We start from the raw sequence: 56,668 nt of genomic DNA on the forward strand, positions 1-56,668 counted from the left end.
GTATTCCTTTCGGCATAGTAAAGCACCCCATTTGTTATTCAGTATATCATACTGTCTAACAAATGGGGTGCAGTTCACAGCCTGCCGCCTGGTTTATTCGCTTATTTAAATTTCACTCACAGCTGAACCGGAGTATCCACCAGAGGCAGCTGCTCCATGGTTTCGATGGCCTCAATGGCATCCCAGGCGAAGTTCTCCTCGCCCAGCGCTGCCGCAAAGCCGGTGCGCTCCATCTCGTGCTTCACGTTGGGCTGCACGCCGCTGAACATCACCCGGATGCTGCGTCCGCGCAGGTCCGCCAGCAGGGTCTCCAGCTCGCTGATGGCGCTCTCGTCAATGTAGGGCACGCCGCGCACCGAGAAGATCACGCCGTGGGTCTCCTCGCCCAGCTGGGCCATGGCCTGGGTCAGCTGGTCCTGGGTGCCGAAGAAGAGCGGGCCGGTCAGGTAGACCACCTTCACATCGGTGCGCACCTGATCGGTGCCGTCGGCGTTTTTGCGCTTCACATCGCTCACAGCGATCTTCAGATCGCAGCTCTTCAGCACGAACAGCAGCATGGCCGCCACGATGCCCACCAGAATGGCGATGACCAGGTCGAACAGCACGGTGGCCACCATGGTCACCAGGAACTGAGCCGCGGCGGACTTGAGCCGCTTGCGGAACAGCTCCCGAATGGCTGCCCAGTCATTCATGCGCCAGGCGGTGACCATGAGCACGCCCGCCAGGCTGGCCAGCGGGATGCGGCCCATCACGCCGCCCAGCAGGAACATGGACAGGATCAGGGTGATTGAGTGGATCACGCTGACCATACGGGTGCGGCCGCCGCTCTTGATGGCAACCGAGGTACGGGCGATGGCCGCGGTGGCGGGCACGCCGCCCAGAATGGGAATAATGATGTTGCCGATGCCCTGGGCCACCAGCTCACGGGTGGAGTTCAGGGGCTCGCCCTTCATTCGGCCGGCGGCCGCGCCGCACAGCAGGCTCTCGATCATACCCAGAGCCGCGATGGAAATGGCCGGAGCGATCAGGTTGGGCAGGGTGGAGATATCGATGCCGTTGAGCAGCAGGCTGTCCGGCGTCATGAGCTTCTGGGGGATGGCACCCACCTCCGCCACGGCGGAGCTTTCAGCCGCAGGGTTCAGCACGAAGTTCAGCACCACGGCCACGATGATGGCCACCAGCGAGCCGGGCAGATACTTGGCCAGCTTTTTGGGCCACAGAATCATCACCGCCATGGCCAGCACCGCAAACAGCACTGCCTGGCCGTTGGGAGAAAAGCCCAGCTCCCTGTAGGAAAGCAGCTTCTGAATGGCGTTCTCGCCCTCGCTCACGGTGCCGAAGAAGTTGTCCACCTGGCCCAGAGCGATCACGATGGCGATGCCGGAGGTGAAACCGGTGATGACCGGCACCGGGATGATGGACACCAGCTTGCCCACCCGCAGCAGTGCAGCCGCCAGCAGGATCACGCCGGTGAGCAGGCCGGCGGTGAGCACGCCCTGCACCCCGTACTTGGCCGAGATGCCGATGAGAATGGCCGCCATGGCACCGGTGGGGCCGCTGATCTGGTAGGACGCACCGCCCAGAATGCCGATCACGATACCGGCCATAATGGCGGTGATCATGCCGCTGGCTGCGTCCGCGCCGCTGCTCACGCCGAAGGCCAGAGCCAGGGGCAGAGCCACTGCCGCAACGGTAAGACCCGCCATCAGGTCCGCCAGGAACGCAGCACCGTTGTAGCCGGAAAATTCGCGCCGGAGATCCCCAAGATAGGTTTTCATTTTGATTCTTTCCTTCCTCTGTTTTTACCGCCCGGATACAAATAATATTAAATGAAGTCCGCAAGTTCAGCCGGGCAGCCGTTTTCAACCATACACCCGCCGGGGCGCTTTGTCAACCGAAACCGTCTGTTTTCTCTCATATTCCGCTGAGGCCGTTGGTTTCCAGCAGATCCATAGCTACAGCAAAGTCCTTTTTGTCCACATACAGCTCATATCGAGTGTTATCCACCGAACGGGAGTAAAAATACCGGTCATGATAGTCCCGGTTCAGCCACTCTTCGGTATAGAAGATGAAATTCTCCGCAAGAATCTGCCGGGCCTGGCTCATGGTGTCCAACCGATAGCTTTCAAACACCAGGCATTTGCGCCAGGTCCAGGTAAGCCGCTGCAGCAGCGTTCGGGTATCCTTCATATCCTTTCCTCCTTTTCTGTGCTTGGGGTTACCTTCAGTATCGCACGTGCCCGCGGTGCTGTAAAGCCATCTGCACAAAAAAAGCCCGCTTTTTTCGGAAAAAAGCGGGCTTTTTGCAAGCTTAATGTTCAGCGTAGATGGAGATGATGTTCAGGATGACCTGCACGCTCTGGTCCATCTTCTCGGCGGTGATGTACTCACAGGGACCGTGGAAGTTGAAGCCGCCGGTGCCCAGGTTGGGGCAGGGCAGCCCCATGAAGGACAGGCGCGCGCCGTCGGTGCCGCCGCGGATAGGCACGATGCGGGCCTCCAGACCAGCCTGGCGGATGGCCTTTTCGGCGTTCTCGACCAGGTGGAAGTGGGGCTTTACCTTCTCTTCCATGTTGTAGTAGCTGTCCTTCAGCTCCAGCACCACGGTGCCCGCGCCGTGCTCGGCGTTCAAGCGGGCGGTGATTTCCTCCATCAGGGCCTTGCGGGCGGCGAACTTTTCACCGTCGTGGTCCCGGATGATGTAGTGCAGTTTGGCGGTGGTCACATCGCCGCTCATCTGGTACAGATGGAAGAAGCCTTCAAAGCCCTCAGTGTGCTCGGGTACCTCCTCAGCGGGCAGGGCGGCGGCGAATTCCATGGCAATGGTCTGAGCGTTCTTCATCAGGTCCTTGGCGCTGCCGGGATGCACCGAGAAGCCATGCACGGTGACCACCGCGTCGGCGGCGTTGAAGTTCTGATATTCCAGCTCGCCCACGTCGCCGCCGTCCACCGTGTAGGCGAACTGAGCGCCGAAGCGATCCACATCAAAGAAGTCGGCACCCTGGCCTACCTCTTCGTCCGGGGTGAAGCCGATGCACAGCTTGCCGTGGGGAATATTCTCCTTCTGGATGCGCTCCACCGCGGTCATGATCTCCGCAATGCCGGCCTTGTCATCCGCGCCCAGCAGGGTGGTACCGTCGGCGGTGATCAGGGTCTGGCCCTTCCAGTTTGCCAGCTCGGGGAATTTTTCCACGGTCATATATTCGCCGGTACCGGCAAACAGCACATCGCCGCCGTCGTAGTTCTCAAACACCTGGGGCTTCACGTTCTCGCCGGGGGCGGCGGGGGCGGTGTCCATATGGGACACAAAGCCCAGAGCGGGCTTTTCCTCGTAGCCGGGGGTGGCGGGCAGCGTGCCGTACACATAGCACTTTTCATCCACCGCGGCATCGGCCACGCCCAGCTCCTTCAGCTGCTCCACCAGCAGGTGGGCCAGGTCGAACTGGCGGGCGGTGCTGGGATGGCTGGCGCTCTCCTCGTCGGAGGTGGTGTAGATGGTCACATACTTCAAAAAGCGTTCATACGCGCGCATGATTACACGTCCTTTCTTTTGCGGTCCTGTGGCCCCGCTGCGGGGCCGCCGGCCGCCTTGTAAGCTGCCTTTTATTCTAGCACAAAGCGGACAAAATAAAAAGTGCCCGCTGCACCCGCCCCCGGTCAAACCGGGTCGAAACACTTGGAAAACAGGCATATTTATGGTATTCTTATAACGTATATGAGCATTTTGCCCCGCGTGGCTTGCAATAGGAACAGAACGGAGGCCTTTTTATGGCAAACAGTTATTTCACCAACAAAACCCTTTTGATCACCGGCGGCACCGGCAGCTTCGGCAACACGGTGCTCAAGCACTTCCTGGCCAGCGACATCGGCGAGATCCGCATCTTCTCCCGCGATGAGAAGAAGCAGGACGACATGCGCCACGAGATCCAGCAGAAGCACCCCGAGCTGGCGGGCAAGCTGCGCTTTTACATCGGCGACGTGCGCGAGATCGACAGCGTGCGCAGCGCGGTGCGGGGCGTGGACTACATCTTCCATGCCGCGGCCCTGAAGCAGGTGCCCAGCTGCGAGTTCTTCCCCATGGAGGCCGTGCGCACCAACGTGATCGGTACCGACAACGTGCTCACCGCCGCCATCGACGCGGGCGTGAAAAAGGTGGTCTGCCTGTCCACCGACAAGGCCGCCTACCCCATCAACGCCATGGGCATCTCCAAGGCCATGATGGAAAAGGTGATCGGCGCCAAGGCGCGCACCGTGAAGGCGGAGGACACCACCATCTGCTGCACCCGTTACGGCAACGTGATGTGCAGCCGGGGCAGCGTGATTCCCCTGTTCATCGACCAGATCAAGGCCGGCAAGCCCATCACCATCACCGATCCGGACATGACCCGTTTCCTGATGAACCTGGACGAGGCGGTGGACCTGGTGCAGTTTGCCTTCGAGCATGCAAACCCGGGCGACCTGTTCGTGCAGAAGAGCGACGCCTCCACCATCGGCGATCTGGCCAAGGCGGTACAGAAGCTGTTCGGCGACACCGGCACCCAGATCATCGGCACCCGCCACGGCGAGAAGCTGTACGAGACCCTGATGACCAAGGAGGAGCGCATCCGCAGCGAGGACATGGGCGGCTACTACCGCGTGTCCGCCGACGGCCGCGACCTGAACTACGACAAGTTCGTGGTGAAGGGCCAGGTGCACACCGAGGCCGACGAGGCTTACACCAGCCACAACACCCGCCTGCTGAACGTGGACGAGACCGTGGAGAAGATCCTCACCACCGACTACGTGCGCGAGGCCCTGGAGAACTGGAAGAAATAAACGGAAAAGGAAGCCATTGCAATGGATCTGAATACCCCTATCCTCATCACCGGCGCGGGCGGCTTCATCGGCAAAAATCTGGTGGCCACCCTGAAAACCGCCGGTTATACCGACCTGATGCTCTTTGAGCGGGACGATACCCCCGAGACCCTGGCGGAGTATGCCGCCAGGGCGGCCTTTGTGTATCATCTGGCGGGCATCAACCGCCCCAAGGACCCCAGCGAGTTCTACGCGGGCAACGCGGGCCTGACCGAGACCCTGCTCAGCCTGCTGGACAAGGCGGGCAACAAGGCCCCGGTGCTGGTGACCTCCAGCATCCAGGCCGCGCTGGACAACGACTACGGCAAGAGCAAGGCCCAGGCCGAGCAGGCCATCTTTGCCCACGGCCAGGCCACCGGCGCGCCGGTGTATGTGTTCCGGCTGCCGGGCGTATTCGGCAAGTGGTGCCGCCCCAACTACAACAGTGTTGTGGCCACCTTCTGCCACAACTCCGCCAATGGCCTGCCCCTCTCGGTGCGGGACCCGGAATACCGGCTGCCGCTGGTTTACATCGACGACGTGGTGGCCAGCTTTGTGGCCGCACTGGACGGCAATTGCACCCGCGAGGTCGACTACTGCGTGGTTCCGGTGGTGCACGAGACCACTCTGGGCCATCTGGCCGAGACCATCGAGGGCTTTGCCAAAAACCGCGAGACCCTGGATGTGCCGGACCAGACCCCTGGCAGCCTGGAGCAGAAGCTCTACTCCACCTGGCTGTCCTACCTGCCTGCCGACCGGTTCTCCTACCCGCTGAACATGCACTGCGACAACCGGGGCAGCTTCACGGAATTTCTGCACACTCCGGCCCACGGTCAGGTGAGCATCAATATTTCCAAGCCCGGCATCGTGAAGGGCAACCACTGGCACCACTCCAAGAACGAGAAGTTCCTGGTGGTGAAGGGCACCGGCGTGATCCGCTTCCGTGCGCTGGACAGCACCGAGGTCATTGAATACCACGTTTCCGGCGACAAGCTGGAGGTGGTGGACATTCCCACCGGCTACACCCACAACATCGAGAATGTGGGCCAGGACGATATGGTCACCGTAATGTGGGCCAACGAGGTCTTCGACCCGGACCACCCGGACACCTTCTTCCTGCCCGTCTGATTCTTCATAAAGGAGCGCGCTTTTTATGAGCAAACTGAAACTGATGACCATCGTGGGCACCCGGCCGGAGATCATCCGCCTTGCCGCCGTGATCAAAAAATGCGACAAATACTTTGACCAGATTCTGGTGCACACCGGCCAGAACTACGACTACACCCTGAACGGCATCTTCTTTGAGGACCTGGGCCTGCGGGCGCCGGATCACTACCTGAACGCGGTGGGCGAGGACCTGGGCGAGACCATCGGCAACATCATCGCCAAGAGCTACAAGCTGATGGTGGAATTAAAGCCCGATGCTCTGCTGATTCTGGGCGACACCAACAGCTGTCTGTCCGCCATTTCCGCCAAGCGGCTGCACATTCCCATCTTCCACATGGAGGCGGGCAACCGGTGCTTTGACGAGTGCCTGCCCGAGGAGACCAACCGCCGCATCGTGGACCACATCGCGGATGTGAACCTGTGCTACTCCGAGCACGCCCGCCGCTACCTGAATGCCGAGGGCACCGCCAAGGAGCGTACCTATGTGACCGGCAGCCCCATGGCCGAGGTCCTGCGGGCAAACCTTGCCCAGATCGAGGCCTCCGATGTGCTGGAACGTCTGGGTCTGGAGCCCAAAAAGTACATGCTGCTCAGCGCCCACCGGGAGGAGAACATCGACACCGAGAAAAACTTTGTGGCCCTGTTCTCGTCCATCAACGCGCTGGCGGAAAAATACAACATGCCCATTCTCTACTCCTGCCATCCCCGCAGCCGCAAGCGGCTGGAGGTCATGAACTTCCAGCTGGACGAGCGGGTGCGCCTGCACGAGCCTCTGGGCTTCCACGACTACAACCACCTGCAGATGAACGCCTATTGCGTGGTAAGCGACTCCGGCACCCTGCCCGAGGAGTCCAGCTTCTTCACCAGCATCGGCAAGCCCTTCCCGGCGGTGTGCATCCGCACCTCCACCGAGCGCCCCGAGGCGCTGGACAAGGGCTGCTTCATTCTGGCGGGCATCACCGCCGGCGGCGTGGAGCAGGCGGTGGAGACCGCCGTGGCCATGAACGACAACGGCGACATCGGCATTCCCGTGCCCAACTATGTGGAGGATGTGTCCACCAAGGTGGTCAAGATCATCCAGAGCTACGTGGGCGTGGTCAACAAGATGGTGTGGCGCAAATACTAAGCCGCCCCACACAACAGGAGCGTTTACACAGTGAAACGAATTTTAGTGGTGAGCCAGCACTTCTGGCCGGAGCCCTTCCGCATCAACGATATTGTGGAGGGGTTTGTTGAGGACGGCCTGGAGGTGGATGTGCTGTGCGGCCTGCCCAACTATCCCAAAGGCGAGTGGTTTTCCGGTTACAAATACACCGGTCCCCGCCGGGAGGAATACAAGGGCGCGCAGGTGTTCCGGGCCGGGGAAATCCCCCGCAAGGGCAATTCCGGGGCCATGATCTTTTTGAATTATGTGAGCTGGCCCTTTTTCGCCCTGTTCAGCCTGTGGCGGCTGAAGGGCCCCTATGACGCGGTGCTCTGCTACAATACCAGCCCGGTGCTGATGAACTTCCCGGCCATTGTGTATGCAAAGCTCCATCGTATCCCCTTCACCAGCTACGTGCTGGACATCTGGCCGGAAAACCTGTACAGTGTGCTGCCGGTGCAGAATGGCCTTCTGCGCCGCATCGCCAGCGCGGTGAGCGACTGGCATTACAAACGGGCCGAGCAGCTCATCGCCATGAGCCCCTCTTTGAAGGAGCGGCTGATGGAGCGCACCGGCAAGGGCGCCGGCCGGGTGGCGGTGATCCCCCAGCACTGCGAGGATTTTTATGCCATTCCCCAGCCGGATGAGGCGCTGGCGGAGCGATATGCGGGCCGGTTCAATCTGGTGTTCACCGGCAACTTCAGCCCGGCCCAGAGCCTGGACACGGTGATCAGAGCCGCGGTGAAGGCCCGGAGCATGGGCGCGGAGAACCTGCGTCTTCTGATGGTGGGCGACGGCATGAGCCGACAGGCGCTGGAGGCGCTGACCGACGAACTGAACGCCCGGGACACGGTGGTGTTCACCGGCAGTGTGCCCCCATCAAAGGTACCCCGCTACACCACGCTGGCGGATGGACTTGTGGCTTCTCTGAGCGCCAGCCCGGACCTGGGCATGACGGTGCCCGCCAAGATCGCCAGCTATATGGCGGCGGCAAAGCCGCTGCTGGCCAGCATGGACGGCGAGGGCGCCCGGGCGGTGGAGGCTGCCGGGTGCGGCTTTGCCAGCCCCGCCCAGGATTCCGACGCGCTGGCCAACAATATGCTGGCGCTGTATCGGGCCGGTAAGGCCGAGCGCTGTGCACTGGGTCAGAAGGCCTTTGCCTGGTATCAGGCGAACTACCGCCGCCGGGCGGTGCTGGACCAGCTGGAAGCGTTTTTGATTCCAGGCGAAAAAACAAACGTTTGAGGTGAATCCCTTGAAGATACTCGTGATCATTCCCTGCTATAACGAGGCGGAGAACATCTGCCGGGTGGTGAAGCGGCTGAAGGCCACCTGCCCGGATGTGGACTATCTGGTGGTGAACGACTGCTCCACCGACGACAGCGTCCGCATCCTGCGGGAAAACGGCTACAACTATCTGGACCTGCCGCTGAATCTGGGCATCGGCGGCGGTGTGCAGAGCGGTTATCTGTATGCCACAGCCAACGGCTACGACATCACCGTTCAGATGGATGGCGACGGTCAGCATGACCCCCAATATCTGTACGATGTGATCCGCCCCGTGGCCGAGGGCAGGCTGGACATGTGCATCGGCAGCCGCTTCATCAAAAAGGAGGGCTTCCAGACCAGCTTCATGCGGCGGGTAGGCATCCGTTTTCTGAGCTTCATGATCCGGCTGCTCACCGGCCAGCGTGTGCTGGATGTAACCAGCGGCTACCGGGCCTGCGGCAAGCAGATGACCGCCCTCTTCGCGAAGCACTACGCCCAGGATTACCCGGAGCCGGAGGCCATCGTTACGGCCATCTGCAACGGCTACAAGGTGGGCGAGGTGCCGGTGGTCATGGAGGAGCGCCAGGGCGGCGTATCGTCCATCCGGGCCTTTAAGAGCGTGTACTACATGATCAAGGTCAGCCTGGCGCTCGTCATTCACCGGCTGAGCGCCATTCAAAAAGGAGGAAAAGGATGAGCCCGGTATTCCAAGGCCTGCTTTTGGTGGGCGATCTTGTTTTTCTGTTTCTCATCTTTGTGATGGTCAAGAACGGCCGGCTCAGCGTCCGGTTCAGCCTGCCCTGGCTGGGGCTGGGCGCGGGCATGCTGGTGCTGGCCATCTGGCCGGAGGTCGCCAAGATCCTGCGCAGCCTGGTGCAGGTGGAGGTGGTCTCCAACATGGTGTTCATCATGCTGTTTTGCTTTGTGCTGCTGGTGCTGCTCATTCTGTGCGCAGTGGTCAGCGAGTACAATGAACGGCTCAAACGCCTGACCCAGACAAACGCCATGCTGGAGCATCGGGTGCGCCAGCTGGAGGAGCAAATGCAACGTACCGGCCGGTAACAACCATCGGGCCTGTCCGTCTATTTTGGTATACAAACAACATGCGCAGCTGCCGGGCCTCGGTTTCGATCGGGGCCCGGCAGCCCCGCCAAAGGATTGATGCATTTCATGATGGCCTTGCTGCTCCATCTTTTTTTATTTTCCGCTTTTTTTCTGGGCTGGTGTCTCTGGCTGTTCCACCGGCTGCGGCTTCCGGCGGAGCAAACGCCGGTGGTCGCCATGTGCGCCCTTTCGGTGGTCACCTATCTGTTCGGGCTGGTGAACCTGTTCGGACTGATCCAGCCGATCTTGTACGCCGGAGGAATCCTGCTGGGGCTGTGGACGCTTTTCCGGCAGGGTCCGAAGCTGCTGCGGCGCTTTGTCACCCTGCCCATGATCGGCTTCGGCCTGGTGTGCGGCTGGTTCATGCTGCTTTTGCGCGGCGCCGCCGTGGAAGGGCATGACAATTTTGCCCACTGGGCCATCGTGGCCAAAAGCATCCTGACCCACAACGCCTTCCCCACCGCCGCAAACACCGCGGTGGAATACGTGAGCTACCCGCCGGGAACCGCCGTCTGGATCAAGCTGGTGTGTGATCTGCTGGGCACCTCGGACGGCACCATGCTGTTTGCCCACATCATCCTGAACATGGCCTGCATTCTGGCGCTGATCCCGCTGTGCCGCCGGTCGCTGCCGGTGGGGGCCGCTCTGGTAGCCTACGGCATCTTCTCTTTCCTGCAGTTCAACGGCTGCGGCAGCCTGATGGTGGACTACCTGTTCACCCTGCTGGTGCTGGCCACCGCCGCGGTGATTCTCGCCTGTCAGAAGGAGCATCCCGCCGGCGGTCTGACCGGTGCGCTGGTCCTGCTCTGCTTCACCACTCTGGTGAAAAACAGCGGACTGATCTTTGCGGTCATCGGTCTTGTTCTGGCCCTCTGGGCGGTCTGGCACAGCGGCTTCTCCCGCAAGATCCGCTGGATCTGGAGCGGTCTGCTGACCCTTGCCCCTGTCGGTGTATGGGCACTCTGGCTGCTGCGGGTTCAGCTGGTATACGGCGAAACCTCTTCCAAGCACGCGGTCTCGGTGGAGAACTACGCCCAGCAGATCAGCGAAAAAAGCGCGGCGGATATCGCCGCCTTTCAGCAAAGCTTTTTCACCTACTGGCTGCACCCGGGCTACAGCGGCGTGGTCTTCTTCTGGATCACCGTCGCTTTGTGCATCGCGGTCCCGCTGCTGCTTTCGGCAATGGGCCGCATTGACAAAAAGCGCGCCCTGCTCTATGTCTGCGGCAGTCTGGGGACGCTGGCGTTTTATCTTTTCACCCTGTATCTGACCTATCTGTTATCCATGAGCCGGGAGGAGATGCTGGTTCTTGCCAGCCTTCCCCGCTACATCGTGTGCTTCTGCGCCGCCATCACCGGGCTTATGCTGATGGCGCTGCTGTGGCATCTGCAGGGGCACAAGGCACGCCCCTGGGCGGGCGGAGTTATTCTTGCCTGCTGCCTGTACGCTCTGTTCGTCTGCCAGCCCGGTTCCCTGCGCTGCCTTTACAGCAGGCAGGATTACCAGAATAACGCCGAACAGGCCCCCTGGATCGAGCTGCGGGAGGAATACGGCCTGCCGGAAGGGGCCAGCTATCTGTTCTACACCAACGGCTCCCCGGTGGACGGCTGGACCGGCCTGATGGTGGCCCGCTATGTGTTCAACACCGACCACGCGGCGCTCTGGCAGCTGCGGGACGACGGTCCCTATCTGGCCGCTGCTTTTGAGGAATACGAGTATGTGGTGTTCAAATCCCCGGATGCGCAGAGCGATGCGGAGCTGGAGCGCTGGGGCTTTGACCCGGCTTCCACTCCCTATCTGGACCGGGGAACCTTCATTCAGCGGCAGCAGGAGCTGGGCTCCTGAAAGCCCCGGCAGTCTCTTGGATTCAACGATTTCGGTGTGAGGTGCATGCATGGATTTTAACACATTGGTCTTTTTGGGCTTTTTTGCGGGAGTTGCGGTGCTCACCTACTGTGTCCCCCGCCCGGCAAAGCCCTACCTCTGGCTGCTGGCCAGCTATGCCTTCTATCTGTATAAACCGGAAAACGCCCGACTGGTGTTTATCCTCATCAGCGTAACCGTGGTGACCTGGGTGTGCGCCCTGGCCATGGACAGTGTTCCCCAACAGGCCACGCGGCGGCTGTTTCTGGTGGTCTCGCTGGGTGTTTGCTGCGGGTTTCTGTTCTTTTTCAAGTACTTCAACTTCTTCGGTGAGCTGCTGGGCGGCATCACCGGCCTGTTCGGCGGCGCGGCACCTCATCTGGATCTGATCGCCCCGCTGGGTCTTTCCTACTTTACCTTCCAGAGCCTGGGGTATGTGATCGATGTGTATCTGCACCAGACCAAGGCCGAGCGCAACCCGCTGAAATACGCGCTGTTCGTGAGCTTTTTCCCCTGCATCTTCACCGGCCCCATCGAGCGCAAGGAGCACCTGATGGCTCAGTTCGAGCATCCCCGCCGGTTTGACTATGACCGGGTGGCGGGCGGTTTGTTCCGGGTGCTGTGGGGTTATGTGAAAAAGATGGTCATTGCGGACAACATCGGCGTATTTGTGCGGGCGGTCTATTCCGCACCGGACCAGCACACCGGCCCTTATCTGCTGGCGGCCAGCCTGCTGTTCAGCTACCAGATCTACATGGACTTCTCCGGCTGCTGCGATATCGCCATCGGCGCGGGCCGGATGCTGGGCTTTGATCTTCTGGAAAACTTCAACCGTCCCTTTGCCGCCAAGACCTACACCGAGCTGTGGAACCGGTGGCACATGAGCCTGACCAACTGGTTCAAGGACTACATCTTCACGCCCCTCTCCTTCTATAACCGGGGCGCGGAGGGCTTTCTGGGCAAGCTGCAGGGCTGGTTCAACATCTTTATCATCTTCCCCATCAGCGGCCTGTGGCACGGCGCCAGTCTGGGCTATGTGATCTGGGGCGTTCTGAACGGCCTGTTCATGGTGGTGGGCAAGGCCACTGCCAAAAAGCGCCGCAAGCTGGCCAAGAAAAACCCGCTGTATCAGGTTCCTCATCTGCAGGGATTCATCCAGCGGTGCTGCGTGTACCTGCTGTTCACCGCCTGCATCGTCTTCTTTGCGGCCGATCTTTATGGCGGTCAGGCGGGCATCGTGTTCGCCGGTCTGTTCACCGGCTGGGGGCAGGCAGGCCTTGCCCAGCTGGCCAGCGGCTTTGCGGCGCTGGGTCTGGGCGGCAGTACCGTTCTCATGCTGGTGGCCAGCAGCCTGGTTGTGGAACTGATCGAAGCCCGCGGCCCGGTGGCTCAGTGGATTCGCACCCAGCGGGCCTGGGTGCGCTGGCCGCTGTATTACGGGCTCTGCCTGCTGCTGCTGTTCTTCGGCGTATTCGGCCAGTCGGCCTATATCTACCAGCAATTCTAAGGAGGTGCGGCGATCTTGACCAATCAACCCAAGCGCAAAAAAAAGCGCAGCCTTGTGCGCACGCTCCTGTATCGCTTCTTCACCGGGCTGGAGATTCTGATCAAATTCTGCTTTTTCATTCCCATTCTGCTGTTCATGGTCTGGTTCAGCCATAAGGTGGACATCAGCGGCCTGTTCCAGGGCGAGTTGGCTCCCCGCGAGGTGGCCAACATGCTGCTGGCAGGTGACACCGTTTCCAATTACGACAAGATGGACGAGCGGGCGGTGCTGGAGCTGTATGTACAGAATCTGCCGGAGGAGCAGGTGCCGGAAACCATTGCTCTTGGCTCCAGCCGGGTGCTGCAGCTGCAGCAGGAGCTGGTGAGCGGCAGCTTTTTCAACATGGGCCTGAGCGGCGCCTCCGCCATGGATGTGATGAACTGCTTCTATCTGCTGGACAAGGAGGGCAAGCTGCCCAAAAACCTGATCATCGAGGTTGACCCCTGGCTGTTCAACGGCGAGAATCCCACTCTGAACCAGCAGGCCGACACGGAACTCTTTCCGGAATTTTTGCAGAACGCTCTTGGCATTGAAAGCGATTATCAGGAGCCGGACAAGCTGGAGCTGTGGAAGGCACTGATCGACCCGGCCTACTTCCAGGGCAACGTGAAATATGCTCTGAAGCAGCGAGCCACCGGCGAGACCACCACCGAGGACGGCGAAAGCATTCCCTTCCAGCCGGTGAGCGGTGATCTGGACCAGCTGGAATACAACGCCAAAGCCCCGGACGGCACTGTGGTCTATCAGGCGGATTTTCGCAACTGGAATTACGACCAGATAATGGCCGAGGTACTGGATCAGGCGGGCACCCTGGACGGACTGCACGGCTTTTCCCAGATGGACCCCTACTGGACCGATCTGTTCGAGCGTTTTGTAAGCTATGTGCAAAGCAAGAATGTGAACGTGGTCTTGCTGCTCACGCCCTATCACCCCTTCATCATCAAATATGTCCACGACAATCCCCAGGGCTTTGAGGGCTTCTTTGATGTGGAACCCTGGCTGCGCAGCTTTGCCCAGGAGCACAACATTCCCCTGTACGGCAGCTACCATGCCAGCCGCATCGGCGTGCCGGAAAGCCTGTTCTACGACGGCCTGCACTGCAAGCCGGAGGCCCTCAAGCTGTACTTCCCCGGCATCGAGGCCGCGCTGCAGGGCCTGCAGACCTCCTATGAGGCTCAGTATCTGGAAACCTACGGGGCGGACAATGCCGATCTGGTGACCAACGCCCTGGTGGGCACCACCGCCGACTGCCTGGTGGTGGACGAGGAATGGTTTGCCAAGGCCAGCACCTCCTGATCTCCGTTCCTCCTGTACAACAACAAAAGCCCCGCTTCACGCGCTGTTGCAGCGCTGTGAAGCGGGGCTTTTCTCTGTTTAAGCTTAAGCGTTCAAGCCAAGACCGGTTTCCAGGTCAGACAGCATCCGGTCCAGAGCAGTAATGCCGCCTTCCGCCGTGTACCATACCGCCGGGTTGGCCAGATGGACCACGTGGCCCTCCTGCGCCGCCTGGGTCTTGTTCACCAGCTCATTGTCCATGATCTCCTGGGCCAGCTTGGCGCCATCGGTGCCGATGGCCGCGTCACGGTCCATCACAAAGATGTACTGGGGGTCCTTTTCCACAATGAACTCGAAGGAAGCCTCATTGCCGTGGGTGGAGGTGTCGATGTTGGCATCCACGCCGATGTTCTCAAAGCCGATCTCCCGGCCGATCAGCGAGCAGCGGCCGTCGTTGCCCAGCACGTTATAGCTGCCGCTGGTGCACATGCCCACAATGGCGGTCTTGCCGGCAGCGAACTCCTGCAGAGCGGCAATGCGGCCGTCAAAGCCCGCCATCAGCTCCTTCGCCTTGCTTTCCAGCCCGAACAGAGAGGCAACGGTGGCGGCGTTCTGGCGCACGCTCTCCACCACGCCCAGTTCGGTATCGGTGGAAAGATAGATCACCGGCGCGATCTCGTTCAGAGCATCGTAGGAGGAGGCCAGGCGGACGCCGATGAAGATCACGTCCGGATCGCTGGCCATCACCGCCTCCAGATCGGCCTCCTTGATGGTGCCCAGGTTGGCCACCGCTTTATCCTCCATATAGCTCTGCAGGTAATCCAGACTGGTGGAGGCGCTGCCCACCACCCGGCCGCCCAGGCCCAGTGCATCCAGAATGTCCAGGCTGGCCATATCCAGCACTGCGATCCGCTGAGGATCGTAGGGAACCGTCAGGTCCACGGTTTCCTTGCTGCCGTTCAGGCTCCGGATGGTTATTTCCTGCTGTGCGGCAGAGGAGGAACCGGATGCAGCCGCCTCACTTTCGCTTTTGGGGGACGCCATTGCGGCCAGGTCTGCCGCGATGCCGCCGCAGGCGGTCATGGAAAGGGCCAGCAAGCCGGCCAGCGCCAGGGAAAGATATTTTTTCATGGGAAATTTCTCCTTTGATGGAAGATTTGTTTGAAATGTGCGTCAGTAATAGATGGACAGCGGCCTGCCCTTCACGGTCTGGACCTCAAACTCCACTCCGTAGATGTCGGACAGATTCTCCTTGGTGATCACCTCGTGCACCGGGCCGAACTTGGCGATGCCGCCGTCCTTGAAGGCGCAGATGTAATCGGAGTAGAAGGCCGCATAGTTGATCTCGTGCAGCACCAGAATCACGGTTTTGCCCAGCTCGTCGCAAAGGCGACGCACCGTCTTCATCAGATTGGTAGCGTGGTAGATGTCCAGATTGTTGGTGGGCTCGTCCAACAGGATGTACTCGGTGTCCTGGGCGATGACCATGGCGATCAGCGCCCGCTGCCGCTGCCCGCCGGAGAGCTCATCCAGAAACCGGTCCTGGAATTCCTCCAGCTCCATATAGGCAATGGCCCGGTCGATGATCTCTGTGTCCTCGGCGGTGAGCCGGCTGCCGGAATAAGGGAAGCGGCCGAAGGCCACCAGCTCCCGCACCGTGAGCTTCATCTGAATGTTGTTGGACTGGGTGAGAATGGCCAGCCGTCGGGCCAGCTCCCGGCTCTTCCAATGGCCGATGTGAGTGCCGTCCAGCTCCACCAGGCCCTCGTCCTGGGCAATGAGCCGGGAGATCATGCTCATCACGGTGGACTTGCCCGCCCCGTTGGGGCCGATCAGTGAGGTCACCTTGCCCTTCGGAATGGAAAAGCTCACCCCGTTCACCACAGTCCTGCCCTGATAACGCTTGGTCAATCCTTGAATCTTCATGGTCACACCTTCTTTCTTGCCAAAAGCAGATAGAGGAAATAAAGTCCGCCGCCCACCGTGATGAACACGCTCACCGGCACGGTGTAGGAATACACATGCTCCACAATGAGCTGACCGCCCACCAGCACCGCCATGCCGAACAGGGCGGAACCGGCGATCAGCTGGGTGTGCCGGTAGGTGCTCAGCAGCTGGCGGGAGAGGTTGGCGATGATCAGCCCCAGAAAGGAGATGGGGCCCACCATGGCGGTGGCCACCGCGATGCAGAGAGCTACTCCCAGCAGCAGGCGGCGGATGCAGCGGTCGTAGTCCACGCCCAGGTTGATGGCCTGGTCCTTGCCCAGAGTCAGCACATCCAGCAGGGCAAGCTCCCGCCGCAGGGCAAAGGCCACCCCTGCCAGCAGCAGCACCGAGAACAGCAGAATCTCGGAGTTGATGTTGCTGAAGCTGGCCACCAGGGTGCTCAGCAGGCTGTCGTACTCGTTGGGGTCCATCACCCGGGTGAGGGTGGTCTGGATGCTGCCGAAAAAGGAGGTGAGCACCGTGCCCACCAACAGCACATACAGCACGTTGTGGCGGGTCATGCGGAAGATCCAGCTATACAGCACCGTGGCCGCAATGCCCATCAGCACCACATCCACCCCGAAGGCCAGATTGGCGTTGGTGGCCACCACACTGGCCGATCCCAGAAAGAACACCACCGCGGTGTGGATGAGGGTGTACAGCGCGTTCATGCCCAGCAGACAGGGGGTAACGATGGTGTTGTTGATCACCGACTGGAACACAATGGACGCCCCACCGATGGACACCGCCGTGACGGCCATAGCCGCCAGCTTGGGGGCGCGGATCTTCATGGAATAAGCAAACAGGCGGGCGTTGGCCGGGTCGGTATTGACCAGCAGATAACCCGCGGCACAGATCAGCGCCAGCACCGCCAGAATCAGCAGCTTGCGCCGGTTGGACCGGATGGCAGCAGTATTCATGCTTCGCAGCCTCCTTCCTTTGCCGGCACGGGGCAGCAGCTCTGCGCCGGAGCCGTGAGCCGGATGGACTTGCGGCCGTTGCGCAGCCGGTAAAACAGCAGGCCGATAAACAGCACACTGCCCAGAATGCCCACGATCAGCTCGATGGGCAGCTCATAGGGCGCGATCACCACCCGGCCGATCATGTCGCACACCAGCACAAAGATGGCACCGAACAGGGCGGTATCCGCCAGAGTGCCGCGGATCTTATCGCCCTTGAACAGGGCCACCAGATTGGGCACGATCAAACCGATATAGGAGATGGAGCCCACGACCACCACCACGCTGGCGGTGATCATGGCCGAGATGCTCAAGCCCATGAACAGCACCAGATTGTATGGCACGCCCAGGTTTTTGGAAAAATCCCGGCCCAGGCCCACAATGTTGAAGTGGTTGGCGAACACAAAGGCCAGCACGATCAGCGGAGCGGTGAGCCATACGATCTCGTACCGGCCCTTGATGACCAGGGAAAAATGTCCCACCAGCCAGGAGGACAGCGCCTGGGTCATCTCGTACTGATAAGCCAGATAGCTGGTCACACCGCCGATCACATTGCCGAACATGATGCCCACCAGCGGCACCATGACCGCATCCTTGAACCGGATGCGCTGGATGAACCACACAAATACCCAGGTGCCCGCAATGGCGGCGGCAAAAGCGAACAGCGCCCGCCCCCACAGGGTGGAATTCGGCAGGAACAACAGGGCAAACAGAATGCCCAGCTGGGCGGAAGAGATGGTCGCCCCGGTGGTGGGGGATACAAATTTATTGCTGCACAGCTGCTGCATAATCAGTCCTGCCACACTCATGCCCGCGCCGGTGCACAGAATGGCCAGCAGCCGGGGCAGGCGGGACAGAAGAAAGATCTCCCAGGTGTGGGCATCGCCCTGTATAAGCGCTCGCAGCTCCAGATCGATCACGCCCACAAACAGGGACACGGCGGCCAATATTGCCAGAATCGCCGCAAGCACTGCAGTGATCCGGTTGGATTTCATGGATGGTACCCTCCTTATCGCGTAAGGTTAATTTAAGCTAACCACTTTTCATAAAGTAAGCGCGGCCCGGGGCAGCTGGTCTTGTCTGCCGGGCACCGCGCATTGCATGAGTGAGTATAGCATGAAAAAAAGCAGCCGCGCAATCAAATTCTTGCGCGGCTGCTTTTGCAATCTTGCTGTTTAAACAAGTTCAGGCCTGATAATCATACTGCAGCATGGGCCCGGTCCAGTGCTCCAGCACCTTGCACATATCCGCCGCCGTGGCCTTGGCACCGGGCAGGTCGTGCTCCAGGTAGTTGCCGCACTCCTTGCGCTCGCTGCCGGGGATCTTGCCCTCAAAGTCGGCGATGAAGGCAAAACACTCCCGCACCAGAGCAATGGCCTGCTCCCCGCTCATGGCATCCCGGGTGAGGAAGTAAAAGCCGGTGCGGCAGCCCATGGGGCCCACGTAGATGATCTGGTCGCTGTAGGCGGAGTTGCGCACATAGGTGGCGAACAGATGCTCGAAGGTGTGCATGGCGGGACTGGGCAGATACACGCCCCCGTTGGGCTTGACCATGCGGATGTCGTAGGTGATCACGTCGCCGTCCACCCGGGAAACATACATGCCCTTTTCCAGCTTGTCGTGGTCGACGGTAAAACTTGCGATGGTTTTCATGGGAATCCTCCTGCTCAGTAGGCGATGCTGCCCAGCACCTGACCGTCAATGGTCTTGGTGGTGAACAGGCCGTTTTCATAGATCATATAACTGTGGGAGCCGTCCTTGGGAATGGATACGCTGCCCGGGTTCAGAATCAGGGTATCGCCCTGCCATTCGGCGTGCTTCACATGCACATGGCCGAACACAAAGGCACTGTGGGCAGGCATGGGAGGCAGGTTCTCCGGGTTGAACTTGTGGCCGTGGGTGGCAAACAGGCACTTGCCCTCCTCCAGCCAGAGGGTGGTATAATCGGCCATCACCGGGAATTCCAGCACCATCTGGTCCACCTCGGCCTCGCAGTTGCCCCGCACCGCGATGATCTTCTCCTTCAGGCCGTTCAGCATGGGGATCACCTTTTTGGGTGCATAGCCCTCGGGCAGGTCGTTGCGAGGGCCGTGATACAGCAGATCCCCCAGCAGCAGAATGCGGTCCGGCTGCTCGGCCTGAATGCGCTCCATCAGTTTTTCACAATAATAGGCCGAACCGTGCAGGTCGGACGCGATCAGAAGCTTCATACGTTTACGACTCCTTTGAAATGGATTTTCGTTTTTTCCTCTGTCTTTTCAAAACCGGGCTGACGCTGCGGCCAGAAAAGCACCCCGCACAGCAGCCAGACGGTCACATTCATGCAGGCCCACAGCACATGGGTCTCCATGGTGGCGTGGCAGAGCATCACCAGACAGCACACCGCCTCGGTGGCCAGGCCTTCCTTGAGCAGCCGCCACATCAACAGGGCAAAGCCCAGCCAGATCAGGGCGCTGGCCACCGGACCGGCCACGATCCAGTAATACAGGTAGGCATTGTCCACCAGCATATCCGCCCCGGGCATCTGGCCCGCAATGGCAAACGGCATGGTGGTAAGGCCCTGCCAGCCCAGTGAGATGCGGGTGCTGAAAAGACTGTCCAGTCGGGCCAGCAGCGGGTTCTCCGGATTCCAGCCAAGGGCAAGGCCCATACTGGCGGCAAAGGCCAGCAGCGGCGCAGCCGTGAGCAGCAGCCGTACCGGCAGCGGACGCAGCACGCCGGGCCAAATGTGCACCACCAGCAAAGCGGCGATGAGCAGCACCAGGCAGATGGTGGCAGCCCGGCTGTCCGGCCCGAAGTTGCAGAATACCGTCAGCGCTGCCAGCAGGGCAAAGTCGAACCATTTCAGTCGCTTTCCCCCCCGCAGGCACACATACATCAGCGCAAGAGCCAGCAGGCAGGCCCCGAAGAAATTGTACCAGCCATAGCCGAAGCTGTTCCGGTAGCGGCCGGTGCCCAGCTCCTGCACGGTATCGATCACACCTGCCACCGAGCTGAGCGCCACAACACCCACGCTGAGCGCTCCCACCGGCAGCACCAGCTTCAGCGCCCGGCGCAGCGGCACATCCTTGGCTGCCAGCGCAAACAGCAGCGCCATCATCATCCACTTATTATGGTTGTTCATAAACACCCAGCGGATCACAAACAGCACACAGAAGGCAGCCGCCAGCTGGCGGCCGTCGTACCGGGTGCAAAGCAAAATCTTGACCAGCAGGCAAAGCACCACCAGATGGTCCAGCGCCATGGTACCGTATTCAAACAGCCAGGGCAGACGGTCCCGATACAGGCTGTTCACAAAAAAGATCTCGAACTGGTAGACCGCCGCGGCCACGATAAACAGCCAGGGCGCCAGCGCCTGCCGGACATCGCCCAGCCAGCCGCCGAACAGCTGCCGCTGCACCGTCAGCTGTCTGCCCAAATCAAACCAGGGGGCTTCCATGGGGCGGCGCAGCGTCTGCCAGGCATACCACATGCAGCCCAGCGCAAGCCCCAGCACGGCAAGATTCGCATAGCCGTAAAGGCAGTCGATGATAAAAGAATGCAAGGGTCCTTCTCCTTTAAAAAACAGGGTGGCAGAGCCCGCGCCGCAGGCTCTGCCCTCTGCCGCGTCCTGCGCGGCTCAGCTGTATTTCTTCACAATGTCCTGCATGGCCTCAAACTGCTGCTCCATATCCTGCACCAGCTTGAACTGGGTGCGGGCGCGGATCAGGTTATGGGTGGGATACTGGGTCTTGAAATAGGTATCCCCCTGCAGGTAGTCGGTCAAAAAGCGCATACCGCACTCCAGCGTCAGCAGCTTTGCACCCCAGGCCAGATTCGCCTTCTCATTTTCGGTGAGCACATCGCCTGCGGTTTCCAGATAGCCCTTGGTGTAGGCCTCGAACAGATCGATGTCGAAGTTCACCTTGGCAAGATCCGGCTCGTCCTCAGCGGCATGGGTGGCACCGAAGCGGATGGAGTCACCGAAGTCATTGAGAGCAAGGCCGGGCATGATGGTATCCAGATCAATGATGCAGATGCCCTCGCCGGTCTTCTCGTCGAACAGGATGTTGTTCAGCTTGGTGTCGTTGTGGGTGACCCGCAGAGGCAGGGTACCCGCCCGCAGCTGGCTCATGAGCACGCTGCAGTCCGCCGCATGGTCCAGCACAAACTGGATCTCATCCTTGCAGGTACGGGCACGGTTTTTCACATCCCGGCGCAGCGCCTGTTTAAAATTCTTCAGCCGGTCCTCGGTGTCGTGGAACTTGGGAATGGTCTCGTACAGGGTATCCGCCGGGTAGCCGTCCAGCTGCTTGAGGAAGCGGCCAAAGCTGCGGGCGGACTGATAGAACTGCTCCGGGCACTCCACACTCTGGTAGCAGACCGAATCCGGAATAAAGTTATAGCACCGCCAGGGCAGGCCATCGGTATCCTCGAAATAGTTTTCCCCGGCTTTGGTCTTGATATAGCTCAGGGTCTCCCGGTCCGGGTCACCGCCGGCGGCTCGGATGCTCTGGCGCAGGTACTCGGTCACGCCGAAGATGTTCTCCATCACCTCGCGAGGCTTTTTGAACACATTGATGTTGATGCGCTGCAGCACGTAGCTCAGCTCTTCCTCACCGTTCTCGCCGGGCATGAACACCGCGTAGGTCTCGTTGATGTGGCCCGCGCCGAAGGGCTGCACATAGCTGCACTGGTTGCCGAAGCCGAAGGCGTACAGCGCATCCTCCAGCATGCGGCTGTCCACACCGTCGATCTTGCGGCGCTTGGCAAAGATCACCTCGCCCGCCTCCACCTTGCGGTGGGCCTCCACATGGCAGTTGGCCTTGACCACGCTGCCCAGACCGATGTGGGCGCCCTCGTCCACCACCGTATCGTGGTCAATGATGGCGCCGCTGTTCACCAGGCAGCCCAGACCCAGCTTGCTGTGGGTGTTGATCACGGCCCGCTGCATCACAAAGCTGCCCGCGCCGATCTCGGCACTGGGGCTGACCACCGCGCTGGGATGGATGATGGTGGGCACCACAAAATCTGCCTCCAGCAGCTTTTTTACCCAGTGCAGCCGCATCTTGTTGTTGCCGAAGGCGGCCACCGCACAGGGGTATTCCTTGCGGAAGTCCTTGTAGTCCACCAGCTTGCCGATGACGCAGGCCTCCTTGCAGGCATCGTCCAGCATGGCAATTTTATCAAACTGGCGGGTCGCCATGGCGGATTCGTAGACCATATGGCCAAAACCGCCTGCGCCCAGAATCAATAAGTTCGGCATTGGGTTTTCCCCTTTCTGTTTGCCCGGCTGCCGCGCACAGCGGCAGATCCGGTGAAAATCTGTCAGAAATCAATGTAACTCTATTATAGTAAAAGAAACACCCCAATACAAGGTATCGGGGTGTTTTTCCTATTGACCTGCCAATTCTCAAACTGGTTCACCAGCTGCCGCCGCCCTGCATGAACACAGCCGCCAGCAGCTGCAGCACCATCAGTGCCGCCGCCCCCGACAGCATGACCGCACCGCTTTTGTTTATTTTCCATTCCCGGCCCTCCGCCGCCATCCGCTTGGCCCGGCCGGTCTGGCACAGCAAAAAGACGATGCCCAGGCAGACGCCCGGCAGCATGGTAGCCATCTGCGCTATGGCCCCCGGGCTGTTGTTGGGGATGCGGAACACCCCCGCACAGAAAAGACAGAGGAAGAATTGTGCTCCAAACAACCCGCTCCACCAGAGCACCGGCTTTGCCTGCTGGGTCTGGATATCCTTTGCCAGCTCGCGCCCCGGCTTCGCTTTGGCCGCAAGACCGGGATACCCGGTCACCAGATTCCGGCCGTATTTGTACTGGGCGCAGCCGATGGCTCCCAGCAGCACGACCGCCTGAATCACGATCAGAACGCCAAAGCTCCATCCACCGGGAACAAAGGCCAGCGGCACCGCGATCAGACTGATGCCCGCCGTGGTCAGCTGGACCCACAGGTCCATGGCCCGCACCAGGGCCTCCAGCTTTTTTTCGTCGTAGGCCGCGTCCGGGTCATAGCCCGCCAGCATGGTATAGTCGCCGCTGGAGGTCATCATGGCCAGAATCGGGTGCAGGCTGCCGCCGCACAAAAACAGCAGCACCGGCAAAAGTACCCAGTCCAGCTGCTCCCGCGCTGCCCCCAGCACAAACAGCCCAAGCTGTATAGCCAGTGCCAGCCAGAAGGCAAATCGGGTGGCCTTTTGCCAGGCGGCACAGCGTCGGCGGAACGAGGCATCCGGGTCCAGCCCGCCCACCAGCTCATCCAGGCCGCAGCCCAGCGCCGCGGTCAGCTGCTGCAGAGTGGCCAGATCCGGCTGGGTGCGGTTTTGCTCCCAGCGGCTCACCGCCTGCCGGGTCACAAACAGCTGCTCGGCCAGCTGCTGCTGGCTCAGCCCCGCCGCCCGGCGCAGAGCCGCCAGCCTTCCGCCAAAGTCCTGACTCTGCTCTGTTTTTGTTTGCTGCTGTTCGCTCATGGTATTGCCCCGCTTTCCAACCGGTGTTGTTCCGTTTTTCTGCCCCCAGTATAGCACCGGCCCACGGCGCGCCGCAAGCAACAGCCTGTTGCCTGCCTTCTTCGGGCACAGAAAAAGGCGGGAGCCGGTGGCTCCCGCCTGGGTCATGCGATTTAAATCAATCCCGGCTGCGGCCGAAGATGCGCAGCAGATACAAAAACAGGTTGATGAAGTCCAGATACAGCTGCAGCGCCGCGAAGATGGAGGCCTTTTTCGCCATGGCCTCGTTGCCTGCATAGGCAAAGTACAGCGCCTTGATCTTCTGGGTGTCGTAAGCGGTGTAGCAGGAGAAGATCACGATGCCCAGAACGCTGAACAGAATGCTGGAACCGCTCATAAAGAACATGCCGATCACGCTCACGATCATCAGCACGATCAGGCCCACCATCAGCGGGGTGCGCCAGCTGGTCAGGTCCCGCTTGGTCAGGTAGCCGTAGGCGGCCATCACGCCGAAGTACAAAGCAGCCGCACCAAAGGCCATGAGCACATCGCCCATGTTATACAGCCACAGGTAGGAGCTGAACACCAGACCGTTCACCGCCGCATAGACGAAGAACAGCGCCCGGGCCGAGCCCACGCTCATGCTGTGCAGCCGGGAGACCAGCGCCATGACCAGCACGATCTCCAGAATCGCCAGACCAAAGAAGGTGAAGCTGGAGCGCAGCAGATAGAAGCCGATATTGCTCATGTAGGCGACCAGCGACACACCGAAGGTGACCAGCAGACCCGCGAACATCCACAAAAATGTTTTTGCGGTGTAGTTGCTCAGGGTCTCGTACTGGAATTTTTCATTCATATAAACGGTGTTCGGGCTGGAATTGTTCCATTGATTGTAATCGTTCATATCATCAGATCCTTTCTTTGAGACTGATTATACCGTATATTATATCTGGATTTGTAAATAAAATCAAAATCTTTTATAATGACTTTGTGACAAGATCCCCAAAAGGAGCGTTTTCCATGGCCTTCGGTCTTTATCTTCATATCCCCTATTGCCTGGCAAAATGCCGCTACTGCGATTTTTATTCCAGGGGCGGCAGCCGGGGCGTTCCGCCGGAATACGTGGACGCACTGGTGCGCCGGATGGACAGCTTTCGCCGTCAGGGCCTTTTGCCGGAGCATCCGGACACGGTGTACTTCGGCGGCGGTACCCCCAGCCTGTTAACACCGGAGCAGGCCGCCCGGCTGATCTCTGCCGCCTGCCCTGCCCCCGGCGCGGAGGTGACGCTGGAGGCAAACCCGGAAACCGTGACCGAGGCCAACCTCACCGGCTTTTTGCAGGCGGGAGTGAACCGGCTGAGCCTGGGGGTGCAGACCGCCTTTGACGAGAGTCTGGCCCGGCTGGGCCGCCCCCACACCGCCGCTCAGAGCCGACAGGCCTTTGCGGCAGCAAAGAGGGCAGGCTTTGCCAACATCAGCGGCGATATTATGATGGCCCTGCCCCGGTATACACGGGAGGAGTTCGACGCTACCCTGGAGCTGATCGCCTCCGGGGGCGCTACCCACATCTCGGCCTATCTGTTAAAGATCGAGCCGGGCACCGCCTTCGGCAAAAATCCCCCCGCCGGACTGCCGGATGAGGACGCCGCCGCGGATTTCTACCTCTACGGGGTGGAGCAGTTGGAAAAAGCAGGCTTTGCCCAGTACGAGATCAGCAACTTTGCCCGCCCCGGCTTTGAGGGGCAGCACAACCTGCTGTACTGGAACTGTCAGGACTATCTGGGTCTTGGTCCCGCGGCTCACAGCTGCGTAAACAACAAACGCTTTTACTGGCCCGGCGATACTCGCGCCTTTCTGGACCCGGACTGCCAGCCGGTGCAGGATGGCGGCTGCGGCGCGGAGGATTACATTCTGCTGCAGCTGCGGCTGGCCAGCGGCCTGGATCTGAACGACTTGAAAGAACAATACAATGTGGAATTTTCACGAAAACAATTGCATTTTGTAAAACAATGTGTAGCCGCCGGATATGCCCGATTCCAGAATAACGTGCTCACTCTTACCCCTGCCGGGCTGATTATCCAGAACAGCATCCTGTGCGAGCTGCTGGGCTGAAACCTGCATTTGCTGCTTTTCAGCCAATCCCCACCGGGAATATTATATGCACAAAAAGCCGCCCGCCTTCGGTTTGTTCCGAGGATGAGCGGCTTTTTCAGGTATTTTTATTTACAAAACGTATATTTTCTATCGTTTTCTACGGAAATTCGGGTCAATCCTCCCACTTTTCGCACAGGGCTTCCACCTGACTTGCCATGCGGGCCAGCTCCTTGTTGGCGTGGCCTTCCTTGGCCTTGATGATGTTCAGCAGGCGATGGCCGGCATCCAGCAGGCGGCGGAACACCGGGTTCTGGCTGCGCAGGCCGGCCTTCTTCTCCTCGATGCGCTTGCGGTTGCCCAGCGCCAGGCAGTGGCCGCTCACCAGATCGTAGACCGCGCCGTTGTAGGGAGCGCTGGCGGAATAGCCCAGCTCGGCCATCAGCCGGTTGGCGAAGATATCGCAGACGGTGTCCTCGCCGTGGGTCACGAACACATGCTGGGGCTTGTAGTCCTTGAAGGCAGCGGCCCAGCGCATCAGGCCCTCGTTGTCCGCGTGGCCGGATACGCCCGCCAGCACCTTGATCTGGGCCCGCACCTCGATGGTCTCACCGAACAGCCGGACCTCCTTTGCCCCCTCCACCAGGGCGCGGCCCAGAGTGCCGGGGCTCTGGTAGCCCACGAAGAGCACGGTGCTCTGGGGCTGCCACAGGTTGTGCTTCAGGTGGTGGCGGATACGCCCCGCCTCGCACATGCCGCTGGCGGAAAGAATCACCTTTCGGCTCTGGTCAAAGTTGATGGCCTTGGAATCGTCGCTGCTCACGGCCAGCTTCAGGCCCTTGAAGCTGATGGGGTTCACCCCCTGCAGCACCAGCGCCCGGGCCTCCTCGTCGTAGCATTCCGCCCACTGATCCCGGAAGATGTGGGTGGCCTCCACGGCCAGCGGACTGTCCACATAGACGGTGAAGTCGCCGTACCCCTTCACCAGATTCTGCTCCTTGATCTGGCGCAGGAAATACAGCATCTCCTGGGTGCGGCCCACCGCGAAGCTGGGAATTACCAGATTTCCGCCCCGGTCGAAGGTGTCCTGAATGACTCCTGCCAGCTCGGCCACATAGTCCGGACGGGGGCCGTGGCTTCGGTCGCCGTAGGTGGATTCCATCACCACATAGTCCGCCTCGCTCAGGTACTGGGGGTCCTTGAGCAGAGGCTGGTGGTCGTTGCCGATGTCGCCGGAGAAGACCAGCTTTTTGGTGACTTCGCCCTCGGTGACCCACAGCTCGATGCTGGCCGAGCCCAGCAGGTGGCCCACATCCGCAAAGCGGCCCTTCACGCCGGGAGCTACATCGAAGGTCTCGCCGTAATCAATGGGTTCAAACAGCTTCAGCGCGTCCTCCGCATCCTGCATGGTATAGATGGGCTCGTATTCCGCCGCGCCCGAGCGCTTGGCCTTGCGGTTGCGCCATTCCGCCTCAAATTCCTGGATGTGGGCGGAGTCGCGCAGCATGATGTTGCACAGCTCGGCGGTGGCGGTAGTGGCGAACACCGCCCCCCGGTACCCGTTTTTCACCAGCAGCGGAATGCGGCCGGAATGGTCGATGTGGGCGTGGGTGAGCAGCAGGCTGTCGACCTGGCCGGGTGCCAGCGGCAGAGGCTGATTTTCATAAATGTCCTTGCCCTGCTCCATGCCGCAGTCGATCATGATGTTCTGGTCGTTTGCCTGAAGCAGATAACAGCTTCCGGTGACCTCATGGGCTGCGCCCAAAAATGTAAGCTTCATATCCTGCGGGGCCTCCTTTTTTGCCGCCCGCATTTGCACTCAAACGAGGCGGCGCGGGCCGGTCCTGTCGTTACCTTTATTATAGCCTTCGCCCCCGGCGCTTACAAGCAAATCACCAAAACGAAAAGCAAACAGATTGTAAATTTTAGGCAATACCGCACAATTTCATGCAAAAATGTGCGTAAAATCGCCTGATGCAATCTGTTTGCTTTTCGTTGATTTTTCTGCTTCCTATGGAATTTCCACGCTGGCGCCGCCGAATGCCTCGGCCTCCTGCTCGTCGTGGGTGATGAGCAGCAGCCAGCGATCCTCCAGCATCCGGCGCACCCAGTCCATGGCCCGCTGGCGCGTTTCCTCGTCCAGCCCCTTGAAGGGCTCGTCCAGAATCACGCCCTCTGCCGGGGCCAGCACCGCCCGGGCCAGCGCCACCCGCCGGGCCTGCCCGCCGGACAGCTGCCGCGCGGGCTTGGACCAGTCCTCTTCGCAAAGGCCCAGCGCCGCCAGCGCCGCTTCGATCTCGTTCCGGTGCAGCTGGGGGCAGCACAGGGCCACATTGCCCACCGCCGTGAGCTGGCCGCAGAGCCGGTCCTCCTGGAACTGGGCCACGATCCGGCCATCGGTTTCCACCCGGCCCGCATCCGGCGTTTCCAGCCCCAGCAGCAGCCGGGCCAGAGTGGTTTTGCCCCGGCCGGAAGGCGCCATCAGCACATTGGTACCCTCCAGGGTCAGATTCAGGTCCCGCAGCACCCACTGGTCCCCGTAGCGTTTGCTCACGCCGTTCAGAACCGCCTTCATGCGACGCCTCCTTCCAGCCGCCTGCCCGCCGCTCGCAGCAGCCGCAGGAACAGGGTCTCAAACGCGCCGCTCACCAGCACGATCACCGCCGTCCAGGCAAACAGCTCACCGGTCTCCAGATAAAGCTTTGCCTGGTACAGCGCCTCGCCGATGCTGCCGCTCGGCAGGCCGATGACCTCGGCGGCGATGCCGCTCTTCCAGGCAAGGCCCATGCCCACAGTGCAGCTCTGCACAAAATAGGGCCAGACCTGGGGCAGCCAGATGGCTCCCAGCGCTCGGGAAAAGGGAATGCGGAACACCTTCGCCATCTCCAGCAGCTGCCGGTCGGTCTGCTGGATGCCCTCCAGCACCGCGGTGTACACCACCGGCAGCACCATCAGAAAGCTGATGAGCACCGCCAGGTTGGCGCTGCGTACCCAAAGTAAGGCCAAAATGATGAAGCTGGCCACCGGCACCGCCTTGATCAGCTGCATCAGCGGCCGGATCAGCACCCGCACCGGCTCCAGCCAGGCGCTGGCCGCTGCCAGCACCACGCCCGCCGCCAGCGCGCCGAAAAAGCCCGCCAGAATGCGCAGGGCGCTGAAGCCCACCCGCTGCCAGAACGCAGCGGTGGGCAGAAGGCCCGCCAGCGTTTCCAGGGTTTCCAGCGGGGAAGCCAGCAGAAACTTCTGGGGAATCATCATGGCCCCAAACTGCCAGACCGCCACCCAGAACAGGATGGCGGCCGCTTGTTTTGCTCGTTTATTCCACTCCATAGTAGAAGTCGTCGCCCGGCAGCGCACCGCCTACCGAGGCGGCATCCTGCTGGTACAGCACATCCAGATAGCCGCTCAGGGCCTGCTTCATGTCCTCACCGGCCATGTAGGTGATGTTGCAGGCGGGCAGCGCCTTCTCGGCCAGGGGAGCCTTGGCCACGATGCCATACTCCGCCACCAGCTGGGCTGCGTCGGCCGTGTTCTCGGTCACCCACTCAATGCTGCTGCGGTAGTCCGCCAGGAAGACCTCCAGCTCCAACTGATGCTGCTGGGCGTAATCGCTGCGCACGGCCAGTACGCCGGTGATCAGCTGGGAATCCGGGTCGATCTTGTTCCATTCCTCGGTCAGGTCCAGTGCCACGGTCAGGCCCTCCACCTGGGCCTGGGCGGCGGTCACATAGGGCTGAGGCAGAACTGCCACGGCGCCCTCGCCCGCGCTCTGCAGCATGGCCAGCACCTCGGTGGCCTCGCTCTTGTACTCGATGGTCACATCCTTGGCCGGGTCGATGCCGTTTTCGCTGAGGATGTAGTTGAGCACATACTCAGGGGTAGTGCCCTTGCCGGTGGAGTAGATGGTCTTGCCGGCCAGGTCGGCCACGCTGGCCACCTCGTCGCCGGTGGTTACCACATACAGAACACCCAGGGTGTTCACCGCGGCCAACTGAATTTTCCCCTCAGTCTTCTGGTAGAGGGTTGCGGCCAGGTTGGCGGGGATGGCCGCCGCGTCCAGCTCGCCCTTGGTGAGCAGCGGCACGATCTCATCGGCCGCGCCGTACATGGTCACCTCGTACAGGGGGCTCTCCATGCTCTCCTGGTCCTTCATCAGCTTGACCATGCCCATGGTGGTGGGGCCCTGCAGGCCCGCAATGCGCATGGCATCACCGGAATACGGCGTGCTCGCCGCGGAGGCAGCAGAAGCGCTCTCCGCCTGGCTGGAGGCAGGCACGCTGGACGCAGCCTGCGAGGAAGCGGTGCTGCCGGAAGCAGCGGTGCCGCCGCAGGCTGCCAGGCTCAGGGCCATTGCGGCCGCCATTACCATGCTCAACAAACGTTTCATGAAAAGTTCTCTCCTTCTGGGCAATCCTTCCGGTAGGTTCCGGTTTGCCTTTTTATTTGTATTCTACTATAATAAAAGAAATTATGCCGTTGCGGCGGCAACCAACCACCCGCACAAAGGAGCCAATGCCATGCGCAATTCCATTCTACTGGAGGATCACCTTCCCATCCTGCTGCAAACCACCCTGTTCCGTGGGCTGACCCTGGCGGAGCTGCGCATGACCATGGAGTGCTTCCAGCCTGCCGCCCGCGCCTTTTCCAAGGGCGAGATCGTACTGCTTTCCGGCTATGAGATACAGGATGTGGGCATCGTGCTGGCCGGTCAGGTGGAGGCGGTGAAAAACACGCCGGACGGCGGCAGCGTGGCCATCACCCTGATGGAGCCGGGCAGCCTGTTCGGCGACGTGCTCAGCGGCAGCAGCACCAAAAGCCCGGTCACGGTGATCGCCAAGACCGACTGTCAGGTACTGTTCGTGCCCTACCAGAAGATCCTGCATCCCTGCGCCCGGATGCACGGCAGTCATTTTCAGCTGATGCAGAATCTGGTGTGCACCATCTCGGACAAATACTTTGCCCTGAACCGCCGGGTGGACCTGCTGATTTTAAAGAGCCTGCGCAGCAAGCTGTGTGCCTATCTGCTGGAGGAGGCCGCCCGGGCCGGGGCCGACACCTTCACCATCCCCTTCTCCCGTGCCGGTCTGGCAGATTACCTGAACTGCGAGCGCAGCGCGCTCAGCCGGGAGATCTCCCGCATGCGGGACGAGGGCCTGATCGAGACCTATAAAAACAGCTTCAAGCTGTTGAATAAGGCGGAGCTGACCCGCCAATATCACTGTTAAAAGGAGAGATTTCTGCCATGAAAACCCCTGTTTTATACATCGTAATCCCCTGCTACAACGAGCAGGAGGTGCTGCCGGTGACCAGCGGCATGTTCCTGGAAAAGATCAACAGCCTGATCGCCAAAGGCCGCGTGGCCCCCGAGAGCCGGGTGGTTTTTGTGAACGACGGCTCCAAGGACAACACCTGGAGCATCATTCAGGAGCTGGCGAAAAGTGACGAGCATTTTGAGGGCATCTGCCTTTCCCGCAACCGGGGCCACCAGAACGCCCTGCTGGGCGGCCTGATGACCGTGAAGGACCGGTGCGACATCACCATCAGCATCGACTGCGACGGCCAGGACGACATCAACGCCATGGATGCCATGGTGGATGCCTACTGGGAGGGCTGCGAGGTGGTGTACGGCGTGCGCTCCAAGCGGGACACCGACACCTTCTTCAAGCGCTTCACCGCCGAGGGCTTCTACAAGCTGATGAACTGGATGGGCGCGCAGGTGGTATTCAACCACGCGGACTACCGGCTGATGAGCAGCCGGGTGCTGAACGAGTTCGCCAACTTCAGGGAGGTCAACATCTTCCTGCGAGGCATGGTACCGCTGGTGGGCTTCAAGAGCACCAGCGTATACTACGAGCGGGCCGAGCGCATCGCGGGCGAGAGCCACTACCCGCTGAAAAAAATGCTGGCCCTGGCCTTCGACGGCATCACCAGCCTGTCGGTGAAGCCCATCCGACTGATCACCGGCTTCGGTGCACTCATCTCCGTTGTAAGTTTCCTCGGGGTCATCTGGGCCATGATCGAAGCCATTCTGGGCCGCACGGTGGCTGGCTGGGCCTCCACCACCAGCATTGTCTGCTTCATGGGCGGCATCCAGCTGCTGTGCCTGGGCGTGATCGGTGAATACATCGGTAAAATCTATCTGGAAACCAAACAGCGGCCCCGGTTCATCATCGGGGAGACCACCTTCCAGGATGAGGAGGCCAAATGAACAAGATCACCTGGAAGGGCAGCGTACTGCTGGGGCCCATTCCCCCGGTGCTGGTCAGCTGCGGCACACCGGAAGCCCCCAATGTGTTCACCGTGGCCTGGGCTGGCATCGTGAACACCCACCCGCCCCGGGTCTCCATCTCGGTGCGGCCCAGCCGCCACAGCTACGGGCTGATCCGGCAGAGCGGCGAATTCGTCATCAACCTGCCCACCACCGCCCTGGCCCGGGCCGTGGACTGGTGCGGCGTGAAAAGCGGCCGGGACGTAAACAAATTCGAGGCCATGGGCCTGACCGCCCTGCCTGCCAGCCAGGTGGGCTGCCCTCTGGTGGGGGAAAGCCCGGTGAACCTGGAATGCAAGGTGTTCCAGCAAATCCCGCTGGGCACCCACGATCTGTTTCTGGCGGATGTGGTGGCTGTGAACGTGAGCGAAAATCTGCTGGACGCGGCAGGCAAGCTGCATCTGGAGCGGGCGGGCCTTCTGGCCTACGCCCACGGCCAGTATTACAGCCTGGGCGAGGAACTGGGCACCTTTGGCTGGAGCGTGCGCAAAAAGCAGCCCCCGGCCAAAAAGGGAGCGGCGCCCAAAAAGCCCGCCTCTGAAAAGGCGCCCCGCCGAGCGGGTGAGGCGAAGCGCGGCCCGGCACCCAAAAAGGCAGGCCATGCCCCCCGCAGACCCAAAAAGAAATAAATCCGCACAAAACAAAGACCGCCGGTCTTCCCTCTTCGGGGAAAACCGGCGGTCTTTTCTTTATGCCTGTCTTACTTGTCCAGCAGGTCCGCTTCCTCGGGGTGTTTTTCGAACCACTTGGCGGCATAGCTGCAGCTGGTGCGGGCCTTGCGGCCGCTGGCGCGCAGCTGGGCCACGCACTGCTCCATCAGCTGACCGGCCATGCCCTGGCCCCGCAGCTCCTCGCCCACGAAGGTGTGGTCGATGTCCACCACGCCGGGCGCCACCTGGGGGAAGGTGATCCGGGCCAGTTCCCGGGTCTCGTCGCCGTATACGATGCTGTTTTCGTTGATCTTGAATTCCATAGGGTACACCTCTCTTTTGGGGTATTGTTCTGCCGGTCAAGGACCGGTCAGTCGTCGAATTCCACGGTGCGGCCACAGCGGATGCAGCCGCCCTTGCCCTTCCAGCGGGGCAGCACGCCGGGGTAACCGCAATGAGGGCAGCGCAGGCCGAAGCGTTTGACCATCCAGGCAGCCGCCGGCGATCACCAGCGCCATGCCCGCCCAGAAGGCCAGGATGGCGAACCGGGCCCTGCGGCGCGAAAGCTTTTTCATTGCATATCCTTTCTTTTACAAGGCGGTCTGCGGGTCCTTCAGGTTCCGCAGATCGGCACTCTCGGAAAAGTCCTCCCGGTCCAGGGTCAGGCTGGGATTGTAGTAAGGGTCGTGGGTCAGGCCGTAGCGGGTGAAACGGTCGGTCAGGCGGTCCTGCTCTGCGGCAAAACGCACCTTCTTGGTCTTATCCTTCTCATCATTTCCACGGCTCTTGCTCTCGTAGTGGTACAGCCGTGCGTAGGGGGTCCAGATGATCCGGTAGCCCGCATCCCGTACCCGCAAACAGAAGTCCACATCGTTGAAGGCCACGGCAAAGCCCTCGTCCAGGCCGCCCACCTCGTCGTATACCTCGCTGCGCACCAGCAGGCAGGCGGCGGTGACGGCGGAAAAATCCTGCACGGTAGCCATACGGAACATGTAGCCGCTGCCGCCGGCCTTTTTGTACTTGTGGCTATGGCCCGCGTAGCCGCCCAGACCGGTGATGATGCCCGCGTGCTGGATGGTATCGTCCGGGTAATAGAGCATGGCGCCGCAGATGGCCGCGCCGGGACGACTGGCCTGCATGAGCATCTCGGTAAGCCACTGGCCGTCGATGATCTCCACATCGTTGTTGAGCAGCAGCAGATATTCGCCCTTGGCGAACTTGCGGCCGAAGTTGTTGATGGCGGAGAAGTTGAACCCGCCCTCGTACTTCACCACCTGCAGATGCTCGAACCGCTCCCTGGCCTTTTCATAGTATTCGAAGGTGGCCGGGTCGGTGGAGTTATTCTCGATCACGATGACCTCAAACCGCTGCCAGGTGGTTTTCCGGTAGATGGACAGCAGGCATTTTTCCAGATCCTCGGTGTGGTCCTTGTTGGGAATCAGAATGCTCACCAGCGGCTCGCCGGGGATGACCCAGTCCACCTTGTAGGTGCTGGGGAAGATGCCGTCCTTCACTTCGCCCTGCTGGCCGGTACGCTGCAGATGGTCCGCGATGGCCTTCTTCGCCGCCTTGGCCACATAGGGCTTTGCCGCCACACCGCCGCTGGTGCTGGCCTCATGCACCCGCCAGTAATAAAGAACCTGGGGGATGTGGCAGATCTGACCAGGCTCCAGCCGCTCCAGCAGCCGCAGGAACAGGTCGTGGTCCTGGCTGCCGTCGCATTCCGGCCGCTCGCCGCCCACCGCCAGAAATTCCGACCGGCGGAACACCGCCAGATGGCAGATGTAGTTGCAGCAGAGCAGATAGTCCGGGGCATAGTTTGGCTTGAAGTGGCCCACCATGGGCTTCTCGATCTTCTTGGTGAACAGGGCCTCGTCGCTGTACAGGAAGGCTGCGCCGGTCTCGGCGATGGCCTTCTGCACGGTGTAGATGGCATGGGGGGCCAGCACATCGTCGTGGTCCGCCAGGGCCAGATATTCCCCGGTGGCCAGCGCCGCCGCATGGTTGGTGTTGTGGCTGATGCCCTTGTTCTCGATCGCCTTGTACCGGATGCGCTCGCCCGCCTTCTGGGCCGCCTCGTCCACCAGTTTTTTCACCGCCGGGCGGTGAGCGTCGTCGGAGGCGTCCGCCAGACACAGCTCCCAGCCGGGGCTGGTCTGGTTCAGCACACTGTCCAGCAGCTGGCGCAGGAAGGGCTCCGGCGTATTGTACAGCGGCACACAGATGGAAATCACTGGCCCCGGCGCGCCCTGGGCACACTCCTGGCGCTGGGCCTCCAGCACCTGCTTTTTGGGCAGATAGCGGGCCTTTTTGCCGAAGAAGCGCCGCTTGATAAAGCCGACAGTCCGGCGCAGCACCGGCCCGGGGCCCTCCTCCTTCAGCACCTGGAGGGTATAGCCCATCAGCTCTTTAATGCGTTTCAGTTTCAGATTCAATGGAGGTTCCTCTCCTTTGATGGATTTGGGATTGGTTGGATACAGCCTTATTTCAGGCCGTAATTTTCAAACAACAGATTGAAATGCCGGTTGTAGTAAGGGTCGCCCTTCTGGATAAGTGCGGAATACTTCTCGATGAAGTTCGCCTTTTCCCGTTCGTAACGCTTGGCGTTCTCGCTCAGGGTATCCAGACCGCGGCTCTTGCTTTCGTGGTGATAGGCCTCGGCAAAGGGGGTGAACACATTGAGCATCCCCTGCTGCCAGAGCTTCAGGCACAGGTCGATGTCGTTGTAGGCCACGGCGAAATTTTCCTCGTCCAGACCGCCGCAGGCATCGTAGAGGGAGGCCTTCACCATCAGGCAGGCGCCGGTCACCGCCATCAGATCCTGCGGGGTGGCCAGTCGGTACAGATCGCCCGCCGAGGCCCGGGGGTGGCTTTTGTGGCTGTGGCCCGCGGTGCCGTTGATGCCCAGGAACACGCCGGCGTGCTGGATGGTATCGTCCGGGAAACAGAGTTTGGCACCCACACAGCCCACATCCGGCCGCTGACTGTACATGAGCATCTCGGCTAAAAAGCCCTCGCTGAGCAACTCCACATCGTTGTTTAAAAGCAGCAGCTGCTCGCCCTTGGCGAATTTGCGGCCGAAGTTGTTGATGGCGGAGAAGTTGAATCCACCCTCGTATTTCACCACCTGCAGATTCGCAAACTGCTGCTTCGCCTTCTCGTAATAGGCGAAGGTGGCCGGGTCGGTGGAGTTGTTCTCGATCACGATCACCTCAAACCGGCTGTAGCCCGCGTATTTGTACAGGCTTTCCAGGCAGCGGGACAGGTCCTCCACATGGTCCTTGTTGGGGATCATGATGCTGATGAGTGGGGTGCCGGTGAGCTGATAGCTGACCCGGTAGGCGCCGGGGCAGCCCGGAATGCGCGCCGCCTCGCCCGCAAGACCCATCCGTTTCAGGTGGCCGTTGATGGCCCGCTCGCCCGCCGCCAGCGCGTAGGGCTTGGCATCCATGGAGGAGGCGGTGGAGGCGGCATGGCTGCGCCAGATATAGAGCGCATAGGGGATGTGCACGATCTTTTTGGCTTTTTCGGTGAGCCGCAGGATCAGCTCGAAGTCCTGGCTGCCGTCGTACTCCGCCCGCTCTCCGCCGCCGGTGGCCTCGAACAGCCCCCGGGAAAAGGCGGCCAGATGGGTGATGTAGTTGCAGCCCCGCAGGTAGTCCGGCTCAAAGTCCGGCTTGAAGTGGTAGTCCACCAGATGCTTTAAATCCGCGCTGAGCACGATCTCATCCGAGTAGACGAAATCCGCCCCCGCCACGGCGGCTTTTGCCACCTCGTGCAGGGCGTTGCGGTAGAGCACATCGTCGTGGTCCAAAAGGGTCAGCCAGTCGCCATCCGCCAGCGCAAAGCCCTGGTTGGTGTTGCCCGCGATGCCCTGATTCTCCGCCAGCTTTTTGTAGGTGATGCGCCCGTCCTTTGCAGCATAACGCCGGGCCACCGCACCCACATTGGCGTGGGCCTCATCCGAGGCGTCGGCCAGCACCAGCTGCCAGTTCTGGTAGCTCTGGCCGGTCACGCTCTCGATCATCTGCTTCAGAAAGGGCAGTGGAGTGTTATAAAGGGGCACCACCACGCTGATCTTCGGCCCGCCGGGCACGCCCTCGGCCCGCTGACGCTTGAGCATGCGGCGGGTGGGCAGGTCCGCCCGGTACTGCCAGGTATCCCGGTGCAGCGCCAGATTCACCCGGAAGCTGATCTCCCGCCACAGGGCCTGGCCGCCCTCCTCTTTGGCCACCTGGGCGCACCAGGCGGCCAGCTGCTTCACATGGGCCGGGTCCAGCAGGCGCTTCGCCATGCCGCCCACGCTGTCCTTCTGGGCAACGTCCGCGGGCAGGGGCTGGTTGTTGTTTTGCTTTGCCATTTCGCACATTCCTTTTGAAAACAGCCAAGGGAAAGCAGAGGAGCCTTCTCCCCCGCCGCCTTGGCTGTAATGTTGTTACATCTTATCGTCTTCCCGGGTGGTCTGCTTGTAAGCCTCGCAGACCTCCTCGGTGGGGCCGTTCATCTTGATGCGGCCGTGCTCCAGCCAGGCCACCTTGTTGCACATGCGCTCGATCTGCTCGATGGAGTGGCTCACCAGAATCACAGTGGTGCCGCCGCTCATCAGCTTCTGCATGCGCTGTTCGCACTTTTCCTGGAACAGGAAGTCGCCCACCGCCAGGATCTCGTCGGCAATGAGTACATCCGGCTTGGTGATGGTGGCCACCGCAAAGGCAAGGCGGGCCACCATGCCGCTGGAGTAGTTCTTCAGCGGCACATCCAGGAAGTCCCGCAGCTCGCTGAACTCCACGATCTCCTCAAAATGAGCGTCGATGTATTTGGGGCTGAAGCCCAGAACAGTACCGTTCAGGTAGATGTTCTCCCGGGCGGTCAGGTCCATGTCAAAGCCCGCGCCCAGCTCGATCAGGGGCGCCACGGTGCCCCGCACCTTGCAGCTGCCGCTGCTGGGCTTGTAAACGCCGGAAATGACCTTGAGCAGGGTGGATTTGCCGCTGCCGTTCAGGCCGATCAGGCCGTAAAAGTCGCCGGGCTGCACCTGCAGGCTCACATCCTTCAGGGCGAAGAACTCATCAAACCGCAGTTTCCCCTTGACCAGCTGCAAAAAATATTCCTTCAGGCTCTCGCTTTTTTCCTTGGCCAGGTTGAAGCGCATGGAAACGTTGTTGACTTCAATAATGGGCTGCTGCAATTTCCCGCGCCTCCTTACATATACAGAACAAATTTATCCTGGGTCTTCTTGAACACCAGAACGCCCAGCGCCAGCATGACCAGCGCCCACACGCCGCAGATCAGAATCTGCGCGCCGCTCAGCAGCTGGCCGTACATCACGGTATCGCGGAAGGCGGTGATGTACTGATACAAGGGGTTCAGGGCGATCAGACCCTCCAGCAGGGCATTGCCGAACTGCTCAGGGGTATAGAAGATGGCAGAGAACCACATGAGGATGGTGGTGAATACCTCCCACAGATGGATCACATCCCGGAAGAACACCGCCATAGCGGCCAGAATCATACCGATGCCCAGGCTGAACACCGCCAGCGTGAGCAGCGGATACAGCCCCAGCAGGATGGTGGGGTGCAGCGGCGCCCGGGTAATGAGCATTACGATGATCAGGGCGATAAAGCTGAACAGGCAGTTCACCAGACCGAAGCAGATTTTCTGCAGCGGGAAGATGTATTTCGGGATATACACCTTGCGCAGCAGCATGGCATTGTTCATCACGCTGGACATGGCCATGGTGGTGGACTCACGGAAGAAGTTGAACAGCAGCTGACCGATCACCAGATATACGGCGAAATTGTCGATGCCTTCGCCCCGCATGCCTGCCATGAGGGTGTTGAAGATCACGAACATCACCGCGCACATCATCAGCGGGTTGAGCACGCTCCAGGCCACACCCAGCACGCTGCGGCGGTATTTCAGCTTGAAATCACGGCTGATCAGATTGTACAGCAGGTAGCGGTAGCGCAGAAAATCCTGCACATAAAGTTTCAGCATACCGGTGCTCCCTTACCACTTTTTGAAATAATCAAAGTTCTGGGCGGCAAAGGGCTCATGCTTTTTGTCCTTCTCGCTCAGCAGATACTCACAGCCGCAGTCCGGCCACTCCACATTCACGGTGGGATCGTTGTAGGGGATGCCGCCCTCGGCGGTGGGATCGTAGTAATCGGTGCACTTGTAGCAGAACTCGGCCTCGTCGCTCAGCACCAGGAAACCGTGGGCAAAGCCCTGGGGCACGTAGAACTGCTTTTTGTTCTCGGCGCTCAGGGTCACGCCGGCCCATTTGCCGAAGGTGGCGCTGTTCGGGCGGCAGTCCACCGCCACATCGAACACCTCGCCCTTAGTCACCCGAACCAGCTTGCCCTGGGTGTGCTCCTTCTGGAAGTGCAGACCACGCAGCACGCCCCGGCTGGACTTGGACTGGTTGTCCTGTACGAATTCATCGGTGATACCGGCAGCGGCGAACTCTTCCTTCTGGAAGGTCTCCATAAAATAACCGCGGGCGTCGCCGAATACAGCAGGCTCGATCACAACCACACCGGGCAGTTCAGTTTGAACAAACGTAAATTTTCCCATTTTCACCTGTCTCCTTGTTCTGGTTTTGGCGTTCAGAGGCTCAGATGCTTTGCCGGGCGATTTCCGCCCGGAAGGCCTCGTAGTCGCGAATATATTCTTCTCCGTCGTAATGCTCGCTGCAAAGCACCAGCAGCACACTGTCCGGCGAAAAATCGTACATATCCTTCCACACCATGCGGGGGATGTAAATGCCGGTGTTGGGCTGATCCAGGTGATAGACCTGCTCGCGGCCCAGGCCGTCGTCTACCCGCACCTTGCTCTTGCCCGCCACGTTCACCAGCACGAACTCGGTGTTCCGGTTTGCGTGCTGGCCCCGCATCACGGTGGCATCACTGCCGTAGATGTAGAACACTCGCTGGATGGCAAAGGGCACATCCCGCTGGCCCTCCACCACGATCAGGCTGCCCCGCTCGTCGCCCAGATCGCCGAAGCGCAGCAGCTTCACCTTATCGTAATTTGTATTCTGTTTCATCGGCTGCTTTTCCTCACGGCTCCCACTGGTTGATGGCGTCGATCACATAGCGCTGCTCTTCTTCGGTCATGCCGTTGTACATAGGCAGACTGAGCACCTCGCCGGCGTAGCGCTCGGCGATGGGGAAATCCCCCACGCCGAAGCCCAGATAGGCATACGCCTCGGACAGGTGCGGCGGAATGGGATAATGGATGATGGTGCCGATGCCCTTTTCCTTCAGATAGGCGGCCAGCGCGTCGCGCCCGCCGGGCACATGCACCACGTACTGATGCCAGGTGCAGTCCGCACCGGGGCGGATCTTGGGCAGCTGCACATGGGGATTCTTCAATTTTCTGTTGTAGGTCTCGGCGATGGTGCAGCGCTCGGCGTTGAAGTCGTCCAGATGAGTCAGCTTCACCCGCAAAAGGCCCGCCTGCAGCTCGTCCAGCCGGGAGTTGGTGCCCACCACCTGGTTGTGGTAGCGCTTTTCGCTGCCGTAGTTGCGGTAGACCCGGAATTTTTGTGCCAGCTCGTCGCTGTTCGTCACGATGCAACCCGCGTCGCCAAAGGCGCCGCAGCCCTTGGTGGGATAGAACGAGAAGCAGCCCACATCGCCGAAGGTGCCCACGGTCTGGCCCTGCCAGTGGTTGCCGTGGCTCTGGGCGCAGTCCTCCACCACCTTCAGATCATGGGCCTTTGCAATGGCCATGATACGGGTCATGTCGCAGGACTGGCCATACAGATGCACCGCCAGAATGGCTTTGGTTTTGGGGGTGATCGCAGCCTCGATCTTTTCCGCGTCGATGTTGTCGTATTCGTCCGGCTCCACGAACACCGGGGTGGCCCCGTTCATGGAGATGCCCATCACGCAGGCAATGTAGGCATTGGAGCAGACGATCACCTCATCGCCCGCGCCCACACCCAGCAGCCGGAAGCTGATCCACAGCGCGTCCAGCCCGCTGGCCAGACCCACGCAGTGCTTTGCGCCGATGTATTCGGCCCATTCCTTTTCAAAGGCCTCCACCTCTTTGCCAAGCACATACCAGCCGCTGCGCAGCACCTGCAGGGCCTTTTCCTCATACTCCGCCGCGTGCAGGCTGTACTGGCGGCCCAGATCGTTGGGCATGATGTTCATCAACGCAATTCCCTCCCGCTGTGTGTAACCGTCCCGCCGGTGCGGCAGGACAAACATATTCATGGTATATTTTACCCCATCCCGCCCCAAAGCGCAACAGCAATTCCTGTAAAAGGCTCTGAGGCGCTGGGACGCGGCTTTTACCGCTTTGCCGAAGGCGCAAAAAAGGCCCGCCGCCCCGGGAATTCGCTTTTCCCGGGGCGGCAGGCCGCCTGCTTTTATTGAATGTGGTTTACACGCTCAGCGCCGGGGCAGATCGGTGCGGCCGTCGTACCCCTCTTTGGGGGAGGAGCGGCGCACATCCAGCGTGCGCACCGGCGTGGAACCGGCCGGGCCGCTGCGGGTAATAATCTGGAAATCCGCGGGCAGTCCGGTCTCCTGCGCCCGCTTTGCGGCGAGGCTCTGCAGCCCGCCGCCGCTGCGCACCAGACGCACCGCCAGCAGAATGGCAACCGCTGCCGCAGCCACCGCCACACCGATGCCAAGGTACATCCGCCCGTCACCCACGGTCTTCTGAGGTACGTAAGTATTCGCCTGCAGGATCTGCTCCAGACCGCTCACCGAAAGGCTCACCGTGCGCAGAGCCGTGGGCTGGAGGGCATTTTCCGCCAGAAGATAGGTAACCGTGGCCGAAAAGCCCTGCCCCAGCACATACTGCTCGGGAATGTTGAACTGGGCGGTCACATCCGCCTCGGTGAAGGCATCGTTCAGCAGCACCTCGGCCCCCTGGGCGGCCACCTGCACATTGCCCAGGCTCTCGAAGCCGCCGCCCACCAGCGGCACCTGGTAGGTATCCTGCGGGCTGGCGATGGTCACCCGCCGGTAATGGGCGAAGGCGTAGTCCAGCAGAGCCGCGGCATCCTTGTAGTTACCGTTGAGGCCCACGGATTTCAGCACCACCACGATCAGGTTCAGGCCATTCTGCTGGGCATAGCCCACATAGGTGTAGCCCGCCTGGTCGTGGAAACCGCTCTTTCCGCCTTTTTCATAGGCCCGGTACAGCAGTGGCCCGCCTACCCGCAACCAGTCGGTGCAGTGGAAGGCCCGCTCGGGCTGCATGTTGGTGGCAGGCATGCGCCATTCCTCGTTGCGGCAGAATACATCCATAAAGCCCGGCTGCTGCATGGCCCAGCGGGTCAGGTTCGCCATATCCCGGGCGCTGGTGTAATGGTCTTCTTCATACAGGCCGTGGGGGTTGGTATAATGGGTATTGGTCAGGCCCAGCTCCTGGGCCTTTGCGTTCATTTTTGCCACGCCGCTGGCGATGGTGCCGTCGTCCCCGAAGTATTCCGCCAGAGCGTTGGCGCCATCGTTGGCGCTCTCCATCTGGGTGCCGTAGATCACATCCTCCAGCTCCACCACCTCGCCGGGCAGAAGGGCAATGTGAGTGGAATTGGATTGCAGGCTGTGGGCAACATCATAGTCGATGGTCAGCTGGGCGGACCAGTCGCCCTGCGCCTTTTCCATGGTCAGGCCCAGCGTCATGATCTTGGTGATCGAAGCCGGATACAGCACCTCGTCCGGGTTCTTTTCCATGATGATCTGGCCGGTGTCCGCGTCCATGACCACATAGGCCTCACAGGTCACCTGGGGCAGGTCCTCCGCTGCAGCGGAAGGGGCCAGCACAGCTGCGCCAAGCACAGCGGCCGCCAATATTGAAACCAGTTTTTTCAAACCGAATACATCCTTTATCTGTTGGTTTTGCCGTTTGCTTTCGCAATTTTGCGATACACTGCTTTAACTGATTTATTATAGCCTACCGCCCGCCCCCGGTTCAAGTTCTGCACAAAATTTCCACAGAATGTTTGCATCCCTGTGCACGACGGCGGTGGTTTTTATGCTATGATACAGTCAAATCCTGCAAGCCGGTGCGCTTGCCGAAACGGAGGCTTCCTTTTTATGGAATATCATTCCGATCCCATCACCGCCCGCAAGGCCGCCCTGCGCGCCCGGGCCCGGTCTGTTCTGGGCCAGGCAGACCCTGAGCAGACCGCCTCCTGGGGCCGTGCCATGGCTGAATATCTGACGAAACGTGAATTATGGCAGCAGGCCGGGTCGGTGTTCTGCTTTGTGAGCACCGCCCGCGAGCCCTCCACCCGGCCGCTGCTGGAGTTGGCGCTGGCCCAGGGCAAGACCCTTTGCGTGCCCGCACCGGGCCGGAGGGCTTCATGGAGGCGGTGCCCATCACCAGCCTGAACCAACTGGCTCCCGCCCGCTTCGGCCTGCTGGAGCCCGCACCCGATCTGCCCGCCCTTGACCCCGGACGGCTGGACCTGGTGATCGCTCCCTGCCTGATGGCCGCTCCCGACGGACGGCGACTGGGCCAGGGCGGCGGCTACTACGACCGTTTTCTGCCCCGCTGCCGCTGCCCGGCGGTGCTGCTCTGCCCTGCCGCACTGGTACAAAACGACCTGCCCGCCGAATCCCACGACCGCCGGGCAGACCTTGTGCTCACCGAGCAGGGCTTTCTCTTGGAAGGCTAAATATTCAGCATCGGCCCCAGCTGACGGCCCCGCAGGGCGGATTCCAGCGTGTCGCCGATCAGGGAAAAATCACTTTGCAGGCTGCTGGGCTTTTTCAGGTAATCGTCCTGGGCAAAGGGCACTATATAATAATGTTTGCGGTTGGTCAGCGCCGCCAGGTTGGCAAAGCTGGCCGCCAGCCCGTCGTTGGTGGAAAGGGCGATGACCACCGGCCTGCCGCTGCGCAGCATGCTTTTTGCCCCCAGAGTGACCGGCGTGTCGCTGATGCCGTGGGCCAGCTTGGCCAGAGTGTTGCCGGTGCAGGGGGCAATGACCATCGCCTGGGCCATGTTTTTCGGCCCCAGCGGCTCGGCGCCCTGCAGGGTCTCGATGGGCGGCATGCCGCACAGCTGCTCCAGCCGCCGTTTCCAGTCTGCCGCCGCGCCGAATCGGGTATCCAGCCCGGCAGCATTGAAGCTCATCAGCGGCAGCACCCGCACTCCGCTTTTCACCAGCTCCTCCATGCGCGGCAAGATGCTCTCGAAGGTGCAGAAGCTGCCGCACAGCGCCCACACCACAGTTTTTTCGTTCATACGCACACTCCCTCCTCACGCAGCATGGCCAGCACCGTGTCGGCCACAAATTCCCCGGCAGTCACCGGCGCACAGCGAGCCGGCAGGCTCAGCGCCCGGATGGCCCGGAGCCCCAGCGCCTCCGCCGCCTCCAGATCCACCCCGCCGGGCAGGCTGGCCAAATCGATCACCAGACTGCCCGGTGCCAGTGCCGCCAGCTCCCGCCGTTCCAATACCGGCGCCGGGATGGTGTTCACCACCGTCTCAAAGCCGGGCAGCAGCTGCTCCAGCTGTTCCAGCCCGCAGGCAGTCAGGCCCTGACTTTCGGCCTGGGCTCGCTGGCCGGGGCTGCGGGCCGCCACCGTGACCCTGACCCCCAGTGCCGCCAGCCGCACCGCCAGCGCCGCGCCGCACCGGCCGTAGCCCAGCACCAGCACCGGGCTGTTCCAGAGCGTGCGGGTACGGTTCTGCAGCAGCAGGGCGATGCAGCCCTCGGCAGTGGGCACCGCGTTCAGCACTGCCAGCTCCTCCCGCTCCAGATAATCCCCCAGCGGCACCCCCGCCCCTTCGGCAGCCTGCCGGGCAGCCGGGCTCACCCTGCCGCCATAGGCTCTCGCGCCGGGCTTTGCCCCTGCCAGCAGCCGGACCAGCTCCTCGCTCTCACCGCTCAGCGGCATGGGCAGCAGGATCACATCCGCCGTCGCCAGCCGTTCCCGCCCCACCACCTGCCAGCCCTGCTGGCGCAGGCGGTCCGCCGCGGCCCGCTGGCGGGCATCCGTACCCAGCACGGCAAACACCGTTTTCTTTTCGTTTGCCATCGTTTGCGCTCCCCCTTTTGTGTGGATGCGCGGCCAAAGACCGCGCTGCTTTTGCCCATGCTATGCCTGCCCGGCTGCAAGTGTGCGGCCTCACTTTGCCTTGGCATTTTGGTAAAAAAAACGGTTCGTTTTTCGCCAAAACGGAAAAATTCATCGAACACATCCCAAAAAATGCCCTTAAAGTGTTTATTTTGTGGAGCAAAAATTATATAATGATAGCTACAGAAATCCATATTCGGCGCGTTTTGCGTGCCGGGCACATGTGCGGCGGCTCCCCCGGGCCGCCGGGACCCTTTTTTCGGGATACCATCATGCTAAGGAGAGGTGGACCATAATGAACTTCCTGAGCGGCTTTAATTCCAACTTGCTGGACGGCGTAAAGCGCCTCCATTTCATCGGCATCGGCGGCAGCGGTATGTATCCGCTGGTGCAGATCCTGCATGCCCGGGGCTATACCATCACCGGAAGTGATGTGAACGAGGGCAGCATCATCGACTCGGAGCGGGCCATGGGCATCGAGGTGTTCATGGGGCACGACGCCAAAAACGTGCTGGGCGCGGATATGATCGTGTATTCCGCCGCCATTCACAAGGACAACCCCGAGCTGCGGGAGGCGGATGCCCGGGGCATTCCCATGCTGGAGCGCAGCGTCCTGCTGGGCTATGTGAGCCGGCTGTACCCCCGCAGCATCTGCGTGGCGGGCACCCACGGCAAGACCACTGCCACCTCCATGATCACCAGCCTGCTGGAACTGGCCGGGCAGGACCCTGCCGCGGTGATCGGCGGCAAGCTGCCCCTGATCGGCGGTTACGGCAAGAACGGCAGCGGCAACACCATTGTGATCGAGGCCTGTGAGTTCGCCGAGACCTTTTTGCACCTCACGCCGGACATTGCGGTGCTGCTGAACATCGACAACGACCATCTGGACTACTACGGCACCATGGGCCAGTTGAAGTTTGCCTTCAAGAAGTTCGCCCTGATGGCCCGCCACACCATCGTGGCCAATGCGGACGATACCAACGTGGTGCAGGTGATCAACAGCCTGGATCGCACCGTGCGCACCTTCGGCATTCAAGCGGAGGCAGACTACCAGGCGGTGAACATCCGCGAGCATAAGCCCGGCTTCTATGAGTTCGATGTGCTGGAGTGGGGCTACCCGGTGGCCCACCTGAAGCTGAGCGCCCCCGGTTACCACAACATCTACAACGCGCTGGCCATGACCGCCTGCTGCTTCACCGTTGGCCTGACCGGCGAGGACGCCGCCGCTGCCTCCGAGAGCTTCAAGGGTGCGGGCCGCCGGTTCGAGATCCTGGGTGAGTTCAACGGCGTGACCGTGGCGGACGACTACGCCCACCATCCCACCGAGATCGCCGCCACCCTGAAGACCGCCCACGCGTTGGGCTACAACAAGGTATGGGCGGTGCATCAGCCCTTCACCTACAGCCGCACCCGCGAGCTGCTGGATGATTTCGCCCAGGTTCTGGCGGACACCGATCATGTGGTACTGACCCCCATCATGGGCAGCCGCGAGGTGGACGACGGCAGCGTGAAGAGCGAGGACCTGGCCGCCAAGATCCCCGGCAGCGTGGTGGTTGCCGGTCTGAAGGAGGCCGCCGACTACGTGAAGGAGCACGCACAGCCCGGTGATTTCGTGATCACCATGGGCTGCGGCGACATCTACAAGGCCGCTCACATGATGCTGGAATAATTTCTTTGCAAAACAAAAACGCCCGGAACATCCTGCGATGTTCCGGGCATTTTTTGTTTTATTCTTCGGTCAGGCTCAGCCCTCGGCCAGGGCGGGCCAGACCCGGGCCAGCTGCACGCCGTCCTCTGCGGTCTGCACTGCGTAGAGCGCGCCGCCCACAATGTCGGTCGGGTCAGCAAACAGCTCGCTGTATTTGCCCGCAAAGGAGGGGCTGATCTGGTACAGATACACGTAGGTATAGCCCTCGTCGGTCAGGGTCTCGGCCCACTGCTCGGCACTCACCTCATTGGCCCAGGCGGCCCAGTCCCCTTCGGTGTTGAAGTTATAACCGGCGGAGGAATCGATGGCCTGGGGATAGAAGCTGTAGTGGGCGCAGAGCACCTCGTAGGAGGCGGTGTCCTCCGCCACAAAATACAGCTTGTCGTTCTCGCCCCATTCCATCGGGAAGGATTGCGGGGTAAAGTAAGCCGCCCGCTGCTGCTGTTCCTGGGCCGCGCCCTTGGCCGGGGCCACCAGACGCTGGATCTCAGCGCTGGTGCCGGGCATCACCAGCAGCGCCGCCGCCAGCACGCAGCCCGGGCCCAGCAGCCGCTTGCCCTCGGCCCGGCCCCAGGCACCCAGCGCCAGATACGCCGCCAGCAGCACCACCGCCAGCAGCCAGCTGCCCAGATACCGCTCCAGGCTGGCCACCCGAGTGGCCTCGTAGTCCGAGAACTGGAAGAAGTACAGATACAAAAGCCCGATGCTGTACACCGCAAAGCCGGCCGCGAGCCCCAGGCTCAGCCGCCGCAGACTGGGTTCCAGCCGGGGCAGTACCCGCCGCAGCGCCCAGACCACCGTAAGCCCCAGTACCAGCCAGGCCACCGGGGAAAGGGGCAGCACACTTTCATTTTTTACCGGCAGGAACAGATGCTCCAGGAATGCCGACAGGGTCAGGGTCCACTTTTCCGGCCAGGGGCCTGCCAGGGCAAGCAGCCGTTCCAGCGTGTTGCCGCTGCCGCCCGCGGTGAGGCCCTGCATGGCCACCACGATGCCCCAGCTCAGCCGGGCCAGTACCAGAGCAGCCGCCGGGAAGGCCAGCTGCACCGCACACTGACGCACCGCGCCGGGCTGACCGCCCGCCCGGGCCAGGCGCAGGCCGTCCCAGGCCACAAAGCCCAGAGCCGCCAGCGCGAAGATCACGCCGCTCTCCTTGGTGAGCACCAGCACCGCAGTGCCCAGGCTCAGCTGCAGGGTCACAAAGCCCTGCAGCCGCCGGGTACTCAGCCAGGCGTACAGCAGATAGGCAAACAGCAGCGCCAGGGTGCCGTCCACACACAGATCGCTGTAAAACTGTCCGTAAAAGGCCAGAGGCAGCAGGAACACGCCCGCAAAGCCCGCCAGCGCACCGCCCAGCCGCTTCCAGCCAAACCGGGACAGCACCGGCAAAAGCAGGCTCACCTGGAACAGCATCATGGCCCGGTAGAGATAGCCCTCGGTGAAGCCGGGGGGCAGGCGGACGAACAGGTATTCCAGCAGGGCCAGCGCCGGGGGATATTCCCCGAAGCCCGCCTCCGACGCATGCCAGACACTGAGCTGGTCGTGATTGGTCATGATCTTGACGGTATAGGCCCAGTGGCTGAATTCATCGTTGCCGATGGCCAGCCGCCCCGACTGCATCCAGGCAATGAAAAACACCATGCCCACCAGCACCACCGCGCCGGGGGTCAGCCACCGGTGCACAAACAGCTGTTTGCGGCGCACCGCCTGCACCACCAGCCAGACACCAGCCGCGCCGCCCAGAAGGCTCACTGCCCCAAGGCTCCACAGAAGCGGGCCCGCCAGCCCGAACAGATACATCACAAGAATGCCGATGAACAGAGCCGGGGCGAAGGTCTGCTCCAGCCTGCGGCCGAACTGGACCGCCAACGCCAGAGCGATGACCACAAACACCGCCACCCAATACAGATAAATCACTTGCTTCTCACTTCCCGTGCGTTTTTGTTTTAGGCAACATCGCACAATTTCAGGTGGTGGAGCGCGCCGGAAATTTTGGCGTGATACGCCGCCTGAGCCGACAGGCGTGAATTGTGCGGTGTTGCCTTTATCATACCACGAAGCGAGCGGCAATTCCACAGGCAACGAAGAACGCCGCCCCGGATTTTACCGGAACGGCGTTCTTCGTTATTTTGTGGTTCACATGCTCACAAGCCCCACGCTGATGCCCAGGGCCTGGTCCACCCGGCGCTGGTCGCTCTCGCTCAGACGACCCGCCTTTTCCCGCAGACGGCGCTTGTCCAGCGTGCGGATCTGCTCCAGCAGAACAATGCTGTTGCGGGTCAGGCCGCAGGTCTGGGCCTGCAGGCCGATGTGGGTGGGCAGATGGGTTTTGTCCTGCTTTGATGTAATGGCCGCCGCAATCACGGTGGGGCTGTGGCGGTTGCCCACATCGTTCTGCAGAATCAGCACCGGGCGGATTCCGCCCTGCTCCGAGCCCACCACCGGGCTCAGGTCCGCGTAAAACACTTCGCCTCTATGCACTTCCATGGTCATACTCCCTCCAGTGATCCGCCCCGAAGCACGGCGCACGCCTATGTGCCCCCGCCGCTGCGGGGCTGTTTGGATGTGTTCTGGTGGTAGTATGCCCGCCTTGCCCGGCGCTTAATCGCTGGTTTGCTCCAGAATCGTGAAGGCCTGGGCAAGACCGCCGTCGTGGCTCAGACTCAGGTGGGCGGTGAGCCGGTTTTCTTTCAGCCATGCCGCCGCCTGCCCGGTAAGGGCGTAATAGGGCGCGCCGCTTTCAGCGCGCAGCACCTGGATCTCACAAAGGGCGAAGCCGCCGATGCCGGTGCCGCAGGCCTTTAAAAAGGCCTCCTTGGCGGCAAAGTTCGCGCCGGCGCTTTCCGGCTGCTTGCGGGGAGAGAGGCTCAGCAGAAAGGCCCGCTCCTCCTCGCCGAACACCCGCCGCAGAAAGGCCGGGCTGGCCAGGCTTTTTTCCATTCGGTCGGTGCGCACCAGATCGGTGCCGATGCCGTAGATCATTGGCTGTTCCCCCTCGCTTGCCCCGCCGGGGCCGTTTCTCGCTTTTTATTATACGGAACCGCCGGGCGGGGCGCAAGCGGTCAGTCCCGCTGGGCCAGGCCCTCCAAAATGGAAAACCGGCGCAGCATGCGCAGCGAGACCAGCAGCGCCAAAGCGCTCACCGCTCCCACGCAGACCACCGGGGTGAGCAGCGCCGCCGGGCTGAGGGAGCGAAGCAGCGGGATATCCAGCACCCGGTCCGTCAGAAGCCAGGCGAGGACGAGGCCCGCCGGAACTCCCCACACCATTCCCCGAATGCCATAACCCAGACACTCCCAGGCCAGCATACGGGCCAGCTGGCGGCGGCTCATGCCCGCAGACAGCAGCAGCGACAGTTCCCGCCGCCGCTGCAGCATGCCGCTGCTGACGGTGCTCAAGATGTTGGCCGTGCTGGTGAGCAGCACCACCGCCGCAAAGCCGCCGCAGAACACCGTGAGCAGAATGCGCACCCCGCTGCCCAGCAAAACGGTCTGTCCGGTGGGAGTGTAGTCCTGAAGCTCATACTGAAGCCCACGCCCGGCCAGAATCGGCTCCACCGCCCGGGTAATCTCCCGACCGTCGCGGACATCCCAATAGACCGCATAGCTGCGAACCTCCCCCTGCCCGAAGGAGATGCCGCTGGCTTCAAAGGCGCTGCGGCTGGTAACCAGCACCAGCGTGAACCGGTCGTCCTCCGCGCCCTTTTGCCTGATTCCGCCGGGCAGCGGTGCGTCACTGGTTCCGGCCACCACCATTTGCGGTCCGGCATATTTCCAAAGCAGCGTTTCCTCGCCCAGCTCCTCCGGAGAAAGATCGGAAGCCGCTTTCGCCCAGACCACCGGAACCATGCCCTCTTCACCGGCCAGCGGCTGGCCGTACCAGCTTTCAAAATCCTCGTCCTCCAGCACGATCTGGAGAGTGTTGAGCATCCGCTCTTCCCGCACCCCGTAAAACTTTTCCATCAGCTCGGTCACCGTGCCGGGCTTATCCGGAACCGCTTCGGCCACCTCCCGCAGCAGCTCTTCGGGATACTGGCCGCTCTGGTCTCCCCAGAGGTAGACCCGGTAGGAAAAGGGCGCGTGGCTCACGTCGTAGTTACGGATCAGCGCCCGGTTGAAGGTGAAGGCCATCAGGATCAGCGCAGCGCTCACCGCAAGGCCCAGGCTCAGCACCCGGTACCGGCCGGGCGTCCGCTGCCGGGCCCGCTTTGCCAGCAGGCGCACCGCACTGGCCGGGGCATGTTTTTCCTTTTGTTTGGGCACATTTTGCAGCTGGGGCCGCATGGCCTGCATGGGGGAAAGCCGTGCCGCCCGCCGGGCGGGGCCCCAGGCGGCCAGCAGCAGCGCCAGCGCACACCAGAGCGCCGCGGCCGCCAGACGATCTGCCTGAACCGCCATTCGGATGCCCTGCCCGTTGGTGATGGTCTGGATGCCCTGGGTCTGGTTCATGGCAAAGAACCCCACCTGCAGACCTAACATCGCGAAAAGCATTCCCAGCGGAATGGCCACCACACCCAGCAGGGCCGCCTCCAGCAGCACGCTGGCCCGCAGCTGGGCCGGGGTGGCCCCCACGCTGGCCAGCTGGCCCAGCATCCGGGTACGCCGCTCCAGCGAGAGCCAGAACCCGCCCCGGATCATCAGCGCGGTACCCGCCAGCAACACGCACAGCAGCAGCTTCACCGCCGCCATCGCAACCAGTGCGAACTCGCTGTAATATTTCACATTCAGGGTGTACACCAGGGAATCGCCCCCCAGCAGCACTGCGCTTAACAGCACCGCGCTGAGCAGCACGCTCAGAAAGGCAAACCCGGTGCTCGCCTTTCCCCGCAGCAGCTGGCGCACCGTGACCGACCAGATGGCTCTCATGGACGGATCACCTCGTCTCTCTGCAGGCGGCCGTCTCCGATCACCAGCACCCGCTGGGCCTGCTGGGCCAGCTCCCGGTCGTGGGTGATCATCAGAATGGTCTGGCCGGTCCCCTTGTGGATGGCCCGCAGCAGCTCCATTACCTGGGCGGTGTTGGCTCCGTCCAGATTGCCGGTGGGCTCGTCCGCCAGCAGCAGGGCGGGCCGGGTGATCAGCGCCCGCCCCAGGCTCACCCGCTGCTGCTGCCCGCCGGACAGCTGGTCCGGGAAGGCATCCAGCTTGCCCTCAATGCCCAGCTGCTCCACGATGCCCTCCAGCTGGCCCGGCGCCGGGCGGCGGCCGTCCAGCAGCAGGGGCAGCAGCAGGTTTTCCTTTACGGTGAGCAGCGGGATCAGGTTATAGAACTGATACACCAGCCCGATCTGGCGGCGGCGGAAAACCGCCAGCGTTTCGTCCGGCTGGTTTGCCAGGTCCATGCCGCTCAGCCGCACCGTGCCGCCGGTGGGCCGGTCCACCCCACCCAGCAGGTGCATCAGGGTGGATTTGCCCGATCCGGACGGCCCCACAATGGCCACGAACTGGCCCTTCTCCACGGTAAAACTCACATCGTCCAGGGCTTTTACCTGATTTGCCCCGGTCCCATAGATCTTTGTCAGATGTTCCACTTCCAGAAACGGCAAGCGGACCACCTCCTTTCCTGCCCAAAGAATACCCCGCCCCGGTGACAGGCCGGTGACGGCCCGCTGACGGTTTCGTCACCGGAACAGCCGCAGCCGAAAAAGCGGGCCCTCCGGGGTGTTTTCGGCGGTCACGTCCCCCTGCTGACCTCGGGCGATGCTGCGGGCCAGCGGCAGACCGATGCCCACGCTGCCCGGGCTGGCCGAGGCACCCCGCCAGAACCGCTCGAACAACCGGGGCAGCTCCTCCTCCGGAATGGCCGAGCCCTCATTCTGCACCCGGAATTCAAAATACAGCGCCTGGCAGCTGCACTCAACCCGCACCCGGCCACCGGGCGGGGTGTGCTCGGCGGCGTTTTTTAAAAGGTTCGCCAACGCCTCGGCGGTCCATTCCAGGTCGCAGACGCAGAAAAGCCCCTCCGGGCAATCCGCCTGCAGCTCCACCCCGCGCTTTAAATAAAACTCCGCCAGACCGCCCGCCGCCCGCTGGAGCACCTGCCGAGCGGGATGCTCCTTCTTTTCAAAGGGCACCACTCCCGCATCCAGCCGGGAAAGGCGCAGCAGCGCCTCCACCAGCCAGCGAATGCGGCCGGTCTGGGTCTCGATCTGGGCAAGGCCCTCCTCCGCTTCCCCGGGCGGCAGCTCCTCCCGCAGGAAATCGCATTGCAGCAGAATGGCCGAAAGGGGCGTGCGCAGCTGGTGGGCGATGTCACTCAGGCTGTCCGCCAGAAAGCGCTTGTCCGCCTCCAGCGCCGCCGCCTGTTGCTGCAGAATGCTGGTGATTTTATAAAGATCGTCCTGCAAGGCACTCAGCTCCCCCGGGGTCTGGCCGCTGAGCCGGGGCGGCTGGCCCCCGGTGTAGACCTGAGCCAGATATTCCGACAGCTGCCCAATGCGCCGGTACCGCCGCAGGGTGTATACCACGGCAAGGGCGGTGAGCGCCCCGCCCAGAAGCAGTGCGGCGACCATGCCGGGCACACCCCAGACAAGGCTCTGGCCGATGGCCGCAGCCGCCGTCAGAGCCAGCATGACCGCCAGCATCCGGTAAAACTCCCTGCTATGCATCCGGCTCCTCCTCCCAGCGGTAGCCCAGGCCCCGCACCGTGGCAATGTGCCAGCCGCAGCCCTCCGCCAGCTTTTCCCGCAGCCGCTTCACGGTGACGGTGAGGGTGTTGTCGTTCACAAAATTGCCCTCCTGGTCCCACAGCGCCTGCAGCAGCTGGCCCCGCTCCAGAATCTGGCCGGGATTGGAAAGAAACACCAGCAGCAGCCGGTATTCCTGCGCCGTGAGGGGAATCTGGGCTTCGCCCACAAACACCCGGGCGCTGCGCCGGTCCACCGTGAGCCCGCCGAAGCACAGCAGCTCCGGCCCCTTGCGGCGGCGCAGCACCGCCTTCACCCGGCTGATCAGCTCCCCGGCCCGGAAGGGCTTGATGATGTAATCGTCCGCGCCGCCTTCCAGCGCACGGACCACACTTCCCTCATCCGCCCGAGCGGTGAGGATCAGAATGGCTGCATCGCCCCGCTGGCGCAGCGCACAGCAGACCTCTTCGCCGCTGCCGTCCGGCAGGCCCAGATCCACCAGCGCCGCGTCGAAGCTTTCCCGTTCCATGGCAGCCAGCGCCCCGGCCATCGTGGCGGCAGCCGTGACAAGCCAACCCTGGCGCTCCAGCAGCTTTTGCAGCGGCAGTACGATGGCCGCCTCGTCCTCCACAAGCAGAAGTTTCATCCGTTTCCTTCCCCCTTTTCTGTTTTCGTATTGCCTTAATTATACCGGAAAATCCGCCGCTTCGGGTGACGGGACTGTCACTTTCCCGGCCCGGCCGCTTGCCCGGGGCTGGCATCCATGCTACAATACAGTCGCGGCTGTGCGCCTGCTCGGGCGATAGGCCGCAACTGATATCACCGAGGTGGCATTATGAAAAATCTGCTCACGCGGCGGTACACCCTGCCGCTTTTCTGCCTTTTATGTTCGTTTGCGGTTCTGGCGGTTTGCTCCCGTTCCAGCCCGCTCTATGCCACCAATGACTGGGTGGACGCCAACATCTACTTCACCATCGGGCGGGGGATGCACCAGGGCCTGATGCCCTACCGGGACCTGCTGGACCACAAGGGCCCGCTGCTGTATCTGCTGCACTGGGCCGCGGCTGCGGTGAGCAGCACCAGCTTCTTCGGCGTATGGCTGCTGGAGGTACTTGCCGGATGGGCTTTTCTCTATGCCAGCGCCCGCAGCCTGCTTTTGTACTGCGGCCGGGGCTGGACCTTCTTTTCGCTGCCGCTGCTGGCCGCCTGCGTTTACGCCAGCCCCGCCTTTGCCCAGGGCGACAGCGCCGAGGAATTCTGCCTGCCGCTGCTGGCCATTGCCCTGTATTTCTTTCTGGCCTGCTTCGGGCCCGGCAAACAGCTTCCGTCTTTCTGGGTCTTCGCACTGAACGGCGCTGCCGCCGGGGCCATCTTCTGGATCAAGTTCACCCTGTTGGGGCTGCACTTTGCCTGGATGGCCTGCTTTGCCTTTCTGATCTGGATCGGCCATCGGTCCTTCGGCCGGGCACTGGCCGCCTGCGGCGCTTTTCTGGGCGGAATGGCCGTCATCTCGGTGCCCATCCTGCTGCCCTATGCACTGGGCGGCGCGCTGCCGGACCTGTTCCAGACCTATTTCGGGGCAAACCTCACCTCCTACGCCACCACCCCCACCCACTGGAGCACCCCGCTGTACAATCTGGTGATGAGCGGCCTCAGTACCGCGCTGGCCAACCCGGTGTGGGCGGTGCTGGCACTTGTTGGCGGCGTGTTCTTCGTGCTCCGGCGCGGCGTTCTGCACCCCGCAGCCAAGGCGGCGCTGCTTGCCCTCGTGTTCTTTTCCGGCTTTTTCATTTGGGCCGGTTCCATGGGCTGGCCCTATTACGGCTTTCCTCTTTCGGTCTACGCCGTGCTGGGCTTTGCCTGCCTGGGCAGTCTGGTGCAGAAGCTGCCCGCCCGGCTGCCCCGGAATGTGGTTCAAATCGGCTTTGTGCCCGCGCTGGCCCTCAGCCTGGCATTGTGCCTGGCCTTCAGCCCCAATGTGTCCTTCATGGAGCTGAAAAAGGAGGATCTGGTGCAGACCAAATTTGCTGCCATTATTCAGCAGGAGGGCGGTCAGTCCCTTTTGAACTACGGCTTTCTGGACGGCGGGTTCTATCTTTCCAGCGGCATCACTCCCTCCTGCCGGTTCTTCTGCCGCATCAACCTGCCCAACTACCAGGAGCTGGAGGCGCCGGTGCGCCAGATGGTGGAAGAGGGCTATTTTGATTTCATCGTGATCCGCGAGGAGGGCCCGCTGCCCGGCATGGAGGAGCACTACGAGCTGGTGTGCACCGAATACCAGACCTACGACGGTGTGCTGCTGCCCTACAGTCTGTTCTGCCGGATCGGCTGAAAACCACTGCGCATTTTCAACATTCCCACGCATATTTTTGCACTTTTGCATCAGTCAGCCTTGCAATCCACGGCCAAATGGGGTATACTGTATCTAAATTGATTTCTGCAAAAAAGGGGGGCCGTTTTATGTCTGATCCTACCGCTGTATTCTCCATTTATGACGACCGTGACCGGGAGATACGTGCCGTTGTGCAGGAGGTCTACGACGCGCTGAAGGAAAAGGGGTACAACCCCATCAACCAGCTGGTGGGCTATATCCTTTCCGAGGACCCCACCTACATCACCACCTACAAAAACGCCCGCTCGCTGATCCGCCGCGTGGACCGCGACGATCTGCTGCAGGCGCTGGTTCGCAACTACATCAATCCCTGATCCTTCAAACCGGTTCCGTGCGCCGCACGGGGCCGGTTTTTCCTTTGTGCCCGGGCTTTGCAAAGCCCGGGCTTTTTGTTATACTATAGACTGTATTATTGCGGGCGAAAACAGGTATCTGTTTTGCCCGCACAAAGCGAGGTGCTTTTTATGGCGGCTGTGCGTGTGCTCCACTGCGTGGCGGGGCTGGCCCACGGCGGGTATGAAAGCCTGATTATGAACCTGTACCGCTGCATCGACCAAGATGCGGTGCAGTTCGATTTTATCAGCTCCTTTCCCGGCGTGTACGAAAGCGAGATCGAGGCGCTGGGCGGTGTGATCCACCGCATCCCCTTCATCACTCAGAAGGGCCCCTTCGTCTACACCCATGCGCTGGACCGGGTGCTCACCGAAAGCCCCCGCTACCCCATCGTACATTCCCACATGGATAAATTCAGCGGCCTTGTGATGCGCGAGGCCAAAAAGGCCGGCATCCCGGTGCGCATTGCCCACAGCCACAACACCCAGAACGAGGGCGGGTTTGCCTTCCAGGTGGTCAAGGACTACTACGGCAAAATGGTACTGCCCAACGCCACTCATCTGTTCGCCTGCTCCAAAGCGGCGGCGGACTGGATGTTCGGCCCCGAGTCGGCCCGGGCGCATATCGTGCTCAACGGCATCGACCCGGAGCGCTTTGCGGTGAGCGAGGTGGCCCGCGCCAGTGTGCGGGAGGAGTTCGGCCTTTCGGACGAATGCCTGGTGTTCGGCCATGTGGGCCGGTTCACCCCCCAGAAAAACCACGACCGGATTCTGGATATCTTTTCCGTGCTTCACAAAAAAGCACCAAACAGCGCCCTGCTGCTGGCGGGCACCGGCCCTCTGCTGGACGAGATGCGCCAGAAGGCCGCCCGGCTGGGCCTTGCGGACTGCGTTCATTTTCTGGGCAGCCGGGAGGATGTTCCCCGGCTTTTGCAGGGCATGGACGGCTTTCTGTTCCCCTCGCTG

Annotated in this window: 54 protein-coding genes and 1 pseudogene (1 of these 55 cut by a window edge); 19 read left to right on the forward strand and 36 right to left on the reverse strand. The window is 61.5% G+C overall.

The features are described 5' to 3' along the window. Window positions 1-116: 116 nt before the first annotated feature. The 3 genes from B5F28_RS01240 to pepT all read right to left on the reverse strand — a co-directional run bounded on the left by B5F28_RS01240 (window position 117) and on the right by pepT (window position 3,532). Window positions 117-1,778, reverse strand: a complete 1,662-nt coding sequence (locus B5F28_RS01240; RefSeq protein ID WP_087292401.1) for a SulP family inorganic anion transporter — start codon at window positions 1,776-1,778, stop codon at window positions 117-119. A 136-nt stretch (window positions 1,779-1,914) separates the two neighbouring features. Further along, window positions 1,915-2,190 carry a hypothetical protein gene (locus B5F28_RS01245; RefSeq protein WP_087292404.1) on the reverse strand — a complete coding sequence of 92 codons (276 nt, stop codon included), beginning with the start codon at window positions 2,188-2,190 and terminating at the stop codon, window positions 1,915-1,917. Between the two features lie 121 nt (window positions 2,191-2,311). Continuing rightward, window positions 2,312-3,532, reverse strand: a complete 1,221-nt coding sequence (gene pepT, locus B5F28_RS01250; RefSeq protein ID WP_087292407.1) for a peptidase T — start codon at window positions 3,530-3,532, stop codon at window positions 2,312-2,314. A gap of 236 nt (window positions 3,533-3,768) precedes the next feature. Here pepT and B5F28_RS01255 point away from each other — a divergent pair, with 236 nt between their 5' ends. From B5F28_RS01255 to B5F28_RS01295, 9 genes are all read left to right on the forward strand, one after another. After that, window positions 3,769-4,815: a polysaccharide biosynthesis protein gene (locus B5F28_RS01255; RefSeq protein ID WP_087292411.1), complete on the forward strand. Its 1,047-nt coding sequence runs from the start codon at window positions 3,769-3,771 to the stop codon at window positions 4,813-4,815. A 21-nt stretch (window positions 4,816-4,836) separates the two neighbouring features. After that, on the forward strand, window positions 4,837-5,961 hold the full coding sequence (locus B5F28_RS01260) for a polysaccharide biosynthesis C-terminal domain-containing protein (RefSeq protein WP_087292415.1): 1,125 nt from the start codon (window positions 4,837-4,839) through the stop codon (window positions 5,959-5,961). A 25-nt stretch (window positions 5,962-5,986) separates the two neighbouring features. Beyond that, window positions 5,987-7,126, forward strand: coding sequence for a non-hydrolyzing UDP-N-acetylglucosamine 2-epimerase (gene wecB, locus B5F28_RS01265; RefSeq protein WP_087292419.1), 1,140 nt, complete (start codon window positions 5,987-5,989; stop codon window positions 7,124-7,126). Window positions 7,127-7,156: 30 nt separating this feature from the next. After that, window positions 7,157-8,389, forward strand: a complete 1,233-nt coding sequence (locus B5F28_RS01270) for a glycosyltransferase family 4 protein (RefSeq protein ID WP_087292423.1) — start codon at window positions 7,157-7,159, stop codon at window positions 8,387-8,389. 10 nt (window positions 8,390-8,399) lie between these two features. After that, window positions 8,400-9,110: a glycosyltransferase family 2 protein gene (locus B5F28_RS01275; protein WP_087292426.1), complete on the forward strand. Its 711-nt coding sequence runs from the start codon at window positions 8,400-8,402 to the stop codon at window positions 9,108-9,110. Next, the gene (locus B5F28_RS01280; RefSeq protein ID WP_087292429.1) at window positions 9,107-9,475 is read left to right on the forward strand and encodes a DUF2304 domain-containing protein; all 369 of its coding nucleotides are present in this window, start codon (window positions 9,107-9,109) and stop codon (window positions 9,473-9,475) included. The genes B5F28_RS01275 and B5F28_RS01280 overlap by 4 nt, the downstream gene beginning before the upstream one ends. Before the next feature lie 108 nt (window positions 9,476-9,583). After that, the gene (locus tag B5F28_RS01285) at window positions 9,584-11,362 is read left to right on the forward strand and encodes a glycosyltransferase family 39 protein (protein WP_087292432.1); all 1,779 of its coding nucleotides are present in this window, start codon (window positions 9,584-9,586) and stop codon (window positions 11,360-11,362) included. A gap of 49 nt (window positions 11,363-11,411) precedes the next feature. Beyond that, window positions 11,412-12,887, forward strand: a complete 1,476-nt coding sequence (locus B5F28_RS01290; protein WP_087292434.1) for an MBOAT family O-acyltransferase — start codon at window positions 11,412-11,414, stop codon at window positions 12,885-12,887. A 15-nt stretch (window positions 12,888-12,902) separates the two neighbouring features. Beyond that, window positions 12,903-14,222, forward strand: a complete 1,320-nt coding sequence (locus B5F28_RS01295) for a hypothetical protein (RefSeq protein WP_087292437.1) — start codon at window positions 12,903-12,905, stop codon at window positions 14,220-14,222. Window positions 14,223-14,306: 84 nt separating this feature from the next. Here B5F28_RS01295 and B5F28_RS01300 read toward each other — a convergent pair whose 3' ends face one another. The 11 genes and pseudogenes from B5F28_RS01300 to B5F28_RS01345 form a co-directional block, all read right to left on the reverse strand. Beyond that, window positions 14,307-15,332 (reverse strand): siderophore ABC transporter substrate-binding protein, encoded by a 1,026-nt coding sequence (locus tag B5F28_RS01300; protein ID WP_087292440.1) that lies wholly within the window; start codon window positions 15,330-15,332, stop codon window positions 14,307-14,309. A gap of 42 nt (window positions 15,333-15,374) precedes the next feature. Then, complete coding sequence (locus B5F28_RS01305) at window positions 15,375-16,127, reverse strand: iron ABC transporter ATP-binding protein (protein ID WP_087292443.1); 753 nt, start codon at window positions 16,125-16,127, stop codon at window positions 15,375-15,377. A gap of 2 nt (window positions 16,128-16,129) precedes the next feature. Further along, window positions 16,130-17,107, reverse strand: a complete 978-nt coding sequence (locus B5F28_RS01310) for an iron chelate uptake ABC transporter family permease subunit (protein WP_087292446.1) — start codon at window positions 17,105-17,107, stop codon at window positions 16,130-16,132. Beyond that, a complete protein-coding gene (locus B5F28_RS01315; RefSeq protein ID WP_087292449.1) occupies window positions 17,104-18,141 on the reverse strand; it encodes an ABC transporter permease in 1,038 nt (345 codons plus the stop codon). Before B5F28_RS01315 ends, B5F28_RS01310 begins: the two co-directional genes overlap by 4 nt. Before the next feature lie 190 nt (window positions 18,142-18,331). Continuing rightward, window positions 18,332-18,799: an S-ribosylhomocysteine lyase gene (locus B5F28_RS01320; protein ID WP_087292452.1), complete on the reverse strand. Its 468-nt coding sequence runs from the start codon at window positions 18,797-18,799 to the stop codon at window positions 18,332-18,334. 14 nt (window positions 18,800-18,813) lie between these two features. Next, window positions 18,814-19,356, reverse strand: coding sequence for a phosphodiesterase (gene yfcE / locus B5F28_RS01325; RefSeq protein ID WP_087292455.1), 543 nt, complete (start codon window positions 19,354-19,356; stop codon window positions 18,814-18,816). Then, complete coding sequence (locus tag B5F28_RS01330) at window positions 19,353-20,690, reverse strand: hypothetical protein (protein ID WP_087292458.1); 1,338 nt, start codon at window positions 20,688-20,690, stop codon at window positions 19,353-19,355. The genes yfcE and B5F28_RS01330 overlap by 4 nt, the downstream gene beginning before the upstream one ends. A 75-nt stretch (window positions 20,691-20,765) precedes the next feature. Next, a complete protein-coding gene (locus tag B5F28_RS01335) occupies window positions 20,766-21,860 on the reverse strand; it encodes a phosphotransferase enzyme family protein (RefSeq protein WP_414600584.1) in 1,095 nt (364 codons plus the stop codon). 318 nt (window positions 21,861-22,178) lie between these two features. Beyond that, window positions 22,179-22,391 (reverse strand): annotated as a pseudogene (locus B5F28_RS15380) (PglD-related sugar-binding protein); the annotation flags it as partial. 157 nt (window positions 22,392-22,548) lie between these two features. Then, the gene (locus B5F28_RS01340) at window positions 22,549-23,604 is read right to left on the reverse strand and encodes a helix-turn-helix domain-containing protein (RefSeq protein WP_087292464.1); all 1,056 of its coding nucleotides are present in this window, start codon (window positions 23,602-23,604) and stop codon (window positions 22,549-22,551) included. A gap of 157 nt (window positions 23,605-23,761) precedes the next feature. Continuing rightward, complete coding sequence (locus B5F28_RS01345; protein WP_247643370.1) at window positions 23,762-24,487, reverse strand: Bax inhibitor-1/YccA family protein; 726 nt, start codon at window positions 24,485-24,487, stop codon at window positions 23,762-23,764. Between the two features lie 116 nt (window positions 24,488-24,603). Between B5F28_RS01345 and hemW the strand changes: the two genes are divergently transcribed. Beyond that, the gene (gene hemW, locus B5F28_RS01350; RefSeq protein WP_087292467.1) at window positions 24,604-25,695 is read left to right on the forward strand and encodes a radical SAM family heme chaperone HemW; all 1,092 of its coding nucleotides are present in this window, start codon (window positions 24,604-24,606) and stop codon (window positions 25,693-25,695) included. Between the two features lie 154 nt (window positions 25,696-25,849). Here hemW and B5F28_RS01355 read toward each other — a convergent pair whose 3' ends face one another. The 4 genes from B5F28_RS01355 to B5F28_RS01370 all read right to left on the reverse strand — a co-directional run bounded on the left by B5F28_RS01355 (window position 25,850) and on the right by B5F28_RS01370 (window position 30,061). Beyond that, the gene (locus B5F28_RS01355; protein ID WP_087292470.1) at window positions 25,850-27,454 is read right to left on the reverse strand and encodes an MBL fold metallo-hydrolase RNA specificity domain-containing protein; all 1,605 of its coding nucleotides are present in this window, start codon (window positions 27,452-27,454) and stop codon (window positions 25,850-25,852) included. Between the two features lie 231 nt (window positions 27,455-27,685). Then, the gene (locus tag B5F28_RS01360) at window positions 27,686-28,249 is read right to left on the reverse strand and encodes an ATP-binding cassette domain-containing protein (RefSeq protein WP_087292473.1); all 564 of its coding nucleotides are present in this window, start codon (window positions 28,247-28,249) and stop codon (window positions 27,686-27,688) included. After that, window positions 28,246-29,004, reverse strand: coding sequence for an ABC transporter permease (locus B5F28_RS01365; protein WP_087292476.1), 759 nt, complete (start codon window positions 29,002-29,004; stop codon window positions 28,246-28,248). The genes B5F28_RS01360 and B5F28_RS01365 overlap by 4 nt, the downstream gene beginning before the upstream one ends. Next, window positions 28,991-30,061, reverse strand: coding sequence for an ABC transporter substrate-binding protein (locus B5F28_RS01370; protein WP_087292479.1), 1,071 nt, complete (start codon window positions 30,059-30,061; stop codon window positions 28,991-28,993). Before B5F28_RS01370 ends, B5F28_RS01365 begins: the two co-directional genes overlap by 14 nt. A gap of 130 nt (window positions 30,062-30,191) precedes the next feature. Here B5F28_RS01370 and B5F28_RS01375 point away from each other — a divergent pair, with 130 nt between their 5' ends. Genes B5F28_RS01375 through B5F28_RS01385 form a run of 3 tightly spaced genes read left to right on the forward strand, consistent with a single transcriptional unit; the run spans window position 30,192 to window position 32,571 of the window. After that, window positions 30,192-30,899, forward strand: a complete 708-nt coding sequence (locus tag B5F28_RS01375; RefSeq protein ID WP_247643371.1) for a Crp/Fnr family transcriptional regulator — start codon at window positions 30,192-30,194, stop codon at window positions 30,897-30,899. Window positions 30,900-30,916: 17 nt separating this feature from the next. Further along, a complete protein-coding gene (locus tag B5F28_RS01380; RefSeq protein WP_087292482.1) occupies window positions 30,917-31,882 on the forward strand; it encodes a glycosyltransferase family 2 protein in 966 nt (321 codons plus the stop codon). Then, on the forward strand, window positions 31,879-32,571 hold the full coding sequence (locus B5F28_RS01385) for a flavin reductase family protein (RefSeq protein ID WP_087292485.1): 693 nt from the start codon (window positions 31,879-31,881) through the stop codon (window positions 32,569-32,571). The genes B5F28_RS01380 and B5F28_RS01385 overlap by 4 nt, the downstream gene beginning before the upstream one ends. Before the next feature lie 71 nt (window positions 32,572-32,642). On the opposite strand, the gene B5F28_RS01390 is transcribed toward B5F28_RS01385, so the two are convergent. The 9 genes from B5F28_RS01390 to B5F28_RS01430 form a co-directional block, all read right to left on the reverse strand. Next, window positions 32,643-32,915, reverse strand: a complete 273-nt coding sequence (locus B5F28_RS01390; RefSeq protein WP_058965350.1) for a GNAT family N-acetyltransferase — start codon at window positions 32,913-32,915, stop codon at window positions 32,643-32,645. 267 nt (window positions 32,916-33,182) lie between these two features. After that, window positions 33,183-35,027, reverse strand: coding sequence for a glycosyltransferase family 2 protein (locus B5F28_RS01395; RefSeq protein ID WP_087292490.1), 1,845 nt, complete (start codon window positions 35,025-35,027; stop codon window positions 33,183-33,185). Window positions 35,028-35,074: 47 nt separating this feature from the next. Beyond that, the gene (locus B5F28_RS01400; protein WP_087292493.1) at window positions 35,075-36,952 is read right to left on the reverse strand and encodes a glycosyltransferase family 2 protein; all 1,878 of its coding nucleotides are present in this window, start codon (window positions 36,950-36,952) and stop codon (window positions 35,075-35,077) included. Window positions 36,953-37,027: 75 nt separating this feature from the next. Further along, window positions 37,028-37,744 carry an ABC transporter ATP-binding protein gene (locus B5F28_RS01405; protein ID WP_087292953.1) on the reverse strand — a complete coding sequence of 239 codons (717 nt, stop codon included), beginning with the start codon at window positions 37,742-37,744 and terminating at the stop codon, window positions 37,028-37,030. 50 nt (window positions 37,745-37,794) lie between these two features. Continuing rightward, on the reverse strand, window positions 37,795-38,589 hold the full coding sequence (locus B5F28_RS01410) for an ABC transporter permease (protein WP_087292497.1): 795 nt from the start codon (window positions 38,587-38,589) through the stop codon (window positions 37,795-37,797). Window positions 38,590-38,601: 12 nt separating this feature from the next. Beyond that, on the reverse strand, window positions 38,602-39,168 hold the full coding sequence (rfbC, locus tag B5F28_RS01415) for a dTDP-4-dehydrorhamnose 3,5-epimerase (RefSeq protein ID WP_087292500.1): 567 nt from the start codon (window positions 39,166-39,168) through the stop codon (window positions 38,602-38,604). Window positions 39,169-39,208: 40 nt separating this feature from the next. Continuing rightward, entirely contained in the window at window positions 39,209-39,640 is a 432-nt protein-coding gene (locus B5F28_RS01420) for a sugar 3,4-ketoisomerase (RefSeq protein ID WP_087292503.1), read from the reverse strand. Between the two features lie 13 nt (window positions 39,641-39,653). Continuing rightward, on the reverse strand, window positions 39,654-40,754 hold the full coding sequence (locus tag B5F28_RS01425) for a DegT/DnrJ/EryC1/StrS family aminotransferase (RefSeq protein ID WP_087292507.1): 1,101 nt from the start codon (window positions 40,752-40,754) through the stop codon (window positions 39,654-39,656). A 240-nt stretch (window positions 40,755-40,994) separates the two neighbouring features. After that, window positions 40,995-42,428, reverse strand: a complete 1,434-nt coding sequence (locus B5F28_RS01430; protein WP_143424665.1) for a D-alanyl-D-alanine carboxypeptidase family protein — start codon at window positions 42,426-42,428, stop codon at window positions 40,995-40,997. A gap of 225 nt (window positions 42,429-42,653) precedes the next feature. Here B5F28_RS01430 and B5F28_RS15230 point away from each other — a divergent pair, with 225 nt between their 5' ends. Both B5F28_RS15230 and B5F28_RS15235 read left to right on the forward strand, forming a co-directional pair. Next, window positions 42,654-42,950 carry a 5-formyltetrahydrofolate cyclo-ligase gene (locus B5F28_RS15230; protein WP_158097478.1) on the forward strand — a complete coding sequence of 99 codons (297 nt, stop codon included), beginning with the start codon at window positions 42,654-42,656 and terminating at the stop codon, window positions 42,948-42,950. Then, the gene (locus B5F28_RS15235; protein WP_087292517.1) at window positions 42,923-43,237 is read left to right on the forward strand and encodes a 5-formyltetrahydrofolate cyclo-ligase; all 315 of its coding nucleotides are present in this window, start codon (window positions 42,923-42,925) and stop codon (window positions 43,235-43,237) included. Before B5F28_RS15230 ends, B5F28_RS15235 begins: the two co-directional genes overlap by 28 nt. Here the strand turns inward: B5F28_RS15235 and B5F28_RS01445 are convergent. After that, window positions 43,234-43,809 (reverse strand): dipicolinate synthase subunit B, encoded by a 576-nt coding sequence (locus tag B5F28_RS01445; RefSeq protein ID WP_087292520.1) that lies wholly within the window; start codon window positions 43,807-43,809, stop codon window positions 43,234-43,236. The genes B5F28_RS15235 and B5F28_RS01445 overlap by 4 nt on opposite strands. Continuing rightward, window positions 43,806-44,606, reverse strand: a complete 801-nt coding sequence (locus tag B5F28_RS01450; RefSeq protein WP_087292523.1) for an NAD(P)-dependent oxidoreductase — start codon at window positions 44,604-44,606, stop codon at window positions 43,806-43,808. The genes B5F28_RS01445 and B5F28_RS01450 overlap by 4 nt, the downstream gene beginning before the upstream one ends. Window positions 44,607-44,940: 334 nt before the next feature. Here B5F28_RS01450 and murC point away from each other — a divergent pair, with 334 nt between their 5' ends. Continuing rightward, a complete protein-coding gene (gene murC, locus B5F28_RS01455) occupies window positions 44,941-46,314 on the forward strand; it encodes a UDP-N-acetylmuramate--L-alanine ligase (protein WP_087292526.1) in 1,374 nt (457 codons plus the stop codon). A gap of 75 nt (window positions 46,315-46,389) precedes the next feature. On the opposite strand, the gene B5F28_RS01460 is transcribed toward murC, so the two are convergent. The 7 genes from B5F28_RS01460 to B5F28_RS01490 form a co-directional block, all read right to left on the reverse strand. Further along, complete coding sequence (locus B5F28_RS01460; protein ID WP_087292530.1) at window positions 46,390-48,270, reverse strand: hypothetical protein; 1,881 nt, start codon at window positions 48,268-48,270, stop codon at window positions 46,390-46,392. Window positions 48,271-48,489: 219 nt separating this feature from the next. Then, on the reverse strand, window positions 48,490-48,840 hold the full coding sequence (locus B5F28_RS01465; protein ID WP_058962553.1) for a type II toxin-antitoxin system PemK/MazF family toxin: 351 nt from the start codon (window positions 48,838-48,840) through the stop codon (window positions 48,490-48,492). A 114-nt stretch (window positions 48,841-48,954) separates the two neighbouring features. Continuing rightward, window positions 48,955-49,335 (reverse strand): holo-ACP synthase, encoded by a 381-nt coding sequence (locus tag B5F28_RS01470; RefSeq protein ID WP_087292533.1) that lies wholly within the window; start codon window positions 49,333-49,335, stop codon window positions 48,955-48,957. Between the two features lie 80 nt (window positions 49,336-49,415). Continuing rightward, window positions 49,416-51,218, reverse strand: a complete 1,803-nt coding sequence (locus B5F28_RS01475) for an ABC transporter permease (protein ID WP_087292536.1) — start codon at window positions 51,216-51,218, stop codon at window positions 49,416-49,418. Beyond that, the gene (locus tag B5F28_RS01480) at window positions 51,215-51,898 is read right to left on the reverse strand and encodes an ABC transporter ATP-binding protein (protein ID WP_087292539.1); all 684 of its coding nucleotides are present in this window, start codon (window positions 51,896-51,898) and stop codon (window positions 51,215-51,217) included. The genes B5F28_RS01475 and B5F28_RS01480 overlap by 4 nt, the downstream gene beginning before the upstream one ends. 75 nt (window positions 51,899-51,973) lie before the next feature. After that, entirely contained in the window at window positions 51,974-52,960 is a 987-nt protein-coding gene (locus B5F28_RS01485; protein WP_087292543.1) for a sensor histidine kinase, read from the reverse strand. Then, on the reverse strand, window positions 52,953-53,624 hold the full coding sequence (locus tag B5F28_RS01490; protein ID WP_247643372.1) for a response regulator transcription factor: 672 nt from the start codon (window positions 53,622-53,624) through the stop codon (window positions 52,953-52,955). The genes B5F28_RS01485 and B5F28_RS01490 overlap by 8 nt, the downstream gene beginning before the upstream one ends. 189 nt (window positions 53,625-53,813) lie before the next feature. Here B5F28_RS01490 and B5F28_RS01495 point away from each other — a divergent pair, with 189 nt between their 5' ends. The 3 genes from B5F28_RS01495 to B5F28_RS01505 all read left to right on the forward strand — a co-directional run. After that, entirely contained in the window at window positions 53,814-55,310 is a 1,497-nt protein-coding gene (locus B5F28_RS01495; RefSeq protein WP_087292546.1) for a hypothetical protein, read from the forward strand. A gap of 128 nt (window positions 55,311-55,438) precedes the next feature. Further along, the gene (locus tag B5F28_RS01500) at window positions 55,439-55,684 is read left to right on the forward strand and encodes an IreB family regulatory phosphoprotein (RefSeq protein ID WP_087292549.1); all 246 of its coding nucleotides are present in this window, start codon (window positions 55,439-55,441) and stop codon (window positions 55,682-55,684) included. Between the two features lie 150 nt (window positions 55,685-55,834). Continuing rightward, on the forward strand, window positions 55,835-56,668 hold the 5' portion of the coding sequence (locus B5F28_RS01505) for a glycosyltransferase family 1 protein (RefSeq protein ID WP_087292957.1). The gene runs 285 nt beyond the window's last position; the window shows 834 of its 1,119 coding nt (coding positions 1-834); the start codon lies at window positions 55,835-55,837; its stop codon lies off the right edge, out of view.

This window comes from Gemmiger sp. An194 (genome assembly GCF_002160145.1).
GTDB lineage: Bacteria > Bacillota > Clostridia > Oscillospirales > Ruminococcaceae > Allofournierella.

Coding starts and splice junctions, on each gene's coding strand:
- B5F28_RS01240 (WP_087292401.1), bottom strand. CDS start 1,778: ATGAAAACCTATCTTGGGGATCTCCGGCGCGAATTTTCCGGCTACAAC.
- B5F28_RS01245 (WP_087292404.1), bottom strand. CDS start 2,190: ATGAAGGATACCCGAACGCTGCTGCAGCGGCTTACCTGGACCTGGCGC.
- pepT (WP_087292407.1), bottom strand. CDS start 3,532: ATGCGCGCGTATGAACGCTTTTTGAAGTATGTGACCATCTACACCACC.
- B5F28_RS01255 (WP_087292411.1), top strand. CDS start 3,769: ATGGCAAACAGTTATTTCACCAACAAAACCCTTTTGATCACCGGCGGC.
- B5F28_RS01260 (WP_087292415.1), top strand. CDS start 4,837: ATGGATCTGAATACCCCTATCCTCATCACCGGCGCGGGCGGCTTCATC.
- wecB (WP_087292419.1), top strand. CDS start 5,987: ATGAGCAAACTGAAACTGATGACCATCGTGGGCACCCGGCCGGAGATC.
- B5F28_RS01280 (WP_087292429.1), top strand. CDS start 9,107: ATGAGCCCGGTATTCCAAGGCCTGCTTTTGGTGGGCGATCTTGTTTTT.
- B5F28_RS01285 (WP_087292432.1), top strand. CDS start 9,584: ATGATGGCCTTGCTGCTCCATCTTTTTTTATTTTCCGCTTTTTTTCTG.
- B5F28_RS01290 (WP_087292434.1), top strand. CDS start 11,412: ATGGATTTTAACACATTGGTCTTTTTGGGCTTTTTTGCGGGAGTTGCG.
- B5F28_RS01300 (WP_087292440.1), bottom strand. CDS start 15,332: ATGAAAAAATATCTTTCCCTGGCGCTGGCCGGCTTGCTGGCCCTTTCC.
- B5F28_RS01305 (WP_087292443.1), bottom strand. CDS start 16,127: ATGAAGATTCAAGGATTGACCAAGCGTTATCAGGGCAGGACTGTGGTG.
- B5F28_RS01310 (WP_087292446.1), bottom strand. CDS start 17,107: ATGAATACTGCTGCCATCCGGTCCAACCGGCGCAAGCTGCTGATTCTG.
- B5F28_RS01315 (WP_087292449.1), bottom strand. CDS start 18,141: ATGAAATCCAACCGGATCACTGCAGTGCTTGCGGCGATTCTGGCAATA.
- B5F28_RS01320 (WP_087292452.1), bottom strand. CDS start 18,799: ATGAAAACCATCGCAAGTTTTACCGTCGACCACGACAAGCTGGAAAAG.
- yfcE (WP_087292455.1), bottom strand. CDS start 19,356: ATGAAGCTTCTGATCGCGTCCGACCTGCACGGTTCGGCCTATTATTGT.
- B5F28_RS01335 (WP_414600584.1), bottom strand. CDS start 21,860: ATGCTGGAGGATGCGCTGTACGCCTTCGGCTTCGGCAACCAGTGCAGC.
- B5F28_RS01340 (WP_087292464.1), bottom strand. CDS start 23,604: ATGAGCGAACAGCAGCAAACAAAAACAGAGCAGAGTCAGGACTTTGGC.
- B5F28_RS01345 (WP_247643370.1), bottom strand. CDS start 24,487: ATGAACGATTACAATCAATGGAACAATTCCAGCCCGAACACCGTTTAT.
- hemW (WP_087292467.1), top strand. CDS start 24,604: ATGGCCTTCGGTCTTTATCTTCATATCCCCTATTGCCTGGCAAAATGC.
- B5F28_RS01355 (WP_087292470.1), bottom strand. CDS start 27,454: ATGAAGCTTACATTTTTGGGCGCAGCCCATGAGGTCACCGGAAGCTGT.
- B5F28_RS01360 (WP_087292473.1), bottom strand. CDS start 28,249: ATGAAGGCGGTTCTGAACGGCGTGAGCAAACGCTACGGGGACCAGTGG.
- B5F28_RS01365 (WP_087292476.1), bottom strand. CDS start 29,004: ATGGAGTGGAATAAACGAGCAAAACAAGCGGCCGCCATCCTGTTCTGG.
- B5F28_RS01370 (WP_087292479.1), bottom strand. CDS start 30,061: ATGAAACGTTTGTTGAGCATGGTAATGGCGGCCGCAATGGCCCTGAGC.
- B5F28_RS01375 (WP_247643371.1), top strand. CDS start 30,192: ATGCGCAATTCCATTCTACTGGAGGATCACCTTCCCATCCTGCTGCAA.
- B5F28_RS01380 (WP_087292482.1), top strand. CDS start 30,917: ATGAAAACCCCTGTTTTATACATCGTAATCCCCTGCTACAACGAGCAG.
- B5F28_RS01385 (WP_087292485.1), top strand. CDS start 31,879: ATGAACAAGATCACCTGGAAGGGCAGCGTACTGCTGGGGCCCATTCCC.
- B5F28_RS01390 (WP_058965350.1), bottom strand. CDS start 32,915: ATGGAATTCAAGATCAACGAAAACAGCATCGTATACGGCGACGAGACC.
- B5F28_RS01400 (WP_087292493.1), bottom strand. CDS start 36,952: ATGGCAAAGCAAAACAACAACCAGCCCCTGCCCGCGGACGTTGCCCAG.
- B5F28_RS01405 (WP_087292953.1), bottom strand. CDS start 37,744: ATGCGCTTCAACCTGGCCAAGGAAAAAAGCGAGAGCCTGAAGGAATAT.
- B5F28_RS01410 (WP_087292497.1), bottom strand. CDS start 38,589: ATGCTGAAACTTTATGTGCAGGATTTTCTGCGCTACCGCTACCTGCTG.
- rfbC (WP_087292500.1), bottom strand. CDS start 39,168: ATGGGAAAATTTACGTTTGTTCAAACTGAACTGCCCGGTGTGGTTGTG.
- B5F28_RS01420 (WP_087292503.1), bottom strand. CDS start 39,640: ATGAAACAGAATACAAATTACGATAAGGTGAAGCTGCTGCGCTTCGGC.
- B5F28_RS01425 (WP_087292507.1), bottom strand. CDS start 40,754: ATGAACATCATGCCCAACGATCTGGGCCGCCAGTACAGCCTGCACGCG.
- B5F28_RS15230 (WP_158097478.1), top strand. CDS start 42,654: ATGGAATATCATTCCGATCCCATCACCGCCCGCAAGGCCGCCCTGCGC.
- B5F28_RS15235 (WP_087292517.1), top strand. CDS start 42,923: ATGGAGGCGGTGCCCATCACCAGCCTGAACCAACTGGCTCCCGCCCGC.
- B5F28_RS01445 (WP_087292520.1), bottom strand. CDS start 43,809: ATGAACGAAAAAACTGTGGTGTGGGCGCTGTGCGGCAGCTTCTGCACC.
- B5F28_RS01450 (WP_087292523.1), bottom strand. CDS start 44,606: ATGGCAAACGAAAAGAAAACGGTGTTTGCCGTGCTGGGTACGGATGCC.
- murC (WP_087292526.1), top strand. CDS start 44,941: ATGAACTTCCTGAGCGGCTTTAATTCCAACTTGCTGGACGGCGTAAAG.
- B5F28_RS01465 (WP_058962553.1), bottom strand. CDS start 48,840: ATGGAAGTGCATAGAGGCGAAGTGTTTTACGCGGACCTGAGCCCGGTG.
- B5F28_RS01470 (WP_087292533.1), bottom strand. CDS start 49,335: ATGATCTACGGCATCGGCACCGATCTGGTGCGCACCGACCGAATGGAA.
- B5F28_RS01475 (WP_087292536.1), bottom strand. CDS start 51,218: ATGAGAGCCATCTGGTCGGTCACGGTGCGCCAGCTGCTGCGGGGAAAG.
- B5F28_RS01485 (WP_087292543.1), bottom strand. CDS start 52,960: ATGCATAGCAGGGAGTTTTACCGGATGCTGGCGGTCATGCTGGCTCTG.
- B5F28_RS01490 (WP_247643372.1), bottom strand. CDS start 53,624: ATGAAACTTCTGCTTGTGGAGGACGAGGCGGCCATCGTACTGCCGCTG.
- B5F28_RS01495 (WP_087292546.1), top strand. CDS start 53,814: ATGAAAAATCTGCTCACGCGGCGGTACACCCTGCCGCTTTTCTGCCTT.
- B5F28_RS01500 (WP_087292549.1), top strand. CDS start 55,439: ATGTCTGATCCTACCGCTGTATTCTCCATTTATGACGACCGTGACCGG.